Origin of the sequence: Achromobacter sp. K91 (assembly GCF_003576205.1) — a bacterium.
GTDB classification, from domain to species: Bacteria; Pseudomonadota; Gammaproteobacteria; order Burkholderiales; family Burkholderiaceae_B; genus Achromobacter; species Achromobacter aegrifaciens.
The window spans coordinates 1-56,172 of sequence record NZ_QWFB01000011.1 but is presented as its reverse complement, the minus strand read 5'-3'; the positions used below and the strand labels follow the sequence as shown (position 1 = coordinate 56,172).

The window sequence follows — 56,172 nt, the reverse complement described above, 5'->3', positions numbered from 1 at the left end:
CGTGCCGCTGGACTACGAGGCCTACATCCAGATATCCGCCATGGTCGGCCATGGCGGCCTGGTGGCCTTCGACGACACCGTCGACATGGCGCGCATGGCGCGCTATGCGATGGAGTTCTGCGCCATCGAATCCTGCGGCAAATGCACGCCCTGCCGCATCGGCTCCACCCGCGGCGTGGAAACCATAGACAAGATCGTCGCGGGCGGCCCCGGCCGCGAGCAGCAGGTGCATCTGCTGCGCGACCTGTGCGACACGATGCTGGGCGGCTCGCTGTGCGCCCTGGGGGGCATGGCGCCCTACCCTGTGCTGTCGGCGCTGAACCACTTCCCGCAGGACTTCGGCATCGAGTCCTCCCAGTCTGCCGCGCACGCGGCCTGAACCCGAGACCGACATGCTAGAAACCGTCATCAAGCGCGATCGCGACCTGGGCACGCCGGCGCGCGAGTCCGCCGTAACCGTCACCCTGACCATAGACGGCCAGGAAATCACGGTGCCCGAAGGCACCTCGCTGATGCGCGCGGCCGCCGAGGCCGGCATCAACATTCCCAAGCTGTGCGCGACCGACAGCCTGGAGCCCTTCGGCTCGTGCCGGCTGTGCCTGGTGCAGATCGAAGGCCGCCGCGGCTATCCGGCCTCGTGCACCACCCCCGCCGAGAACGGCATGGTGGTCTACACCGAAACCCCCAAGCTGCACGACCTGCGCCGCGGCGTGATGGAGCTGTACATCTCCGACCATCCGCTGGACTGCCTGACCTGCCCGGCCAACGGCGACTGCGAGCTGCAGGACATGGCCGGCGTGGTGGGCCTGCGCAACGTGCGCTACGGCTACGACGGCGCCAACCATCTGAAGAGCGAAAAGGACGAGTCCAATCCGTACTTCACCTATGACGCGTCCAAGTGCATCGTCTGCAACCGCTGCGTGCGCGCCTGCGAGGAAACCCAGGGCACCTTCGCCCTGACGATCTCCGGCAAGGGCTTCGAGTCGCGCGTGTCGCCGGGGCAGGACCAGCCCTTCCTGGACAGTGAATGCGTGTCCTGCGGCGCCTGCGTGCAAGCCTGTCCGACCTCCACGCTGCAGGAAAAGACCGTCATCATGATGGGCCAGGCCGAGCACTCGGTCGTGACCACCTGCGCCTATTGCGGCGTGGGCTGCGGCTTCAAGGCCGAGATGAAGGGCCAGGAAGTGGTGCGCATGGTGCCCTGGAAGGACGGCCAGGCCAACCGCGGCCATTCCTGCGTCAAGGGCCGCTTCGCCTGGGGCTATGCCACGCACAAGGAACGCGTGCTCAAGCCCATGATCCGCAAGCACATCACCGACTCCTGGAAGGAAGTGTCCTGGGACGAGGCGATCAACTATGCGGCCTCCGAATTCCGCCGCATCCAGGGTCAGTACGGCCGCGATGCGGTCGGCGGCATCACCTCCTCGCGCTGCACCAACGAAGAAACCTGGCTGGTGCAAAAGCTGGTACGCGCCGCCTTCGGCACCAACAACGTCGACACCTGCGCGCGGGTCTGCCACTCGCCCACGGGCTACGGCCTGAAGCAGACGCTGGGCGAATCCGCCGGCACCCAGACCTTCGATTCCGTCATGCACACCGACGTGGTCATCGTGATGGGCGCCAACCCCAGCAGCGGCCATCCGGTGTTCGCCTCGCGCTTGAAGCGCCGCCTGCGCCAGGGCGCGCGCCTGATCGTGATCGATCCGCGCCGCATCGAACTGGTCAGTTCGCCGCACATCAAGGCCGACTTCCACCTGCAGGTGCGCCCCGGCACCAACACCGCCCTGCTGTCCTCGTTGGCCCACGTGATCGCCACCGAAAACCTGATCGCCGAGGACTTCGTGGCTGAACGCTGCGAAGCCAAGGCCTTCAAGGAATGGCGCGACTTCGTCTCGCTGCCTGAGAACTCGCCGGAAGCCATGGAAGAGATCACCGGCGTGCCGGCGCAGGCGGTGCGCGGCGCGGCGCGCCTGTACGCCACCGGCGGCAACGGCTCGATCTACTACGGCCTGGGCGTAACCGAACACAGCCAGGGCTCCACCACCGTCATGGCCATCGCCAACCTGGCCATGGCCACCGGCAACATCGGCCGCGAAGGCGTGGGCGTGAATCCGCTGCGCGGGCAGAACAACGTGCAGGGTTCGTGCGACATGGGCTCGTTCCCGCATGAGCTGCCGGGCTACCGCCACATCTCCGACAACACGGTGCGCGCGCAGTTCGAACAGGACTGGGGCGTGACCCTGCAGCCGGAACCCGGCCTGCGCATCCCCAACATGTTCGAGGCTGCGCTGGGCGGTTCGTTCAAGGGCCTGTATTGCCAGGGCGAAGACATCGTGCAGTCGGACCCCAACACGCAGCACGTGGCGGCGTCCCTCGCTGCCATGGAATGCATCGTGGTGCAGGACCTGTTCCTGAACGAAACGGCCAAGTACGCCCACGTGTTCCTGCCCGGCTCCTCGTTCCTCGAAAAGGACGGCACCTTCACCAACGCCGAGCGCCGCATCTCGCGCGTGCGCAAGGTCATGGAACCCAAGAACGGCAAGTCCGACTGGGAAGTGACGGTGGCGCTGTCCAACGCGCTGGGCTACCCCATGAACTACAAGCATCCCAGCGAGATCATGGACGAGATCGCGCGCCTGACGCCCACTTTCACCGGCGTCAGCTACGAAAAGCTGGACAAGCAGGGCAGCCTGCAATGGCCCTGCAACGAAGAAGCGCCCGATGGCACGCCCATCATGCACATCGACGAGTTCGTGCGCGGCAAGGGCAAGTTCATGATCACCAAGTACGTGCCCACGGACGAGCGCAGCACGCGCCGCTTCCCGCTTCTGCTGACCACGGGCCGCATCCTGTCGCAGTACAACGTGGGCGCGCAGACCCGGCGCACCCCCAACGTCATGTGGCATGGCGAGGACGTGCTGGAACTGCATCCGCAGGACGCCGAGGACCGCGGCGTGAAGGACGGCGACTGGGTCGGCATCCAGAGCCGCGCGGGCGAGACCGTGTTGCGGGCCACGCTGACCGACAGGGTGCAGCCGGGCGTGGTATACACCACCTTCCATTTTCCCGAGTCCGGCGCCAACGTCGTCACCACCGACAGCTCCGACTGGGCCACCAACTGCCCCGAATACAAAGTGACGGCCGTGCAGGTCACGCGCGTGTCGCAGCCTTCGGAGTGGCAACGCCAGTGGTCGCGCTTTGCGGACATCCAGCAAAAGCTGCTGCGCGAGCGTTCGCGAGAAAGCGAGGCGGCGCTGACCGGGAAATAACCGCCAGCCCGAAACGCCAGGACGCCGACATGCCCACGCCACCGCCTTCCCGCCCCGATTGCACGCAGGTACAGGTCACCCGCGTGCGGGGCGGTGTCCTGGTCCCCGAGGTCGAAACCGACTCCGTGGCCGAGGAAACCCCGGTGGCGCTGGAGTTCAACGGCATCAGTCACGCCACCATGCTGGCCACGCCGGCCGACCTGGAAGACTTCGCGGTCGGCTTCGCGCTGTCCGAAGGCATCGTCGACGGCATCAGCGACGTGCGCGGCATCGACCTGCTGCCGCAATGCGACGGCATCGTGGTCCAGCTGGAAATTTCCACTGCCTGTGAAGTGCGGCTGAAGTCCCGCCGCCGCGCCATGGCCGGGCGCACCGGCTGCGGCCTGTGCGGCGTGGAAACGTTGCCCGAAGTGCTGCGGCCTGTCGCGCCCGTCACCAACGGCTCGCCCGTGCGCATCCAGGCCGTGCTGGCCGCCATGCGCGACATGCGGGCGCGCCAGGCGCTGCACGACATCACGGGCGCCACCCACGCCGCCGGCTGGGCGGGCGCCGATGGCGCCGTCGCGCTGGTGCGCGAGGACGTGGGCCGCCACAACGCGCTGGACAAACTGATAGGTGCACTGGCACGCCAGGCCATGCATGCTGGCGACGGCATCGTGGTGGTGTCCAGCCGCGCCAGCTTCGAAATGGTGCAGAAGACCGCCGCCGCCGGCGTCGGGGTGCTGGCATCCGTCTCCGCACCCACCGCGCTCGCCATCCGCCTGGCCGATGAAGCCAACGTCAGCCTGCTGGGTTTTCTACGCGGCGACGACGCCACACTGTACTCACACCCCCAACGCATCATCTCCTGAACCGGACTTCACGCAAGCATGGAAATCGGCAACCTGATCCGCATGGCCAACCGCATCGGCCAATTCTTCGAAGCCATGCCCGACCGGCCCGAGGCCCTGGAGGGCGTGGCCAACCATATCCACAAGTTCTGGGAGCCGCGCATGCGCAATGAGCTCCTGAACTTTCTCGAACAGAACCCCGACGGCGACGCCGGCGGGGAACGACTGCACCCGCTGGTGCTGGAAGCGGTCACCCAGAACCGCCAGCGCCTCACACCGCTGGCCCGCGTGGCGTAACGCGTCGGCGGCAGGCAAGACGGCAGGAACAATCACAAGAAAAGGCGGCGGGACCGGCCGGATGCCGGACCACGCGCGCCAACGAGCGGCCCCCAAAGAGGAGACAACATGCAAAGCACTGCCACGCTGGACCTGCCCGGTTCGAAGCCGGGTTTTTTCGATAAGGAACGCACCATCGCCGGACCGGGCTTCTCGCGCTGGCTGGTTCCCCCGGCCGCCTTGGCCATCCACCTGTGCATCGGCATGGCCTACGGTTTCTCGGTGTTCTGGCTGCCGTTGTCCAAGGTCGTGGGCGGCGCCAAGCCGCTGGCCTGCCCCGCGGACATGAGCCTCGCAGCCGAGCTGTTCGCCACCAACTGCGACTGGAAGATCTCGACCATGGGGTGGATGTACACCCTGTTCTTCGTGCTGCTGGGCTGCTCGGCCGCGCTGTGGGGCGGCTGGCTGGAACGCGCGGGCCCGCGCAAGGCGGGCGTGGTGTCGGCCCTGTGCTGGTGTGGCGGCCTGGTCATTTCGGCCATCGGCGTGTACCTGCACCAGATGTGGATGCTGTGGCTGGGCTCGGGCGTCATCGGCGGCATCGGCCTGGGACTGGGCTACATCTCGCCCGTGAGCACGCTGATCAAGTGGTTCCCCGACCGCCGCGGCATGGCCACTGGCATGGCCATCATGGGCTTTGGCGGCGGCGCCATGATAGGCGCGCCGCTGGCCGACCTGCTGATGCGCCACTTCGCCACGCCTGAATCGCCGGGCGTCTGGCAGACCTTCCTGACCATGGCCGCGGTGTACTTCGTCTTCATGATGTCGGGTGCGCTGGGCTACCGCGTGCCGCCGACCGGCTGGAAGCCCGAGGGCTGGACCGCCCCGGCCAAGCATGCCGGCAACGCCATGATCACGAAGGGCCATGTCCATGTGCAGCGCGTCTGGGGCGTGCCGCAGTTCTGGCTGGTGTGGTGGGCGCTGTGCCTGAACGTCACGGCCGGCATCGGCATCCTGGGCATGGCCTCGCCGCTGCTGCAGGAAGTGTTCGGCGGCGGCCTGATCAACCAGCCTGAACTGGGCTACTCGCAACTGGACAAGAGCCAGTTGGCGGCCATCGCCGCCATCGCCGCCGGCTTCACCGGCCTGCTCAGCCTGTTCAACATCGGCGGCCGCTTCTTCTGGGCCAGCCTGTCCGACAAGCTGGGCCGCAAGACCACCTACTTCATCTTCTTCGTGCTGGGCTTCGCGCTGTATTCGGCCATCCCCTGGACCGCGCACATCGGCGCGCTGGCCCTGTTCGTGGCCGCCTTCTGCATCATCCTGTCCATGTACGGCGGCGGCTTCTCCACCGTGCCGGCGTACCTGGCCGACCTGTTCGGCACGCAGATGGTCGGCGCCATCCATGGACGGCTGCTGACGGCCTGGTCGGCGGCGGGCATCTTCGGACCGGTGCTGGTGAACTACATCCGCGAATACCAGCTGTCCATCGGCGTGCCGCGCGCCCAGGTGTACGACATCACCATGTACATCCTGGCCGGGATGCTGGTGCTGGGCTTTCTGTGCAACCTGGCGATCCGGCCCGTGAACCCCAAGTACTTCATGAATGACGAGGAACTGGCGCGCGAGAAGGCGCTGGCCCACGAACGCGCCGTCGCCACGGAAACGCACGGGGTCGGAACATCCGCGTTCCGCACGCCGGCGGCGCTGGTGGTGTTTGCCTGGGCTTGCGTCGGCATCCCCCTGGCCTGGGGCATCTGGATCACGCTGCAGAAGGCGGTGGTGCTGTTCCACTGAGCCCAAGCGGACGCCGCGACGGGGCGCGAAGCTGCTACATTGGCAGCCCGCGCCCCTTCTTTTTTGCTTTATCCATGACCACCCTGCCCCGCGCGCCCCGCCTTGCTGGAGCGACACGTTGACCGTCCCTGAAATCCGCTGGGAAGAAAACCAGACCCCGCACGCCGCCCGCTGGCGCTCCGAATCCGGCGCCGCGCCGCCCAAGCGCGTAGTGGTGGCGGACGACACCATGACCGCCGACATGGCCTACCGCCAGGCCTGCGAAGGTGTCGGCCTGCTGTGGCGCGGCGACTTCCAGAACGCGCGGCAACTGCTGCAGGCCATCACGCGGCGGGTCGACAAGCGGCCCCGCAAGCCCGTGGACAGCCTGCTGGACGCCTTCAACCAGCACCGCCAGATCCAGTCCCAGCGCGCCCGCATCCTGGGCATGCTGCTGATTCCGTTCGACGCCGGCCACGGCATTCCGCTGCGCCGCGCACCCGACGCCCGGCTCGCCTGCGAAGAGGCCCATGGCCCCGCCGAGGAGCCCTACGTCGCGTCGCTGCGCGAGCTGCTGGGCCTGATCGGCGCCTTCGAATGGCGCAAGAAGGGCGTGGAAATTCCCGCCCTGAATGCCCGCATCCATCCGCACTACGGCGTGTTCTCGCCGCTGCGCGGCGAGTACGTCGACCTGGTGGCGCGCACCCCGATGCCGCGTGGCAGCGTGGCCTTCGACATCGGCACCGGCACGGGCGTGCTGGCCGCCGTGATTGCGCGCCGCGGCGGCAAGCGTGTCATCGCGACCGACACCGATCCGCGCGCCCTGGCCTGCGCCCGCGAAAACCTGGAGCGGCTGGGCCTGTCCAAGCAGGTGGACGTCGAAGAAACGGACCTGTTCCCCGAAGGCCGGGTCTCCCTGATCGTGTGCAACCCGCCGTGGCTGCCCGCCCGCCCCAGCTCGCCCGTCGAGCATGCGGTCTACGACCCTGACAGCCGCATGCTGCGCGGCTTCCTGAATGGGCTGGCGGCGCATCTGACGCCCAATGGCGAGGGCTGGCTGATCCTGTCGGACCTGGCCGAACACCTGGGCCTGCGCAGCCGCGAAGCGCTGCTGGACATGATCAGCCAGGCCGGCCTGCGCGTGATCGAGCGCATCGACACCCGTCCCACGCACGGCCGCGCGCAGGACGCGAGCGACCCGCTGCATGCCGCCCGTTCGAAGGAAGTCACGTCCTTGTGGCGCCTGGGCGCAGCCTGACGCGGCCCGGCCTGGTGCAAGCCCCCGGGGCGCGGCTTCAAGCCCGCCCCGCCGCGACGTTCACGCTGATGGCGATGATGAAGACGTTGAAGAAAAAGGCGATGACGCTGTGCGTCAGGGCTGTGCGGCGCACTCGCCGGTTCACGATCTGCACGTCCGACACCTGGAACGTCATGCCCAGCACCAGCGCGAAATAGGCGAAGTCCCAGTAGTCGGGTTCATCGGTACCCGGGAAATCCAGCCCTTTGTGCATGGCGTTGCGGTGGCCGTAATAGCCATGCGCGTAGTGCAGCGCGAAGATCATGTTCATGTAGAGCCATGACAGGATGATGGTGACGGCGGCGGCCAACATGGCAAGCACGTCGCCCGCGCCGCCTTCCCCCCGCAGTTCGACCCACAATGCCATCATCACCATGCAGGACAGCGCCACGCTGCTCCACAGCACGCCGGTGCGCCCCACGTCCTGCTGCTGCGCATGCTGGCGCATGGCCGCCGCGCTGGTGCGGCCGAACACCCGCGCCGTCATCAGCAGGAACACAAGCGCCCCCGCATCGAATCCCAGCAGCAGCGCCAGCACCCAGGGCACGCCCAGGGCATACAGGCCGCCCGCCGTCACCAGCAGCAAACCAGCGCATCCGACCAGGCGACGATGCGCATGGAAAAACGGCAGGGCGGCGCCAGCGGCGGAGTCGTCCTCGGGCTCGAAATCCTTGAGCGGCGGCATGCGGCTGCTCCTTTTGGTGTGAGCAGCCCTAACGCTAACCGATGCCGAGCAAACCGACCAGCGCGCCGCCAAACAGCAGCCACAACGGATGGATGCGGGTGAAGCTGCCCAGCAGCGCCACCACAGCGGTAATGGCGCCCAACAGCCAGGTATGCACCGAGGCTTCGGTGATGAGCGCCGCGCTGGCCGCCACCAATCCCACCGTCATCGGGAAGATGCCCGCCTGGATGACGCCGCGCCAGGGCCGGTCCTTGAAGCGTTCCCACAGGCCCAGCGCGATCACAGTGATGATGGACGACGGGCCGAACTTGGCGATGGTGGTGACGAGCATGCCCAGGCCGCCCGCCACATGCCAGCCCACCAGCGTGACCACCATCAAATTGGGACCCGGGGCGGCCTGCCCCAGGGCGAACAGCGCGGAAAAGTCCGCCGCCGTCATCCAGCCATGCACGTCCACCACCTGCCGCTGCATCTCGGGCAGGATGGTGTTGCCGCCGCCGAACGCCAGCACGGACAGTTCGGAAAAGATCAGGGCCAGGGCGATCAGTGTGTGGATCATCGACGTTGCCTCCAGACCATCAGGATGCTCAGCGGCGTCAGCACCGCCATGGTGGGCAGCAGCGGAATGCGCAGCACGGCGATGGCAATGAAGCAGGCCGTGGCCACCACGCCGGCCAGCCAGTCGCGGCGCTTCACCACCGGCACCCCGATCTTCACCGCCATGGAAATCAACAGGCCCGCGGCCGCGGCCGCCAGACCGGCAAACAGGTGCTGGATGTGCGGATCGTTCTGGAAGCGGTCGTACACCATGCCCAGCAGCACCACGATGGCGGACGGCGCCAGGATCAGGCCCATCAGCGCCGCGAACGCGCCGCGCGGCCCGCGGAACTTCATGCCCAGCGCCACCGACAGGTTGATGATGTTGCCGCCGGGCAGGAACTGGCACAGGCCCAGCAGATCGGTGAACTCGGCGCCGCTGAGCCAGCGGTGCTTTTCGACGACCATGCGGCGCGCCAGCGGCAAGGCGCCGCCGAAGGCCGTCAGGCCGAGCATCAGGAAGCCATAGAACAATTGCCCGCACGTGGGCGGAGGCCGCAGATCGGCCTCGGAGGTGGAAGGTGCTGCGTTCATCATTTTCATGCCGGCGCCGCCGAAGCGGCGCGGAGTGGAACCAGGGAAGGACAACGAGATTGCAGCCTACTCTTCGCCTTGGATAATGTCTAATATATGACTATCTATATATTCATATCGGTTGAATATGGCATCTGTAGACTTGAGGCTGTTGCGCTACTTCCTGGCCGTGGCCGAGGAATCCCATCTGACCAAGGCCGCGGCGCGGCTGGGCATACGCCAGCCGCCGCTCAGCCAGCAGATCCGCGTGCTGGAGCAGGAACTGGGCGTGACGCTGTTCCACCGCCTGCCGCGCGGCATGGAGCTGACCGAAAGCGGCCGCGCGCTGCTGGACGACGCGCGCAATATCGTGGCCCTGGTGGACCAGGCCGTGGAAGGCGTGCGGCGCGTGTCGCAGGGCGAAGCCGGGCGCCTGACCGTGGGCTTCACCGGGTCCGCGGCGTTCCATCCCTTCGTGCCGTCCGTCATCCGCCGCTTCCGCGAAACGGCGCCCAATGTGCGGCTGGTGCTGGAGGAAAGCAGCACCGGCGAACTCATGGAGGCCGTGGGCGCGGGCCGCGTGGACGTGGCATTCATCCGCGGTCCCTATGGCCTGGGCCCGGGCGTGGTGGTGGAAACCGTGCTGGAAGAGCCCATGCTGGCCGCGTTTCCCGCCGACCACCCAACCGTCAAGGGCCGGCCGCGCAAGCGCATCGCGCTGTCGGAACTGGCCGACGAATCGCTGATCCTCTACCGCCGCCACAGCGGGCCAGGCCTGTACGACGCCATCATTGCGGCCTGCGGCGCCGCCGGTTTCAGCCCGCGCGTGGCCCAGGAAGCGCCGCGCATGCTGTCCACCCTGAGCCTGGTGGCAGCCGGCCTGGGCGTGTCGCTGGTGCCGGCGTCGCTGCGCCGCGTGAACATCGAAGGCGTGGTCTACGTCAACCTGGCCCAGCCCGCGGAACTGCGCGCGCCGCTGAACCTGATCTGGCGCGACGAAGCGCTCTCCGGCGCGGCCCGCAAGCTGATCGGCGAGGCGCGGCGGCAGCGCGAGGAATCGCCGGCCTGAGCGCGCAGCGCTACACTGCCCGGCACCCCGCACTCCGCATTGCAGCCATGTTCCCAGATTCACCCATAGGCATCTACGACTCCGGCGTCGGCGGGCTGAGCGTGCTGCGCGCCATCCGCGACGCCCTGCCCCACGAATCCCTGCTGTACGTGGCCGACTCCGCCCACGTGCCCTATGGCGAAAAAACGCAGGACTACGTCGAGCAGCGCGCCAGCACGATTGCCGATTACTTCGTGTCGCGCCAGGCCAAGGCCATGGTGGTGGCCTGCAATACCGCCACCGCGGCCGCCATCGCCCAGCTGCGCCTGCGCCATCCGCAACTGATCATCATCGGCGTGGAGCCGGCCATCAAGCCCGCCGCGCACCTGACCACGAGCGGCGTGGTCGGCGTATTCGCCACCACCGGCACTCTGGCCAGCCCCAAATTCGCCGCGCTGGTCCGGCGCGAGGCGCCCGAAGTCCGCATCCTGTTCAGGCCCTGCCCCGAGTGGGTACGGCTGGTGGAGCATGGCGTGCTCAGCGGCCCCGAGGCCGAAGCCGCGGTGCGCGCTCCCGTGGCTGAGCTACGCGAGGCCGGCGCCGACGTGCTGGTGCTGGGCTGCACCCACTTTCCCTTCCTGCGCGACGCGATCCAGGCGGCCGCTGGCGCCGACGTGCCGCTGCTGGAGACGGGCGCGCCCGTGGCGCGCCGGCTGCGCCACCAGTTGCAGGAACGCGGCCTGTTGCGCGCCGACGGTCCGGGCGGATTGCGCCTGGAGACCAGCGGCTCGGCCGAGGCATTGAGCACTCTCGCCGCACGGCTGCTCGGGCAGGCCCCGGCCGCGCACGTCCTGGAGCCGCGCTGGCGCTGATCCCGCGCCGAGTCCGCCGCCCGGCGGCGCGCGCTGATTGCGCCCGGTTTGATCCTGCGCATGACGCGCCTGTCCGATTCGGCGAATAATTCGGATACAGTGGACTACAACGCCGCCCGCGGCGCGCACAAGGAGACGCTCATGAAACGCATCCTGATCCCCGTGGACGGCTCGCAGCCCGCCGTCCATGCGGTCCAAGCCCTGCTCGACGCCCGCAGCTACGACCCCATCGAACGCGTGGAGCTCCTCACGGTCCAGATCCCGCTGAAAGCCGGCAAGATCGGCCGCGGCCTGTCGCAAGCCGAGATCGACGCCTATCACGAGGAAGAAGGCCGCAACGCGCTGCAGGCAGCCAGCGAACTGCTGACCCAGGCCGGCGTGCCCTTCCAGACCCACATCGAAATAGGCGCCGCCGCCGAGACCATCGTGCGCGTAGCCGGCGAATCCGGCGCGGACGAAATCTACATGGGCTCGCGCGGGTTGGGCTCGGTGTCGTCCTGGTTCCTGGGTTCGGTCGCGACCCGCGTCCTGCATCTGACGGAGTTGCCCGTCACCCTGGTCAAGTAACCGTCAAGGAGCATCCATGCTGAACATCCTGGTCCCTGTCGACGGCTCCGACAACGCCAACCGCGCCGTCCTGTACGCCCGCCAGCTCGCCCAAGGCGCCGGCGCCGCCCGCATCCATCTGCTCAACGTCCAGACGCCCGTGCAAGGCCGCGCGGGCCTGTCACGCCTGATCACGCAGGACATGATCGACGAGTTCTACCTGCGCGAAGGCCAGGAGGCCGCGGACGAGGCGCGCAAACTGCTGGACGTGACCGGCGCCGACTACACCAGCCACGTGGCGTTTGGCCACGCGGCCACGGAAATCGCCGGCTACGCCCAGGACCACGGCTGCGCCCGCATCGTCATGGGCACGCGCGGCAACGGCTCGCTGACGAACATCCTGATCGGCTCGGTCGCCAATCAGGTGCTGCAACTGGCCGAAGCGCCGGTGACGCTGGTCAAGTGACCCCCGGGCGCCGGCCTCAGGCGGCCGGCAGCCACAACGACACCCTCAAGCCGCCCAGCGGCGAACGCTCGGCTTGCGCCTGGCCGCCATAGGTGCTGGCCAGGTCGCGCACGATGTCCAGGCCCAGGCCCGATCCGGGACGCTGCTCGTCCATGCGCACGCCGCGCAGGAAGATGCGCTCGCGTTCCTCGTCGGCTATGCCCGGGCCGTCATCGTCGATCTGGATGAGCAACTGGCCCTGGCCGGCGGCGCTTGCGCTGACCTGCACCTGGCGCTCGGCCCATTTGCAGGCGTTGTCCAGCAGGTTGCCAACCATCTCCTGCAGATCCTGTTCTTCACCGCGGAATACCAGGCCCTCGGCAAATTCCGGCATTTCCAGCAGCAGTCCGCGCTGCGCATACAAGCGCTGCATGACGCGCAGCAGCCCCTCGATGGGTTTGCGCAGCGGTGTGCGGCTGTCGGCCGCGCCAGACGCGGCGGCGGCGCGGGCGCGCGCCAGGTGATAGTCGATCTGGCGGCGCGCCATGCCGACCTGCTCCTGTACCAGCGCCGCCAGCGGCCCTTCCTCGCGCGCCGCGGCATTGCCCAGAATCGTCAGCGGCGTCTTCACCGCATGCGCCAGATTGCCGGCCTGCGTGCGCGCGCGCTGCACCATGTCGGCATTGACGTCCAGGACGCGATTGAAGTCGTCGACGAGCGGCTGGATTTCGCTGGGAAAGCGGCCTTCGATGCGCACGCTGGCGCCCCCGTGCTGCCCGGCGAGCTGCCGCCTGAGCCTGGCCAGCGGCCGCAACCCGACCAGGACCTGGACCACGGCCGCCAGCGTCAAGCCTGCCGCCAGCGCGCCCAGCGAAATCAACAGCATGTGATTGAAGCGCTCGATCGGCTCCGCCAGCACCTGGCTGTCGGCCGCCACGATCAGGCGCAACGGCGCTGCCTCGGTCTCGGCCGGTTCCAGCGTGCGCGTCAAGGCGGTCAGCCTGTGCTTTTCCGGCCCCGCGATTTCATACACCCCGTCGGCGCTGTCCGCGGCGGGCAACTCCAGCACCTGATCCCAGAGCGAACGCGAGCGCGCCGCGCCCACGGCCGCCGGACGGCCCTGTTCGTCGAGCCGGTCGATTTGCCAATACAGGCCTGATAGCGGTTGCTCCAGGCGTGGATCGCTCAGGGGCGGCGAGACCACCAGGCGACCGTCCGGAGCCGTGTTCACCGCGGCCGTCAGCTGGTTCAGGTGCAGGGTCAGCTCGGCGCGCAGCTGCTCGGTGATGTGCTGGCGGAACAGGCTGCCCAAGCCCCAGCCGGCCAGCACCACCGTGACCAGGATCCAGGCCAGCGTGCCGGCCAGCAGGCGCCAGCGCAGCGAGCCGGGCGCGCGCGCGCGCTTCGGCATCATGCGGCGCAGGCCAGGCGGTAACCCAGGCCGCGCACGGTTTCGATGGTATCGGGCGGCAGTTTCTTGCGCAGCCGCGCGATGAACACATCGATGGTGTTGGAGTCACGGTCATTGTCCTGGGCGTAGACGTGCTCGGTCAGCTCGCTGCGCGAAATCACTTCGCCCGCGCGTTGCATCAGCACGGCCAGCACCTTGAATTCATGGCTGGTCAGGGACAGCGCCTGGCCGTCCACCGTGACCTTGGCCTGCCGCGTGTCCAGCATCAGCGGACCGCAGCGCCATTGCGCGCTGGCGTGGTTGCTGGAGCGGCGCAAGAGCGCCCGCACCCGCGCCAGCAGCTCTTCCATGTGGAAGGGCTTGGTCAGGTAATCGTCGGCGCCGGCATCGATGCCGGCGACCTTCTCGTGCCAGTTGTCGCGCGCCGTGAGGATCAGCACCGGCATGCCCTGGCCGCCCGCGCGCCACTGCTTGAGCACGGTGAGGCCGTCCATGACCGGCAGGCCCAGGTCCAGCACCACCACGTCGTAGGTCTCGACCGCGCCCATGTACTGGGCCGTTCCGCCGTCCGCGGCGGTGTCGACGGTATAGCCCGCTTGGCGCAAGGCATCGGCCAACTGCGTGGCCAGGGTCGGCTCGTCTTCAACCACGAGTATGCGCATCAGTGCTTGTCCCGGAATTGGATGTCGCGCCCCTTCACGCCCAGCACCTTGCCGTCGCGCGCGTCGATCTTCAGCTTGACCAGCCGGCCGCCGCTCTGCAGCAGCCGGATCTCGTAGATGAACTCGCCGTCGTCCTCTTCGAACTCGACCTTGACCACCTGCCCAGGATAGTCGCGTTCGACGATGTCCAGCACCGAACGCAGGGGCAGTACCTTGCCGGCCTGCAAGGCCTGGCGCGCTTGTTCGTGGTCGCTTTCATCGGCCAGGCCCGCGTTGGGGCCCGCGGCCAGCGCCAGCATCAGCGCGCCGCAGGACAGCCAGATTCGGGTACGGGTTCCTCGGGTCATGGTTTCTTTCGCATTCGGGGTCCGCCATAAGAGGCGATTGTCCGCCCAGTTATAGCGCCGGAAAAATGAACGGCACGTGAACGGCAGCTTCAGAATTGGTTCATCCGCACACCCGAATAATGCGGTCATGGTCGCCATTCCGGCAACCCGCAACAACCTAGGAGCCATTCCATGACCGCAATCCGCAACACCCTGGCCGCCCTGGCGCTTGGCGCCGCAACCCTGACCGGCGCCGCCGCCGTGCACGCCCAGACGACCGCCCCGGCGCCGGCCCAGCCCGCCGCCACGGCCCCCGCCAACGCGACGCTGACCGTGCGCCAGATCTACGACACGCTGACCGCCGCGGGCTATCGCAACATCACCGAGATCGAGCTCGAGCACGGCCGCTACGACGTCAAGGCCGACAACGCGCAAGGCCAGCGCGTGAAGCTGCGGGTCGACGCCCAGAGCGGCGCCGTCCTGCGCAGCCGCATCAAGGACTGAAGCGCCGGCGCCTACGCGCCTACCCCGCTCCGCCCGCATCCGGCGGGCCGAGCGTCCCGACATGGACACCATCATGAAACCGATAGGAACCGGCGCCGCCATAGGCGGCTTTTTGCTAGTCCTGACCCTGGCCTGGGGCCTGGACGCGTTCATCCTGCAGCCGCCGGCCACCGGCGCCTGGTACTGGGTGGCGCGCCAGCAAGGCCTCTACCTCACCGGCGTCTGGTCCATCGGACTGATGGCATTGATCATGCTGCTGGCGCTGCGGCCCGCGTGGCTGGAACGCCCGCTGGGCGGCATGGACAAGATATACCGGTTGCACAAATGGGCCGGAATCCTCGCAGTATCAGCCGGCGCCGCGCATTGGTTGCTGAAGCTGGCCAGCGGCCCCTTGAAGAGCCTGGCGGACGCGGGCAACCGCCCCGCCCGCGACGTCGTGCTGACGCTGTTCGAAAGCTCGCGCGGCCTGGCCAAGGACCTGGGCGAGTGGTCGATCTACCTGCTGCTGGCGATGCTCGCAATCACCTTGTGGCGGCGCTTTCCCTACCGGGGCTGGCGTCTCCTGCACCGCGCGATGCCTGTGCTGTTCCTGGCGCTGGTGTTCCACACGGCAGCGCTGGCTCCCGCGCGCTACTGGAGCGGTCCGGTCGGCCTGCTGCTGATTCCGCTGCTGGCCGCCGGTTCTTATGCCGCCCTGGTGGCGCTGCTGGGACGCGTGGGCAGCGGCCGCCGCGCGCAAGGCAGGATCGTGTCGCTGGCGCACCAGCCAGGCGATATCCTGGAGGTCAGCTGCGAACTCGACGCCAATTGGCGGGAGCATCAGGCGGGACAGTTCGCCTTCGTCACGTTCGACCGCAAGGAAGGCGCCCATCCCTACACCATCGCCAGCGCCCCCGTGGCGGGCGAACCTCGCGTCACGTTCCAGATCAAGGCGCTGGGCGACTACACCCGCGGCCTGGCGCGCACGCTGCGCATCGGCCAACCGGTCGCCGTCGAAGGCCCCTATGGGCGCTTTCAACTGGAGCCGGACGCTGCCGCAACATCGCAGGTCTGGGTGGCGGGCGGCATAGGCGTCACCCCTTTCCTCGCATGGCTGGAAGCCCTGCAGGAAGGACAAGCGCCAACGCCGCGCGTGTGGCTGCACTATTGCGTGCGCGATGCCTCGGCAGATCCTTTCGTGCCGCTGCTCAAGGAACGCTGCGCCGCGCTGGACGGCGTGACGCTCGCCATCCATAGCGCGCACGATGGCGATACGCTGACGGCTGGAGCACTGGCGCAGGGCGAGGTGGCCGCGGGCCGCGTCGCCGACGTCTGGTTCTGCGGCCCTGCCGGCCTGGCCGACGCCCTCAGGCGCGGCCTGCGCAAGCTGGGCGCCAAGCCCGTGCGCTGGCATCAGGAGGCGTTCCAGATGCGTTGAGCGCGCCGGGGCTACGGAGGTCCAAGCGTATGATGGACCTCACCGCCCCCGGAGCATGCGTCATGCCCACCCCCCGCATTCTGCTGGCCGCCGTGATGGCCGCCGCCACTCTCAACGCCTGCGGCGAAATGGCCACCTTGCCGGTCGAAGCCGGCATGGGCCCGTCGCCTCAACTGCCCGCCCCCAATCCCACCACCATACCCACCGTGAAGACGGCCAAGGCCGTGGGCTGGCCCGCGGGCGCACAGCCCGTCGCAGCCAACGGGCTGTCGGTAACGGCGTACGCCAGCGGCCTGGATCATCCGCGCTGGCTGTACGTGCTGCCCAACGGCGACGTGCTGGTAGCCGAGACCAACGCGCCGCCCAAGCCCGAGTCGGCTTCCGGCGGCTTCAAGGCCTGGGTCGCCGGCCTGGTGATGAAACGCGCCGGCGCCAGGACCCCCAGCGCAAACCGCATCACCCTGCTGCGCGATGCCGACCACGACGGCATCGCCGAAACGCGCAGCGTATTGCTCGACGGCCTGAACTCGCCCTTCGGCATGGCCTTGATCGGCAATCAGTTATACGTCGCCAACGCCGACGCCGTGCTGCGCTTTCCCTACGAAACCGGCCAGGAGCGGATCACCGCCCCCGGCGTGAAGGTCACCGACCTGCCTGCGGGCCTGAACCACCACTGGACCAAGAACCTGCTGGCCAGCCCCGACGGCAGCAAGCTGTACGCCTCTGTCGGCTCCAACAGCAATGTCGGCGAAAACGGCATGGACATCGAAGAGGGCCGCGCCGCCATCTGGGAAATCGACGTGGCCAGCGGCAACAAACGCCTGTACGCGACCGGCCTGCGCAACCCCGTGGGCATGGCCTGGGCGCCCGACGGCAAAACGCTGTGGACGGCCGTCAACGAGCGCGACGAACTGGGCAGCGACCTGGTGCCCGACTACATGACCTCGGTGCGGGATGGCGGTTTTTACGGCTGGCCCTACAGCTACTTCGGCCAGCACGTCGACAGCCGGGTCCAGCCGCCGCGTCCGGACCTGGTAGCGCGCGCCATCGTGCCCGACTACGCGCTGGGCCCGCACACCGCCTCGCTGGGGCTGGCCTGGTCGGGCGGGTCGCGCCTGCCCGCGCCCTACACGGACGGCATGTTCGTGGGCCAGCATGGTTCGTGGAACCGCGATCCGCGCAGCGGCTACAAGGTCATCTTCGTGCCGTTTCGCGACGGCAAGCCCGACGGGCCGGCGCGCGACGTGCTGACGGGCTTTCTGAACGAAAGCGGCGAAGCCCAGGGACGGCCGGCAGGGGTGGCGATAGACCGCCAGGGCGGCCTGCTGACGGCCGACGACGTCGGCAATGTGGTGTGGCGGGTCGCTCCCGCTTCTACAATGGCCGCTCCCAAATAATTCAAGACCAGGAGTGAGCATGAGCACGGAAAAAGTGGCAATCGTCACCGCCGGCGGCAGCGGCATGGGCGCGGCGGCGGCGCGCAAACTGGCGGCTGACGGCTGGCGCGTAGCCATCCTGTCCTCCTCCGGCAAGGGCGAGGCGCTGGCGCAGGAACTGGGCGGCCTGGGCGTCACGGGATCCAACCGCTCGCCCGAAGACCTGGCGAGGCTGGTGGACGCCACGCAGCAAAAATGGGGCAGGATAGATGCCGTGGTCAACAGCGCCGGCCACGGCCCCAAGGGCCCGCTGCTGGAGATCAGCGACGAGGACTGGCACCTGGGCATGGAGTTCTACCTGCTGAACGTGGTGCGCATCGCGCGCCTGGTCGCGCCGGTGATGAAGCAGCAGAAGTCCGGCGCCATCGTCAATATCTCGACCTACGCCACCTTCGAACCCGAAGCGCTGTTCCCGACCTCGGGCGTGTTCCGCGCCGGGCTGGCCGCCTTCACCAAGGTGTTCGCCGACGAGTACGCCGAACACAACGTACGGATGAACAACGTGCTGCCGGGCTTCATCGACAGCCTGCCTGAAAAGGAAGACCGCCGCACGCGCATTCCGATGGGCCGCTACGGCACCGCCGAAGAAGTCGCCGACCTGATCGCGTTCCTCGCATCCGACGCTTCTTCCTACATCACCGGCCAGAACATCCGCATCGACGGCGGCATCACGCGTTCGGTCTGAAGCTCATGCTTTAGGACTAGTCTCTCGTCCGAATGACGGTATTGAAGCCTGCCCGGGGCTTCAGTACCGTAGGTTTTCGCATTCGACGAGGTGCCGCGCATGTCCGCTACGCCGTCAGCGGCTGCGCCGCAGTCCGCCGATACTTCCCACGCAAAACCGACCCCGGGCCAGGCCTCGCGTTTCCTGGCGCAGGCCACGTTCGGCCCCACGCCCGCCGAGATTGACGCCGTGGTGCGCGACGGCTACGCGGCCTGGCTGGACGCGCAGCTGGCCATGCCGCCGTCGCAGACCCATTTCGACTGGCTGCTGCAGCAGCGCAAGAACACCGAGGAGTTCAAGGGCAACGGCATCAACGCGCCCCTGGAATCCACGCTGTGGCGCAAGTTCATCTCGGCCCCGGATCAGGTCCGCACGCGGGTCGCGTTTTCCCTGTCGGAGATCTTCGTGGTGGGCGTATCGTCCATCACCGCGTCCTGGCCATTGTTCGGCGCCGCGGGTTTCATGGACCTGCTGGCCGAGCATGCCCTGGGCAACTACCAGCAACTGCTGACGGCTGTCACGCGCAACCTGTCCATGGGCTGCATGCTGACCTATCGCGGCAACCGCAAGGAAGATCCCAAGACCGGCCGCCATCCCGACGAGAACTATGCCCGCGAAGTCATGCAATTGTTCAGCATCGGACTGTTGGAGCTGGAACCGGACGGCGCCAAAAGAATGGTCAACGGCGCGCCCGTGGAAACGTATACCAACGCGGACGTGCAGGGGCTGGCCAAGGTCTTCACCGGCTGGGACATCAACGGCCCCGAAACCGACGTCGAATTCCACCGCCGCCCCATGGCCTTGAACAATGCGCTGCACTCGCTGGCCGAGAAGCGCTTTCTGGGCGCGGTGGTGCCGGCAGGCACCGACGGTCATTTGTCGCTCAAGCGCGCCATGGAAGTGATCTGCGCCCATCCCAACGTGGGCCCCTTCATCGGCACGCAGCTGATCCAGCGGCTGGTCACCAGCAATCCCAGCCGCGCCTATGTCGCGCGCGTGTCGGCCGCCTTCAACGACGACGGCAGCGGCAAGCGCGGCAACCTGAAGGCCGTGGTGCGCGCCGTCCTGCTGGACCCGGAGGCGCGCAACCCCGACCTGGCCGCGCCCGGCTGGGGCAAGGTGCGCGAACCCATCGTGCGCTTCGCGGCCTGGGCGCGGGCTTTCGGGGCGACCTCCAACAACGGCGCCTGGGCCATGCCGGACACCACTGACAACACGATCCGGCTGGCCCAGAGCCCGATGCGATCCGCCAGCGTCTTCAATTTCTTCCGTCCGCGCTACGTGCCGCCGGTGACCGAGCTGGCGCGCAGGAACCTGGTGGCGCCGGAACTGCAGATCACCGATGAGACCAGCATTGCCGGCTACCTGAACTTCCTGGCCATCTATGTGGACCGGGGGTGGGAGGATCTGCAGACGCCCTACGCCGCCGAGATCGCGCTGGCGCAGGATCCGTCCGCGCTGGTGGCGCGGGTGGCGCTGCTGCTGGCGGGCGATGCCTATTCCGCCGAGACCGCCGGCAGCATCGCGCGCGCCGTGGCCACGATACCGGCGGGCCGGCCGCGCGACCGCGTGCGCGCCGCCATCATGCTGGTGGCCGCCAGCCCCGAATACCTGGTGCAGAAATGAAGAATTCCCGCCACGCCGCGCAAACCAGCCGCCGCGAATTCCTGCTGCGCGCCTGCGCGTTGGGCGCCACGGGCGCCGCCGCGCCACTGGCGCTGAACCTGGCGGCCCTGGGCGCGGCTGCGGCGCAATCAGCGCCAGCCTCCTCGTACAAGGCGCTGGTCTGCGTGTTCCTGTACGGCGGCAACGACCCCTACAACTCGCTGGTTCCCTACGACACGGCCGCCTACAAGGCCTATGCCCAGGCGCGCACCGACATCGCCCTGCCGCGCAACGCCCTGCAGGCCACGGCGCTGCGCGGCAAGGAACCCGCCTCCGGCGGCGCCCAGTTTGCGCTGGCCCCATCGCTGGCTCCGCTCAAGCCCTTGTATGAAAGCGGCGACATGGCAGTGCTGCTGAACATCGGTCCGCTGGTTGCGCCCACCTCCAAGCAGGAATACATAGGCGCGCGCGTGCCACTGCCGCCCAAGCTGTTTTCCCACAACGACCAGCAGTCGTACTGGCAGGCGCTGGCGCCGGAAGGCGCGGCGTCGGGCTGGGCCGGGAGGCTGACGGACCTGTTCGCGGACGCCAACGCGCAGCGCACCTTCACGGGCATCACCGCGGGCGGCAGCAGCGTGCTGCTGGCCGGACGCAAGATCGCCGGATACCGCGTGGGCATCAACGGCTCCACGCAGATAGACCTGCTGGGCCGCGACATGTATGGCTCCAGCGCCTGCACGGCCTTGCTGCGCCAGCTCATCACGCAGCCGCGCGAGCACCTGATGGAACGCGAGATGTCGCGCATCGCCGCGCAGTCCATCGACGCCGACGGGCGCCTGCGTGCAGCCCTCGCGGACGTGGCCGTGCCGGGCGAGTTCTCGTCCCCCCTGGCGCAGCAGCTGAAAATCGTCGCCCGCATCATCGCGGCGCGCCAGGCGCTGGGCGCACGCCGCCAGGTTTTCTTCGTCTCGCAGAACGGCTATGACAACCACGCCGGACTGAACGACACCCACCCCGCGCTGCTCAAGGAACTGGGCCAGGCGCTGGCCGCGTTCCAGCAGGCGCTGTCCGCGATAGGCGTGGCGGACCAGGTGACCACGTTCACGGCATCCGAATTCGGCCGCACCCTGGGCTCCAACGGCAACGGCTCCGACCACGGCTGGGGCTCGCATCACTTTGTACTGGGCGGCGCGGTCAAGGGCGGCCGCTACTACGGCAGCCATCCGGAAATCGCCCTGGACGGCCCCGGCTTCGTCGACAACGGCCGCCTCTTGCCGACCCTGGCCGTGGATCAGCTGGGCGCGTCCCTGGGCGGCTGGTTCGGCGCCAGCCGCGAGGATCTGGGGCTGGTGTTCCCCAATCTGCGGCGCTTCGACGCGCAGGCGCTGGACCTGCTGCCGCGCGCTTAGGGCCGCGCCGGCGGCGGCGAATTCACAGCTGCCGCGCCTGTTCGCGCAGCAGATACTTCTGGATCTTGCCCGTGGCGGTTTTGGGCAACGGGCCGAACACGAAAGTGCGCGGCACCTTGAAACCGGCCAGGCGGCCCCGGCAGAAGCTGGTCAGTTCTTCCGCCGTCGCGGCGCTGCCATCCTTCAGCGTGACGAAGGCGCAAGGCGTCTCGCCCCACTTGGCGTCCGGCCGCGCCACCACGGCGGCTTCCAATACGGCGGGATGCCCGTACAACGCATCCTCGACCTCGACGGTCGAGATGTTCTCTCCGCCTGATATCACGATGTCCTTGGCGCGGTCCTTGACCTGCAGATAGCCGTCGGGATGCACCACGGCCAGATCGCCGGTATGGAACCAGCCTCCGGCGAAGGCTTCCGCCGTGGCCTGCGGGTTCTTCAGATAGCCCTTCATGAGCGTGTTGCCGCGCATCATGATTTCGCCCACGGTGACGCCGTCCGGCGGCACGGGCGCCAGCGTGGCGGGATCCAGCACGCGGACCTGTTCCATCGTGTGCTTGCGCACGCCGATGCGGGCCTTCAGCGCAGCCTGCTCATCCAGCGGCAGATCGCTCCAGGCCTCGTGCCAGGCACAGCTGATCGACGGACCGTAGCTCTCCGTCAGGCCGTACAGATGCGTGACGTCTATGCCCAGTTCGTCCATCGCCGCGATGACGGCGGCCGGAGGCGGAGAGCCGCCGGTGAGCGCCTGCACCGGCCGGATCGCGCGCCGCTTGATTTCGGGCGGGCTGTTGATGAGCATGCCCAGCACCACCGGCGCGGCGCAGAAATAATCGACCCCATTCGCCTGGATGGCGTCGAAAATGGCGCCGGCCTCGACCCGCCGCAGGCAGACATTGGTTCCCGCCAGCAGCGCGATGGTCCAGGGAAAGCTCCAGCCATTGCAGTGGAACATCGGCAAGGTCCAGAGATACACCGCATGCTGGCGCATATCGCAGGCCAGGGCGTTGCCCATCGCATTCAGATAGGCGCCGCGATGGTGGTACAGCACGCCCTTGGGGCTGCCGGTGGTGCCGGAGGTGTAGTTCAGGCACAGCGACTGCCATTCGTCCGCCGGCCAGGGGAACCCGGCCGCCGCGTCGCCCGTCTCCAGCAGGGCTTCGTAGTTCATTTCCCCGAGCAGTTCGCCCGGCCCGCCGTATTCGGGATCGTCGATGTCCACCACGCGGATGCGCCTGCGGGTCTTGGCCAAGGCCTGCGCCATGACGGGCGCGTACTCCCGGTCCGTCAGCAGCACCACCGCGGCGCCATGATCCAGGATGAAGGACAGTGTTTCGGCGTCCAGCCGGGTGTTCAGGGCATTGAGCACCGCGCCCGCCATGGCGACCCCGAAATGGGCCTCGTACAGCGCCGGGATATTGGGCGCCATCACGGCCACCGTATCGCCGGGCCGCACCCCCAGGCGCGCCAGCCCGCTGGCCAGCCGGCGGCAGCGTGCATAGGTTTCGCGCCAGCTCTGGCGCAGTGCGCCATGGACGATGGCAGTGCGTTCCGGATAGACCTTCGCCGCGCGCTCGATGAAGGTCAGCGGCGAAAGCGCCAGATGGTTGGCGCTGTTGCGTTCGATATCCAGGACTTGCAGGTCGGGGGTGTCGGCGGGCATCGGAGTCTCACAGTAGCGAAACGCTCACCACGCCCTTCAGGCGTCGGCTGGCGGGGTCAGGCCGCGCAGCGTCGCGCGCAGCAGGGAATCGCTCAGGTCCGCATCCGCCTGCATCAAACGCTGCAGCAGGCGGTCAGGGCTGTCGCCGGGAGTCTCCAGATGCCAGCCATACAGGTGCAGCCCGTTCAGCACATAGGCATCGTCCAGGCCTTCCAGCACGGCATGCCGGCGCGGCGCGCGCGCGGACGGCGGCAAGGCATTGTCGGCGCAGTCCGCGACGAGGATGGAAGTCGGCCTGGAAAAGTAATCCGCCACCCGCACGCGGGCCTCTTCCAGCCGGCGTAGCGCCGCGGCATCCAGAGGTTCATCCGCCAGCCGCACTTTGAGCAGCAGGTTGCGTTGATCGAGTTCAACGATGTGCAGGTCTTTCTCGACCCAGTCCGCATGCACTGGCGCGCTCTTGCGGCGGAAGACTTCCGCGGCCGCCAGCCCCGCTCCCAGGCCTTCGCCAGCTAGCAGCTGCTTGAAAAAGTCGCGCTCGGCCATGGCGCGGTCCAGTTCCTGCAATTCCAGGTCGAGCGCATGGCGCTCGCGCAGGCATTGCGCGCGACGGGCGTGCAATTGCTCGTCTGCCGGGCCGCGCTGCAGATCCAGCCACCCCGCCAGACGCACGCCGCTGCGCTGGCCCAGGCGTTCGATGCAGCGGCGCAGCTCCTGCAGAAACAGCGCCGCGCCCGCTTCGTCCTGCGCCAGATCCGGCGCCAGCGCCGGAAGCAGCAGCAGGCGGCCCGGCGGCTCACTGGCGTAGCTTGCCAGCGTCATGCCCTGGCCGTCCTCGAGTATGCCCGCGCCCGGCGCCTCGGCGAGAGTCGCGCAGGGCTGAAAACAGCGCGCGGCTTCGGTGAAGAGCGTGCGGAAAGGCTCGCCCGCCTGGCGCGGCAGCGCAGCGCCGTCGATCGGCTGGCTGCGCACCCGCCGCGGCCAGAGCGGATCGGACCAGTCGTAAGGAAGAATGTCCTGCAAGGTATGCACTCCCACCGTGCGCGGCGCGGGCACCAACGCCACCAGGGTGCCGCCCGCGGCCAGCAGGCGCTTGAATTGTTCGCGCCAATGGCGGCTGGTGGCCAGCAGCCATTCCGACGCGCCCACCCCCAGCACCGGCGGATCGGCGCGTTCGCAGGCCGCCTCCAGCGCGGGGTACAGGCCGGCGGGATTCCATATGAGCACGTCCGCCCGGTCCAGCGAGGCGGGCTGATCAAAGGACAGAACGGCATCCAGGCTGTGGGGCGGGAGCGCCAGCGCAAGGTCGAGCGTAGAAATATTCATATCGCTAATCCGTACTTGACTTTCGAAATCAATATATCATAAAGTCTAGTTAACTAGACAAATATACAAATCCTATATACATATTCCGGAAACCAGCTGTCATGTCCACTCTTACGAACGTCCGCAGCGAGTCCCCCGTCTCCAGCAGCCCCGTGGCGCTGGACCGCGACTCCCCTCTGCCGCTCTATGTGCAGATCAAGCGGCGCGTGCTGATGATGATCCTGAACTGGCAGCAGGAAAGCGACCGCTTCCACACCGACCACGAGCTGAGCGAACAATTCAACGTCAGCCGCATGACGGTGCGCCAGGCCATCCAGGAACTGGTGGACGAAGGCTATCTGCGGCGGGTCCGCGGTTCCGGCACCTTCGTCTGCGCCCCCAAGATCGACGAGCAGTTCAGCCCGGCCATGGACTTCATCGACCAGTGGTCCGCACACGGCCGTCCCCTCAGCCTGCGGGTGCTGCACTGCGCCCAGGAACCGGCCTCGGCCGCCGTGGCGCGCGAACTGGACATGGCGCCCGGCACCCCGGTCTGGAGCATCCTGCGCCTGCGCACGGTCCAGCAGGTGCCGATCTCGATCGACTACCGCTATGTGCGCACCGACCGCATCCCGCACATCGACGCCCGCCAGGCCGAGGCGGGCTCCCTGCTGGAGCTGATCGGCCGCCAGGTCGAGCTGGCCTACGGCAACCTCAAGATCGAGGGCGGCGCGGTGCAGGCCGAACATGCCGATTACCTCAGCCTCCTGCCCGGCGACCCCGTCCTGACGCGGCACCTGGTGTATTTCGACAAGCAGGACCGGCCGGTCATGTCCGGCCTGTCGCATTACCGCGCGGACCAGGTCCGGTACTCGGTGCGCGTACCGCTGCAGAACGGCGCAGGCAAGACGGACCAGGTGTCGGACTCGCTCGAGTTCCGCAACCCACCCGGCGTGGCGGAGGCCTAGCCGACTACGTTTTCGCTGTTCGTGGAAGTTGCTGCACCCCCTTAAATCCCGCATCAGGCACAGGAGTAGCACCATGACTTGCTTAAAGACGTTTCTGGAGTTCTCGCGCCGCGCGGCCATCGCGCTGCCGGCCGCCGCGCTGATGCTGGGCATGCACGCCGCCAGCGCGCAGGATACGGTGCGGATAGGATCCATCCTGTCCGTGACCGGTCCCGCCGCCTTCCTCGGCGAAGACATGAAGGCCGGCATGGAAATGGCCATCGACGACATCAATGCCGCCGGCGGCATCGGCGGCAAGAAAGTCGAATGGGTGTTCTACGACGCCGAAAGCCAGACCGCCAAGGCCATCAACGCCACCAAGCGGCTGCTGTCCCAGGACAAGGTGGACATCATTGTCGGCGGCGGCAACATGAGCGGCATCGCCATGGCCATGGTGCCGATGGTGGACAAGGCCGCCACGCCCTTCATTTCCACCGAAGGTTCGATGCAGATCGTGATGCCGGTGGCCGAACGCAAGTACGTGTTCAAGAGCACCGTGGACGACGACCAGGTGATCGACCGGGTGCTGGACTACTTCGACAAGAAAGGCATCAAGCGCGCCGCCCTGCTGGCCGACAACAGCGGCTTCGGCCAGAGCGCCGTCGAACAGATGAAGCGGCTTGCCGCCAAGCGCGGCATCGACATCACGTATGAATCCTTCAACCCCGCCGACACCGACCTGACCCCTCAGCTCACGCGCATCAAGAATGCGTCGGTGCTGGCCATCATCTGCTGGACCGTCACCCCGGCTGGCGTGGTGTTCATCAAGCAGGCGCAGCAGCTGGGCCTGGACAAGCTCACCCTGGTACACAGCTACGGTTTCGTCGACCAGCGCTACATGAAGCTGGCCGGCGACTCGGTCAAGGACCTGCTGCTGGTCAGCGTCAAGTTCCCGGTGGGCCAGGACCTGCCCGACGCCGACCCTATCAAGACGCGCATCGTGGACCTCAGCAAGCGCTTCGAGGCCCGCTACAAGCGCAAGCCCAACCAGTTCGTGGCCCAGACCTACGACGCCATCATGCTGGCACGCGCCGCCCTGGACAAGAGCGGCGGCGACAAGGAAAAGACCCGCGAACAGCTGACCGCCATCACCGGCTACCAGGGCGTGGGCGGGGTCTTCAATTTCTCGCCCCAGCGCCACTCGGGCCTGGATAAGGACGACATCGTCATGCTGGGCTACCGCGACGGGCAGTTCCGGCTGGCCGACTACAAGTAAAGCAGTTCCATCTCCGCAACCTCCACTCACGCGCGCCGCGGGCGCTGCAAACCAGGGAGTGCAGTCATGAACGTAGCAAGCGCCGAGCCGCGTACGATCCTGGACGATCCGGAAAGCATCTTTCCGCTGGACCTGGACACCCGGATCCCCAAGATCCGCGACCTCTACCACCTGGCAACGGTCAAGCAGTGGGACCCGCGCACCGACATCGACTGGCATCTGTTCGACGCCTCGCAGTACACGCCCGAGCAGCGCTACGCGGCCCGCCAGTACTGGAGCCGCCGGGCCTGGAGCGAATACGGCGCCATCTCGGAAAGCCCTGCCCTGCAGATCCGCTTCTGCCACGACAAGTGCGAACCCGACCTGCGGCTGTTCTTCACCATCCGCTCACAAGAGGAAAGCCGCCACGCCGAAGCCTGCTACCGCATGGCCGAAGCGCTGGGCGGCTACATGGAGCAGCCGGCCCAGGCCGCCTACCAGGGCTCCGTCGCCACCCATGGCGTGCGCAAGATGGCGCTGGATCCCGAGGTGTCGGTCGAGGCCATTCTCGCGGCGCTGGTCTGCGCCGCCGAGGAAATCGCATTCGACGTCTTCCGCCACCTGGTGGAAATCACCCGCGATCCCGTCGCCAAGCAGATCTGCGCCCGCATCATGCGCGACGAGGTTCGGCACTGCGCGTTCGGCTGGCGCTTTCTCGACCACCGCATTCCGCAGATGTCCGCCGCCGAAATCAAGGTGGTGGAAAACGCCGTGATCAACATGATGGAAAAGGTCGAGCTCAACGGCTATCACAGCGCATGGCTGGCGCCCGACAATCCGGCTTCTCGCGCCGAAATGGAAGTGGACCGACTCACCTGGGAAGCCGGCCTGGGTTCCACGGTCGAAGAACTGGAGAAGCCCCTGTTCGTTGAAACCGTGCAGCGCGTGCGCCGCCAGATGGAGCCTTGGGGCGTGCATCTGCCCCTGCTGCACCACCCGAAGATCGGCGAATTCTGAACGCGAGGAAACCCGACATGAACGCAGCCACGACAAGAATTCCCGTTGAGCGCCGCTTCCCGCTGACGCTCAAGCAGTCCATCACCTCGATCCGCGAACTTTACGAAACCGGCAAGCAGCAGCGCTGGGCGCCGGAGACCGATATTCCCTGGGCCAGCCTGGATCCAGGCGCCCTCGACGCGCAAGTCCGCGATGCGGCGCGCCTGACCTGGAGCCGCCGCGCCTGGGTGGAATACGCCGGCTTGAGCGAAACGCCGGCGCTGCTGGTGCGCCTGTGCCTGGAGAGCGGCCGCGAGTCCGACCCCAAGTACTTTCTCACCGTGCGCAACACCGAGGAAGCCTGGCAGATCGAGTGCTTCCACCGCTACGCCACCTTGCTGGGCGGCTACCTGAACCGCCCGCCCAGCCCGCAGCAGGAAGCCATCTTCAACCAATGCCGGCACCGCCAGGTACTGGATGCCGCCTGCCATGCCGACGCCTTCTTCACCACGCACGCCGCGGTGGAAGACGGCCTGGAGCTGGAACTGTTCCGGGCCTACCTGGAGAACGCCCGGGAACCCGTTGCCCGCCGCATCCTGGAACAGTGCGTGCAGGCCAAGGAGCGTCACGCCACCTTCGGCTGGCTCTATGTGGCCGAACGCGCCGCGGCCTGGTCCGACGCCGACCGCGCCGCCGTGGCGCAGGCCGTGTCGGGCTATCTGAACGAGGTCGAACTGCGCGGCTACCACTGCCCCTGGCTGGCAGAGCCCGACGGCGCCGAAAGCCGTGCCAACGCGCTGACGGCCGAAGCGGGCCTGGGCGCTGCGTCCGCAGACCGGGAGTATGAGGTCCTGTGGTCGTACCTGGAGACGGTGACGCGGCGCCTGGCCGAGTTCGGCGTCGAACTGCCCGGCATCGCGCTCACCTCGCGCCGTCCCAACTGAGCGGCGCCGGGGCTTCGCCATGGACATGTCCGCGCAAATCATCCAACTGCTGGTCGCCGGCATCACCACCGGCAGCATCTACGCCATCGTGGCGGTGGGATTCAACGTCATATTCAAGAGCACCGACGCCATCAACTTCGCCCAGGGCGAATGGGTCATGATGGGCGGCATGGTGGCGGCCGCCTGTTATGCGGTCGCCGAACTGCCGCTCTGGCTGTCCTGTCTGGCGGCGGTGGCCCTGGTGGCCTTGGCGGGCGGCCTGTCCGAACGCCTGGTGATCCATCCGCTGAAAAAGCCCGCGCCCCTGCTGGTGACGCTGCTCAGCATCGGCCTGGCCATCTGTACCAAAAGCCTGGTGATGCTGGGGCTGGGCAAAACGCCGATGGGCTATCCCGCATTCTCGGGCGACACGCCGGTGCCGCTGGCGGGCGCGCAGATTCCGCCGCAGAGCTTCTGGGTGATGGGGGTGGCGCTGCTCTTCATGCTGGGCACGCATTTCTTCTTCGAGCGCACCCTGCTGGGCAAGACCCTGCGCGCGACCGCCATCGACCGAGACGCCGCCGCGTTGGTCGGCATCAACGTGCGGCGCTCGGTGACGGTGGCCTTCGTGCTCGCGGCTCTGGCCGGCGGCATCGCGGGCGTGATCATCGCGCCGCTGACCTTCACCTCCTATGACCACGGCACCATGCTCGGCTTCAAGGGCTTCAGCGCGGCCATGCTGGGCGGGCTGGGCAGCTTGCAGGGCGCCTTGCTTGGCGGCGTGCTGCTGGGCGTGATCGAGGCGCTGGGAGGCGGCTTGATTTCCTCGCAATACAAGGACGCGCTGTCCTTCATCGTGCTGTTGCTGGTGCTGTTCTACCGTCCCCAGGGCTTGCTGGGCAAAGCCGAAATCAACAAGGTCTGAAGGGGGTGACGATGAAATCCGAAATCCATCCGCCCGGGGACGGCGCGCGCCACGACCTGCGCATCCTGCTGGCGCTGTGGGGCCTGTTCCTCCTGTTTCCGCTGGTGGCGCCGAACAGCTATGCCGTAGGCCTGGCGGTGACGTTCAGCATCAACCTGATGCTGATCGCCAGTCTCAACCTGCTGATGGGCTACTGCGGGCAGATATCCATGTGCCAGGCCGGCTTCTTCGGCCTGGGCGCCTATGTCAGCGGCGCCTTGTCGGCCAAGTACGGCCTCCCCGCACTCGCCTCCATCCCGGCCGCGCTGGCGGTCGCAAGCACGGCGGCGCTGTTGATCGCCCTGCCCGTGCTGCGGCTGCGCGGTCACTACCTGGCGATGGCAACGCTGGGATTCAACGCCATCCTGTCGGTGCTGTTCGTCGAACTGGTGGACTACACCGGCGGCCCCAACGGCCTGTCGGGAGTCGAGCCCATCACCATCGCGGGCTATGCCTTCGATACCGACCGGCGCTTCTTCTACCTGGCCTGGGCCGCGGGCCTCCTGCTGATGTGGGGCTTCCTCAACCTGACCCGCTCGCGCATCGGCCGCGCCATGATCAGCGTGGCCGGCAGCGAGGTCGGCGCGGCCAGCCTGGGCATCAACACCTATGCGCTCAAGGTGGCGGTGTTCGTGCTTTGCGCCGCGGTGGCGGCCCTGGCGGGTACGTTCTATGTCCATTTCAACCAGTTTGCATCGCCGGAAACCTTCAGCTTCTCCGCATCGGTGCTGCTGCTGGTCATGGTCGCGGTCGGCGGATGGGGCAAGTACTGGGGGCCGCTGTTCGGCGCGCTGGTCTACACCGCGGTGCCGGAACTGCTGCGCGCCTTCCACGACGTGGAGCTGCTGCTGTTCGGGCTGGGCATGATCCTGGTCCTGATGTTCTTCCCGGGCGGGCTGGCGGGACTGGCGCAGCGGCTGTGCCGGCGTTCCGCAAGCCTGCCCGCATCCCCGGTGGCGGCAACGAAGGGAAAGGTGCGCCATGGCTGATCACGATTTCCTGTCGGTGCGGGACCTGGGCATCAATTTTGGCGGACTGGCCGCGCTTGCCGACCTGTCCTTCGATCTGAAGCAAGGGCAGATCAAGGGGCTCATCGGTCCCAATGGCGCGGGCAAGAGCACCTTGTTCAACATCGTCGCGGGGCTGCTGCAGCCCGGCAACGGCGACGTTTGCTTTCGCGGCCGCTCGGTGCGGGGCCTGCCGCCGCACCAGCGCGTCAGGCTGGGCATCGCCCGGACCTTCCAGAACCTGCAGATCTTCAAGGACCTGACGGTGCTGGAGAACGTCATGGTGGGCTGCCATGCGCGCTTCGGCTCCGGCCTGTGGGCCTGCATGCTGCGCACGCCCCGCCAGCGCCGCGACGAGCGGCAGATGCGCGACATCGCGATGCAACGGCTGGAGCAGCTGCATCTGGCCCGCCAGGCTGATGTGCTGGCTGCGGACCTGAGCTTCGGCCAGGCCAAGATCCTGGAAATCGCCCGCGCCCTGGCCGCCGATCCCACCTTGCTGCTGCTGGACGAACCCGTCGCGGGCGTGCCGCATGCCGAAGTGGCGCAGGTGGCCCAGGTCATACGCGAAGTGAACGCCAGCGGGGTAACCGTGCTGCTGGTCGAGCACAACATGAGCTTCGTCATGCAGCTGTGCGACGACATCCTGGTCCTGAACTACGGCCGCAAGATCGCCGAAGGCCAGGCCGACGCGGTGCGCGTCGATCCCCTGGTCCTGAAGGCCTATCTCGGGGAGGACATGCCCGATGCTTGAAATCACCAATCTGTGCGCCTCTTATGGGGCCGGCGACGTCCTGCGGGAAACCAGCCTGGAGATTCCCGCCGGGCAGATAGGCTGCCTGCTAGGCGCCAACGGCGCCGGCAAGACCACGGTCATGCGCAGCCTGAGCGGCCTGCTGCGCCCCCTGCGCGGCAGCGTGCGCTTTGAGGGCGAAGCGATAGAGGCGCTACCCGCCGACCGCATCGTCGACCGCGGCATCGTGCTGGTGCCCGAAGGCCGGCGCGTTTTCGCACCGCTGTCGGTCAGTGAAAACCTGGAAATGGGCGGCTATAAACTGCTCAAGCAACGCCGCCAATCCGAGTTCCGCCGCAACCTCGACTTCGTCCTGGACCTGTTCCCGCGGCTGTCCGAGCGCGCCCGCCAGGCTGCGGGAACGCTGTCCGGCGGCGAACAGCAGATGGTCGCCATCGGCCGGGCCCTGATGAGCAGCCCGCGCCTGCTGATGCTGGACGAACCGTCCATGGGCCTGGCGCCCCTGGTCGTGAAGGACATCTTCCTGTCGCTGCGGCGGCTCAAGCAGGAAGGACTGACGCTGTTCATCGCCGAACAGAACGCCAGGCTGACCTTGAGCGCCGCGGACTACGGCTACGTGCTGCAGGAAGGCCGGGTGGCGTATTCGGGCAGCGCCCAGGCGCTGCGCGACGATACACGGGTACAGGCCGCCTATCTGGGCGCCTGACAGGAGACAGGTGAAGCGATGACGTGTTCTTCCCAGGAGCAGGCGATCGATCCGGAGCAGGAAGCGCAGTACAACCTGCGCGCCCGGCACCCCGAACGCGAGGAAATCTACTTTACCTATGCGCGCCGCAGCGCCGACACGCGCAGCCGGCGCGAGGCGCGCCTGGACCTGCGCTTCGGCGAGCGGCCCTCGAGCGTGCTGGACCTGTTCGTTCCCGACCACGTGCCGGCGCCGCCGCTGCTGGTCTTCATCCATGGCGGCTATTGGCGCGCCCTGGACAAGCACGGCTTTTCGTTCATCGCCGACGAGTACCTGGCGCGCGGCGTCGCGGTGGCGCTGCCCAACTACACGCTGGCGCCGCACGCGAGCGTCTCCGAGATCGTCGACGAAGCCTGTACGGCCGTCTCCTGGCTGACCGCGCAGGGAGAGCGCCACGGCTACGACGCCAGCCGCATCGTGCTGTCCGGCCATTCCGCCGGCGGGCACATGGCCGCCCGCGCGCTGTGCCGGGACCTGGTGCCCGCCCTGGCGGGCAGGATACGCGGCTACGTGGGCTTGAGCGGACTGTTCGATCTGGAACCGCTGCTGCGCACTTCCATCAACCGCGATCTCCACATGAGCGCGGCCGAAGCCCGCAGCCTGGGGCTGTACCAACGCGTCGCGTTGTACGAAGTGCCCATGGTGTTCGCCGCCGGCGCGCTGGAAACCGAGGGCTTTCGCGGCCAGAGCCGGGATTTCTCGCAGCATTGCGCCAGCCATGGCCACGAGGTGGAGAACCTGGTGGTGCCGCAGCGCAACCATTTCGATCTGCTGACCGATTTCGCGGGCGGAAGCTATCCGCTGTTCAACAAGACGCTCGATCTGCTGCTGCCCGGCGCGGGCCGGGCCTGATCTTTCACGAGGAGTCCCTATGGCAGGCCAACCACTCAATCCCGCGGGCGTCTGCGCTCCGCTGGGCCCCTACAGCCAGGGCGTGCTGACCGAAGGCCCCGGACGCTGGCTGCACATTGCCGGCCAGGTGGGAGTATCGTCGGAGGGCGCGCTCGCCCAAGGCTTCGAAGCCCAGGCCCATGCCGCCTGGCGCAACATCCAGGCCATGCTGGAGGCTGCGGGGATGAATGCGGGCGATCTGGTCAAGGTCGTGACCTACATCACGGATGAAAGCCAGTTGCCGCTGCTCGGCCCCGTCAGGCTGGCCTATCTGGGCGAGGCCCGTCCCGCCGCGACGCTGGTCGTGGTGCGCGCCCTGGCGCGGCCCGAGTGGCTGATCGAAGTGGAAGCGTCGGCGTACAAGCCTGCATGACCCGCGCGGCGGCATCGCCGGAAGGAGGATGAGCATGTTCGAGGACCTACGCAACAAGCGGGCCCTGGTGACCGGCGCCTTTGGCGGACTGGGCGCGGAGTTCGCGCGCACCCTGTCCGCCGCGGGCGCGCACGTGGCTCTGGCCGGGCGCAGGCTGCAGGCCGGCGAGCAGCTGGCCGCGGAACTGGCCGCCGCCGACCGGCAGGCCTGCGCCATCGCGCTGGACGTGACCCAGCCCGACAGCGTCGCGGGTCTGTTCGATGCCGCATCCGAGCGCCTGGGCGGCGCCATCGACATCCTGGTCAACAACGCCGGCATTACCACCGCGCGCCCTGCGCTGGAACACAGCGAAGCCGACTGGATGGACGTGATCGACGTCAACCTCAACGGCACCTGGCGGGTGGCGCAGGCAGCCGGACGCCACATGCAGGCGCACGGCGGCGGCAGCATCATCAACATCGCTTCCATCCTGGGGCTGCGGGTGGCCCAGCAGGTTCCCGCCTACGCCGCCTCCAAGGCCGCGCTGATCCAGCTGACGCAGGCCCTGGCGCTGGAATGGGCGCGCCACGGCATCCGCGTCAATGCGCTGGCGCCAGGCTACATAGAAACCGACCTGAACCGCGAATTCTTCGCCAGCGACGCGGGGCAGGCGCTGATCCGGCGCGTGCCGCAGCGCCGGCTCGGGCAGGCGCGGGAGCTGTCGGCTCCCCTGCTGCTGCTGGCTTCCGACGCCTCTTCCTTCATGACCGGATCGGTCCTGGTGGTGGACGGCGGACACCTCATTTCCACGCTTTGACTCCGGGACGCAATATGGACTTCAGCCTCACGCCAGAAATCGAAAGCTACCGCCTGCGCATCAAGGACTTTGTCGAGACGCACATCCTGCCGGTGGAGGCGGATCCGTCCTCCTACGACGAACACGAGAACATCCGCGAGGAAGTCCTGCAGCCGCTGCGCCGCCGCGCGCGCGAAGCCGGTCTGTGGGCCTTGCAGATGCCGCGCGAACGCGGCGGCCAGGGCCTGTCGCGCGTTGGCATGGCGGCCTGCTACGAAGAAATGAACGTGTCGATCTTCGGACCCGTGGTGTTCAACAGCGCGGCGCCCGACGACGGCAACATGATGGTGCTGGAAAAGGTCGCCACCGAGGCGCAGAAGGCGCGCTGGCTGCAACCCATCGTGGACGGCAAGGTGCGCTCCTCGTTCGCCATGACCGAACCGCATCCCGGCAGCGGCTCCGACCCTTCCATGATGCGCACCACCGCCACCCTGCAAGACGGCACATGGCGGGTGCATGGCAAGAAATGGTTCATCACCGGCGCCGGCGTGGCGCAGCACTTCATCCTGATGGCCAAGACCTCGGACGATCCGCGCAAGGGCCTGACGGCCTTTCTGTTCGACGCGGACCAGCCCGGCTGGCGCATCGAGCGGCGCATTCCCATCATGGGCCCGGAGGAACACGGCGGCCATTGCGAACTGGTATTCGACGGACTGGAGATTCCTGACGAAAACCGCCTGCTCGGCGTGGGCGACGGTCTGAAGGTCACGCAGATCCGCCTGGGGCCCGCGCGGCTGACGCATTGCATGCGCTGGCTGGGGCTGGCCCGCCGCTCGCTGGCGATCGCGCGCGAGTACGTGGCGACCCGGCAGAGCTTCGGCACCGCGCTGGCCGAACGCGAAGGCGTGCAATGGATGCTGGGCGAATGCGCCATGGCGATCGAAATCGGCCGCCTGCTGACGATGCGCGCCGCGGTCGCCCTGGACCAGGGCAGCTACGCGCGCAAGGAAGTCTCGATGGCGAAGATCGTCGTCTCCGAAACGCTGCACAAGGCGGTCGACACCGCCATCCAGCTGACCGGCGCGCGCGGCTATTCACGCGATACGGCGCTGGCCTGGATCTACCGCTACGCGCGTCAGGCCCGGCTGGTCGACGGCGCCTCGGAAGTGCACAAGATGGTGCTGGCTCGGTTCCTGATGGACGAAGGCGACGACTTCTGGCGTTGGCAGGCGCAGGACGCGGCCGGGGCGCAATCGTGACGGGCGCGGCGGCGGACGCCATCGACGGCCAGGACGCGCTGGCCGCCTACCTGGTGCGCGCAGGGTATGCGGGACGGGCGGAGGAAGTGGCGCTGCGCCGCCTGGCCGGCGGCCAATCGAATCCGACCTACGTCGTGACCACGGACAAAGGCCAGTACGTGCTGCGCAAGCAGCCCGCGGGCAAGCTGCTGCCCTCGGCGCACGCCATCGACCGGGAATTCCAGGTGATGCGGGCGCTGCAGCGCAGCGACGTGCCCGTGCCGCGCATGCTGGACTATTGCGCCGATGACAGCCTGCTCGGCACGCCCTTTTATCTGATGGACTACGTGCAGGGACGCAGCTTCGTCGACCCCGCCCTGCCGGGCCTCGCGCCGGCCGAGCGCGCCGCCATCTACGCGGAAACCAGCCGCGTGCTCGCGGCCCTGCATCAACTGGATTACGCGGCCCTGGGCCTGGAAAGCTATGGCCGTCCAGGCAACTACTACGCGCGCCAGATATCACGCTGGACGCGGCAATACCGCGAAAGCCGGCCGGCGGCCGACCTGCCCGCCATGGAAGCGCTGATCGACTGGCTGCCGCGCAACATTCCCGCCAGCGACGAAACGCGCCTGGTGCATGGCGATTTCAGGCTGGACAACCTGATCTTCCATCCCACCGAACCCCGCGCGCTGGCCCTGCTGGACTGGGAGCTTTCGACACTGGGCCACCCGCTGGCGGACCTGGCCTACTACAGCATGTGCTGGCGCGTATCGCCGCAGCTGTGGCGCGGCGTGGCCGGCTCCGACCTCGCCGCGCTGGGCATCCCCAGCGAGGACGAAGTCGTGGCCGCGTATTGCCGGGCGCGCGGGCTTGCGGGGGTGTCCGATTGGGGCTTTTATCTCGCCTACAGCTTCTTCCGCATGGCCGCCATCCTGCAAGGGGTTGCCGCGCGCGCCTCGGGCGGCAATGCCGCAGCCGACGACGCCCGGTCCATGGGCGCCAAGGTGGAACCGCTGGCAGAGCTGGGATGGGAGTGCGCGCGCAACGGCAGCGCGGGTTGACGCAACGGCGTCGAGGAGCGGGCTGAAAGCGCCAGGCGGCGGACTGGCGTCCGCGGCGCAACCGCTCTATAACCCGATAATCGCGCCGGCGCGTCAGCCGGCCGTCCCCACTTCCCCCGCATCCATGACCCAGACCTGCTCCCTGGCGCTGCAACCCGCCACCGAAGACGACCTGCCCTTCCTGCTCACCCTGCGCAAGACCACCATGCAGGAACACCTGCAGCGCGCGGGCGCGCCGCTGGATGACGACCACCATCTGGCCCGCATCCGTTACCGTTTCGAGGACGCCCGCATCGTCTGGCTGGACGGCCGGCCCGCCGGCCTGTTCAAGCACGGCCGGGACCCGGCAGGCTGGCGCATCGTGCAGATCCAGATCGATCCCGCCTTCCAGGGCCGCGGGCTGGGCCGCCGCCTGCTGGAGGGCGTGCTGGACGAGGCCGACGCCGAGGGCGTCCCCGTCACCCTGAGCGTGCTCAAGGGCAACCCTGCCCGGCGCCTCTATGAAGCGCTGGGCTTCATCCCCGTGGAGGAAACCGACCTGGAATATGAAATGCGTCACGAACCCGGCGCGGTCCGGCCGGCCGGCTGACCCTTTGCAACTTCTTTCAGCCCGGCTGGAATAAAGCCGGGACCGGCAGCGTCTGTAGGGGGCAGTCTCCCACTTTCCCTATCTACGTACGAGGCACACCATGCGCAAACACATCGCCGCAGCCCTGGCCATCTCCGCCGCCGCCCTGTTTTCGGCCGGCGCCCAGGCCCAGGCCGTCAAGACCCAGGACGGCATGCTGGTCAACAGCGCCGGCATGACGCTTTACACCTTCGACAAGGATGCCGGCGGCAAGAGCGCCTGCAACGACCAGTGCGCCAAGATCTGGCCGCCCGTCATGGCCAGCGCCGACGCCAAGCCCATGGGCGACCTGACCGTCATCACCCGCGACGACGGCAGCAAGCAATGGGCCAGCAAGGGCAAGCCGCTGTACACCTATGCCAAGGACGCCAAGGCGGGCGACAAGACCGGCGACAACTTCAAGGAAGTCTGGCACGTTGCCAAGCCCTGATACGGTGTCCGCCATCACACGCAGCAACCCATGCGCGCCGAAGACGAAGCCCTGATCCTGGCCTGCATCCCCAGCCTGCGGCGCTATGCCCGCGGGCTGACGGGCGACCCCCACCGGGCCGACGACCTGGTCCAGGACACGCTGGAGCGCGCATGGAGCCGCTATTCGCGCTGGCAGCGGCGCGGCGAGCTGCGCGCCTGGATGTTCGGCATCATGCATAACCATTTCATCGACGGCGTGCGCGCCAGCAACCGGCGGGCCGAACAGACCGCCCCGGGCGAACTGCCCGACGCCCCGGTGCGCGCCACGCAGACAGACCACCTGGAGGTGCGCGACCTGGACCGCTGCCTGCAAGCCCTGCCCGCCGAACAGCGGGAAGTGCTGTTGCTGATATGCGTGGAAGACCTGTCCTATCAGGACACCGCCCGGATACTGGACGTGCCGATGGGCACGGTCATGTCGCGCCTGTCGCGCGCCCGCGAAAAACTGGGCGCGCTGATGCAGGCGCGCGACACCGTCAGCAAGCTCCATCGCGTGAAATGACATGAACGAGAAACGCCTCCATGCGGTGCCCGGCGCGGGCACCCCGATTACCGAAGCCGACCTGCATGCCTATGCGGACGGCCAGTTGCCGCCCACGCGCCGCGCCGAGGTCGAAGCATTCCTGGCCTCCCATCCGCAAGACCAGGCTCGCGTCGACGAATGGCGCGAGCAACGACGCCTGCTGCACGCCATGCTGGACCCGGTGCTGGACGAGCCGCTGCCGCTGCGCCTGCCCCTGGCGCGGCCCTCGAACCCCTGGCCCTGGCGGGCCCTGGCCGCCGGCGTGGCGATCGCCGCCATCAGCGCCAGCGCCGCCTGGATCACGCGCGGCGCCATGGACGCCCGCCAGCTGCAGGCCGCACTGGCGACCGCCGCGCCCGAACGCATTGCGGGCGGCTATGCCCAGCGCGCCGCCATCGCCCACGCGGTCTACGCGCCCGACATGGGCCGGCCCGTGGAAGTCGGCGCCGATAACGAAAAAGGCCTGGTGACCTGGCTGACCAAGCGCATGGGCGCGACCATGCGCCCGCCATCCCTGTCGCAGGCCGGCTATGAACTGGTGGGAGGCCGCCTGCTGCCCGGCGGCGCGGGACCGGTCGCGCTGTTCATGTACGGGGCGGCCGACGGCCAGCGCCTGACGCTGTACGTCACCCGCGAAGCCGCGGGCGGGCAGACGGCATTCCAGTTCACCCAGGAAGGCCCGGTGCGGGTGTTCTACTGGGTCGAAGGACAGTTCGGCTATGCGCTGTCCGGCGCAGTCAGCCGCGACGAGCTGCTGCGCGTGTCGCAGGAGGTCTACCAGCAGCTGCAGGGCTAGTCGGGGAGCGCCAGGCCCCGGCCGCCCGCGTGCTCGCGCGCCTGGTGCAGCATGTGCAGCGTAATCTTGCGCACCTCGGCGCGGCTCATGCCGATATGCGAACGCAGCATGCGCGTGGCCTCGTCGGCCCGCCGCGCCAGCACCGCGCGCAGGATGGCGGCGTGCTCATCATAAGTGGCGTCCACGCGGAAATCCTTGGTGAAGTCCAGCCGCCGCACGATGCGTATCTTCTCGGTCACGTCGCGATGGATCTGCGCCATTTCGGGATTGCCGGCAGCGGCCACCAGCGAACAATGAAAAGCCTCGTCCAGTTGCGCCACCAGCCGCCCGTCCAGAATGCGCTGGCGCGGCGGCGCCAGCCACACGTCCTTCAGCGCGCCCAGCATGCCTGCCTCGTCCATGTGCTCGCGCGCGCACAGCCGTTCCACCGCGGCCTGCTCCAGCACCACGCGCACGTCGTACAGCGCCTCGAAGCGTTCGAAGTCGAAAGGCCGCACCTGCCAGCCGCTGCGCGGACGGGGCAGCACGTAGCCTTCGCGCTCCAGCCGCGCCAGTCCCAGCCGCACCGGCGTGCGGCTGACGCCCAGCCGCGCCGCCACCTCGGCCTCGGTGAAGCGCTCGCCCGGCAGCACGCGGAAGTCGAACAGGTCGTCTTTCAGCCGCTGATAGACCTGGTCGGCCAGCGAACCGGCCAAGGCCGGCGTCTGGCGGATGGCGGGAGCGGCCAGCGCGGATTCCAGGCGCATGGTCAGGCCACGGGGCAGGTCGCGTCTTCGGCCAGAACGATGAGCGGGTCGCCCGCGTTCACCGGTTTGCCCGGCACGCAGCGGATCGCGACCACGGTCCCCGACGCCGGCGCGATGACGGACAGCTCCATCTTCATGGCCTCGACCACCACCAGCGTGTCCCCCGCCGATACGCTCTGACCCACCTGCACCGGGATCTTCCAGACGTTGCCGCACATGTCGGCGCTGACCAGGCTTTCGCCTTCGCGCAAGGCCGCCTCGGCGTCGGGTTCGGGGTCGGCCGCCACTTGCTCCACCGCCGCATCCTCGCTTTTCCACAAGGCCACTTCGGCGTCGAAGGCGCTCTTCTGGCGCGTCTGGAACGCGGCGATGCTGTCGGCCTCTTCCGCCAGGAAGCGCTGGTGCGCGGCAAAGTCGAACACCTCTTCCTCGATGCGGACCGTGGCCCGGCCTTCGCGGAAGTCTTCGCGCAACGCATCGAGTTCGGCTTCCGTCACCGGATAGAAACGCACCTGGTCGAAAAAGCGCAGCAGCCAGGGCTTGCCGTCCTGGAACACCGGGTTCTTCAGGAATTTGTTCCAGATGGGCAAGGTGCGTCCGACCAGCTGATAGCCGCCAGGCGAATCCATGCCGTAGATGCACATGTAGACCCCCCCTATGCCTACCGTGCCTTCGGCGGTGTAGGTGCGGGCCGGGTTGTACTTGGAAGTCAGCAGGCGGTGGCGCGGATCTATCGGCACCGCGCAGGGCGCGCCCAGGTACACGTCGCCCAGGCCCATGATCAGATAGCTGGCGTCGAACACGATATCGCGGACCTGCTTGCGGCTGGCCAGGCCGTTGATGCGCCGGATGAAGTCCACATTGTTGGGCAGCCACGGCGCACTGGCGCGCACGGTTTCCTGGTAGCGCTGCACCGCGCCCAGCGTGGCCGAATCCTCGAACGCCATGGGCAGGTAGACCACGCGGGTGGGCACCTTGAGCGTGGCCACGTCGGCCAGGCCGCTCTCGATCCGCAGCAGGCGCTCGATCAACGCGCCTTGCAGGATGACACGGCTGTCGTAGCGGATCTGCAGCGAACGCACGCCAGGCGACAACTCCATCACGCCGGCGATGGGCTCGGCATTGAGCGCCTCCATCAGCAGATGGATGCGCATGCGCAGCGCCAGGTCCAGCACGTTGTCGCCGTATTCCAGCAGCAGGTAGCCGTCGCCCGCCTGGCGGTAAGAAACCGCAGGCCGCGCGCCCTGCGCCGGCAGCGCCGCCACGATGGGTTCCGGCACGGCGGCGGGCGCCAAGGCTTGCGTGGGCTGCGCGGGCGCCGCCAGTTCGGCCACGCAACGGTCCTGCGCCGCCTCCAGCGCCACCGCCTGCTGATAGTCGATGCGCACGAAGCGGATCCGGTCGCCCGGTTTGACCTGCCCGACCTTCCACAGTTCGGCGCGGGCGATGGTGACGGGGCAGACGAAGCCGCCCAGGCTGGGGCCGTCGCGCGTCAGGATCACGGGGCTGTCGCCGGTGAAGTTGATGCTGCCGATGGCGTATTCGCAATCGTGGATATTGGACGGATGCAGGCCCGCCTCGCCACCGTCCTCGCGCGCCCAAGTTGGTTTGGGGCCGATCAGGCGCACGCCCAGCCGGTTGGAGTTGTAGTGCACTTCCCAGTCCGCGGCGAAGAAGGCCTCAATGGCTTCGGGCCGGAAGAAATCCGGCGCGCCGTGCGGGCCGTAGAGCACGCCGATTTGCCAGGTGTTGCCATAGGCCGGAATCAAGCCGGCGGGCGCGGCCTGCGGTTCGGACACAGGTGCGGTGGCACCGCAGTCCCGCTCAGGACGGATCCGCGGCAGCATGTCGCCCACGCGCAAGGTGCGGCCGGCATGCCCTCCAAACTGGCCCAACACGAAGGTGGAGCGGCTGCCCAGGTAGACCGGCACGTCCAGGCCGCCGCGCACCGCCAGATAGCTGCGGCAGCCCGACAGCGCGCGGCCGGTCGTCAGCACCTGGCCGGAACGCACGGCCACCGGCGTCCACATGGGCACGGGCTCGCCATCCAGGGTGGCGGCGCAGGCCGCTCCCGTCAGCGCCACGACGGCATCGCCGTGAAAGCGCAAGGTCGGGCCGACCAGCGTGGCCTCGATGCCCGCTGCGTCGGACGCGTTGCCGACGATGCGGTTGGCCATGCGGAAGGCATAGTCGTCCATCGGGCCCGAGGGCGGCACGCCGATGTCCCAGTAGCCCACCCGCCCAGGGTAGTCCTGCACGCTGGTGTAGGTGCCTGCCGCCAGCACCTCGATCGCCGCGGGCCGGTAGGCAAAGGTTTCAAGAAAGCGCGTGGACAGCTCGCCTCCGCGAAAACGCGCGTCATCCACGATCTGCCGCAGATAGTCCAGGTTGGTGGCGATGCCGTGCAGGCGCGTGCGGGCCAGCGCGTGCGCCAGCTTGTCCAGCGCGGCCTCGCGCGTGCCGGCATGCACGATCAGCTTGGCCAGCATGGGGTCGTAGAACGCCGGCACCTCGGTGCCGGTCGCGACCCAGCCGTCCACCCGCAGGCCTTCTGGAAAGAACACGTCGGTCAACACGCCAGGCGACGGCTGGAACTGGCGCAGCGGATCCTCGGCATACAGGCGCACCTCGATGGATGCGCCTTGCGGCGCGCGCGACATGGCGGCGTAATCCAGCGCTTCGCCCGCGGCCACGCGCAGCATGCATTCCACCAGGTCCAGCCCGGTGACGGCTTCCGTCACGGGATGCTCTACCTGCAAGCGGGTATTGACCTCCAGGAAATAGAAGCTGTCGCGCGCCGGGTCGTAGATGAATTCCACGGTGCCGGCGGAACGGTAGTTGACCGACTCGCCCAGCCGCACGGCGGCAGCGTGCAGCGCCTGGCGCGTGGCGGCGGGCAAAAGCGGCGCGGGCGTCTCTTCGATGACCTTCTGGTTGCGGCGCTGCACCGAGCAATCGCGCTCGCCCAGGGCCAGCACACGGCCGGCGCCGTCGCCGAAGATCTGCACCTCGACATGGCGCGCATTGTCGACGTAGCGCTCGATGAAGGCGCCGCCGTCGCTGAAGAAGTGCTCGCCCATGCGCTGTACGCTATCGAAGGCCGCAGTCAGCTCGGCCTCGTTGTCGCAGCGCGAAAGGCCGATGCCGCCGCCTCCCGCCGTGCTCTTTAGCATCACCGGATAGCCGATGCGCTCGGCCTGCGACAGCGCGGCGCCCAGACTGTCCAGCAGGCCCGTTCCCGGCGTCATCGGCACGCCGGCCTCGGCCGCCAGTTCGCGGGAACGGTGCTTCAGGCCGAACTCGCGGATCTGCAAGGGCGTAGGGCCGACGAACGCAATGCCCGCGTCTTCGCAGGCCTGCGCGAACTCGGCGCTTTCGGACAGGAAGCCGTAGCCGGGATAGATGGCTTGCGCGCCATGCTCGCGCGCGGCGGCCAGCAGCAGGTCCATGCGCAGGTAGCTGTCGGCGGCCTTTTCGCCGCCCAGAGCCACGGCCACGTCGGCCGCGCGCACGTGCGCGGCATTGCGGTCCGGGTCGGAGTAAACGGCCACGCTGCGGATGCCCAGCCGCTTGAGGGTGCGGATGGCGCGGACGGCGATCTCGCCGCGGTTGGCAATCAGAACGGTATCGAACACGGTGCGACTCCCTGGTGTCTTGCGGGTTATCGAAAGCGGAGATCAGGCCAGGCTGGCCAGGTAGGCGCGCCAGCCGCCGAACTCCGTGATGTCGCGCGCGCCCTCCAGGCCGCGCGGCTCGCAGATGAATCCCTTGACCTGGCGGCCGTCCGCCAGCTCCAGCGTGCCGATGCCCAGCGGCGCGGGGATCTCGGCCACGAAGGCGCCGAAGGCGGCCAGCGGTACGTCCCAGAGTTCGACCTCGATGGGCGCGCCGCTCGCGGACTTCACCAGTCCGGGCTTGGGCGGCGTGGTGTTGGCCAGGGCGTACAGGCGGTAATCGCCGGCCGTGCGCGCCGCTTCGACGAACACGGCGCGGCGCGAGGTCAGTTGGTGGTTCAGCGGCATGCCGCGCAGGTGCGCCCCCACGACCGACACGCGCACCGTGTCACGCGCGGGGAGGACCGCATGCTCGGCTGCGGGCAGCGGCGCACCGGTGGCGCCCAGCGGCAGCGCCAGACGCGCCTGCCACTGGCGTCCGAACTGCGCCAGCGCATGGTCCTGCCAAGCCATGCCGATCAGCGTGATGCCTGCGGGCAGGCCGTCGCCGCGCATGCCCGCGGGCAGCGCCAGCGCCGACAGGTCGGCCAGGTTCGTGAAGTTGGTGTAGATCCCCAATCTCGAGTTCAGCGTCACCGGATCGGCTTCGAGCTGGGCGATGGTGTAGATCGTGGGCGTAGTCGGCACCACCAGCGCATCAAAGCCCGCCAACGTCTGATGGATGCCGCGCGTCAGCTCGGCGCGCCGGTACTCGGCTTTGAACGCGTCCAGCGCGCTGTAGTTGGCGGCCTGTTCGACGATGCCGCGCACCACCGGATGGATGGCCTCGGGGTTCTGCTTCCACAACGCTTCCACGACGGCAAAGCGCTCGGCCACCCAGGGCCCTTGGTACAGCAGCGCCGCCAGCTCGCTGAATGGCGTGAAGTCGATGGGTTCGACCGTTGCGCCGCTGGCCTTCAGGTCGCTCACGGCCTGATCGAACGCCGCCGCGGCCTGCGCATCGCCGAAAAATTCCAGCTGCGCGGGAATCGCCAGCCTGGGTTGCGCCGGCCAAGGATTTGCGCTCCCTACAGGCTGAGCGCGCGAATAGGGGTCGCGCGCGTCCCAACCCGCTGCAATGTCGGCTACCAGTTCGGCGTCGTCCACCGTCAGCGCGAACACCGACACGCAGTCCTGCGTGCGGCATGCCGGCACCACGCCTGCCGCGCTGAGCCGCCCCTTGGTGGGCTTGAGGCCCACGATGTTGTTGAACCCCGCCGGCACGCGGCCCGAGCCCGCAGTGTCGGTGCCCAACGAGAAAGCGGCCAGGCCGCGCGCCACCACGGAAGCCGAACCCGAACTGGAGCCGCCGCTGACGTAGTCCGGATTGAACGTATTGGGCACCGCGCCCAGCGGCGAACGCGTGCCCACCAGTCCGGTGGCGAACTGGTCCAGGTTGGTCTTGCCCACCAGGATGGCGCCGGCCGCGCGCAGGCGGGCGACCACGGTCGCATCTTCCTCGGGCGTATATGCGAATTCCGGGCAGGCCGCCGTGGTGGGCCAGCCGGCGGCGTCGATATTGTCCTTGATGGCAAACGGCACGCCGTAAAGCGGCAGCCGCGTCAGGTCGCCGTTGGCCGCTTCCAGCAGCCCTTGCAGGGCATCGAGCTGCCGCGCCAGCATGGCGCCGTCCACGCGCTTGATCCAGGCATTGTCTGGCGCGTTGCCGCGTTCGGCCCAGGCGGCCAACAAGGTCTCGGGCGTGGCGCCCTCATTGCGATAGGCGGCCTGCCACTGCGCGATCGTCCAGGCGACGGGGCCTTTGTGCGTTGCTACGGCGTTCATGCTGGAATCCTTTCTTGTATACAAGTACGGATTCCCAAGCAATCGGCGTGCCATGTCGGACGCCGCCCCGCGCCTGCCCCGATTCCCTGCGGCAAGGGGCCGCCTGCGGCACGAAGCCATCGCCGCGGCGCCACATGCGCGCACCGCCAGCGGGCGGCGCGCGCACCCATGTTGTGCACGCGGCACCAGATCGGCCCGTGCCGCCTGGCGCGCCGCCATCCGTGGCGCGCCCTTCGTCTACCCCCTTTCATATAGCGGACTGCACGTGCCCGCGCGGTTGGCATGCCTTTTGCTTTTAGGTCCTCGTTGTCGTGTGTTTTCAGATCGTTCTCGCCGGCACGGCCGGCACATTCCAATCAGGAGTCACCATGAAACGCAGACTAGCCCTTAAGCAACTGACCGCCGTGAGCCTGTTGGCCATGTCCGGATGGATGCCGCAGGTACTCGCCGCCGAGGACACCATCAAGGTCGGCATCCTGCATTCGCTGTCGGGCACGATGGCGATCTCGGAAACGTCGCTCAAGGACGTGGCCCTGATGACCATCGACGAGATCAACGCCAATGGCGGCGTGATGGGCAAGAAGCTCGAAGCCGTGGTGGTGGACCCGGCGTCGAACTGGCCGCTGTTTGCCGAGAAGTCGCGCCAGCTGCTGTCCCAGGACAAGGTGGCGGTTGTCTTCGGCTGCTGGACCTCGGTGTCGCGCAAGTCCGTGCTGCCGGTGTTCAAGGAACTCAACGGCCTGCTCTTCTACCCCGTGCAATACGAGGGCGAGGAGCTCGAGAAGAACGTGTTCTACACCGGCGCAGCGCCCAACCAGCAGGCCATACCCGCCGTCGAATACCTGATGAGCGAAGACGGCGGCGGCGCCAAGCGCTTCGTGCTGCTGGGCACCGACTACGTCTACCCGCGCACCACCAACAAGATCCTGCGCGCCTTCCTGCATTCCAAGGGCGTCAAGGACAGCGACATCGACGAGGTCTACACGCCTTTCGGCCATTCCGACTACCAGACCATCGTCGCCAACATCAAGAAGTTCGCCACGGGCGGCAAGACAGCCGTCATCTCCACCATCAATGGCGACTCCAACGTGCCCTTCTACAAGGAGCTGGGCAATGCCGGCCTGAAGGCCACCGACGTGCCGGTGGTGGCGTTCTCGGTGGGCGAAGAGGAATTGCGCGGCGTGGATACCAAGCCGCTGGTGGGCCACCTGGCCGCGTGGAACTACTTCCAGTCGGTCAAGAACCCGGTGAACGACGCCTTCATCCAGAAATGGAAGGCCTATGCCAAGGCCAAGAACCTGCCCAACGCGAATACGGTGGTGACCAACGACCCGATGGAAGCCACCTACATCGGCATCCATATGTGGAAGCAGGCGGTGGAGCAGGCCAAGACCACTGACGTGGACAAGGTGATCGCAGCCATGGGCGGCCAGAAATTCAACGCGCCCGACGGCTACACCATCGAGATGGACAAGACCAACCACCACCTGCACAAGCCGGTCTACATCGGCGAAATCAAGGCGGATGGCCAGTTCAGCGTGGTGTGGAAGAGCAAGGGTCCGATCCGCGCCCAGCCCTGGAGCCCGTACATCCCGGGCAACGAAGGCAAGCAAGGTCTCTAACGCACCGGGAACAAGCAGCCATGCGCATCGCGGCAATCGCACTCTACTTGCGTCGTTTCCTGCTGGCATGGCTGGTGTCCCTGCCGCTCGCGGCCGCCCCGGCGGCGGCAAGCGGCGTGGACCCGGCCTTGCTTGCGCCGCTGGCCGGCGACGACACGAACGCCAGGCTCCAGGCGATTGCCGCGCTGGGCCAGCTGCCCGAACCCGAGGCGGCAGCGGTGCTGCAGGCGCTGGGCGAGGACCGGCTCTACGCCGCCGATGACGGCCGCGTGCTGATCGGCAACGGCGGCGCGCGCGCCATCGATGCGGCGACGGGCGCCGCCGCCGAGCTGCCCCCAGGCGCAGGCGCCATCGGCATCAATAACCGCCTGCGGCGCGCCATCGAGGCGGCGCTGGCGGGTTCGCGCCTGTATTCCGAGCAGCCCGCCGAGCGCCTGGCTGCGGCGCGCCGTCTGCAGCAGACCGGAGACCCGGCGCGCCTGCCTATGCTGGAAAAGGCATTGGCGTCCGAAAAGAACGAAGTCGTGCGCGACGCGCTGCTGATCGCGCAGGCCAACCTGGAATTGAAAAGCGGCGATCCCGCCAAGCGGCGCCATGCGGTCGAGGTGCTGGGCGCCACCCGCAACGCCGCATTCCGTCCCACCCTGGCCGCGCTGGCCGAGGAGCGCGACGGCGCCTACGCGGAACCCGACGCCGGCGTGCGTGAGGCCGCGGGCCACGCGCTCAAGCAGATCGACCGCCACCTGGCCACCATCGAATGGGCCGGCAACCTGTTCTACGGCATCAGCCTGGGCAGCGTGCTGCTGCTGGCGGCGCTGGGCCTGGCCATCACCTTCGGGTTGATGGGCGTCATCAACATGGCGCACGGCGAACTGCTGATGATAGGCGCCTATGTGACCTACGTAGTGCAGACGGCGTTCCGCGCCTGGCTGCCGGGCTGGCTGGACTGGTATGTGCTGGCCGCGTTGCCGCTGGCCTTCGCCGTGACGGCGCTGGTCGGCATGGCGCTGGAACGCACCGTCATACGCTGGCTCTATGGCCGGCCGCTGGAAACGCTGCTGGCCACCTGGGGCATCAGCCTGATCCTGATGCAGGGCGTGCGCACGCTGTTCGGCGCGCAGAACGTGGAGGTGAGCAATCCCGGCTGGATGTCTGGCGGCGTCACGGTACTGGGCGGACTGGTGCTGAGCTACAACCGCCTGGTCATCATCGGCTTCGCCTTCTTCGTGGTGTTCCTGGTCTGGGCGCTGCTGAACCACACCCGCCTGGGCCTGTTCGTGCGCGCCATCACGCAGAACCGCCGCATGGCCGACTGCGTGGGCGTGCCCACCGGCCGCGTCGACATGCTGGCCTTCGGCCTGGGCTCCGGCATCGCCGGGCTGGCTGGGGCGGCGCTGTCGCAGCTGGGCAACGTGGGACCGGACCTGGGCCGCGGCTACATCGTCGATTCGTTCATGGTGGTGGTGCTGGGCGGCGTGGGCCAGCTCGCCGGCACCGTCATCGCCGCGCTGGGCCTGGGCGGCGTCAACAAATTCCTGGAGCCCTATGCCGGAGCCGTCATGGCCAAGATCACCATCCTGGCGCTCATCGTGCTGTTCGTCCAAAAGCGGCCGCAAGGCCTGTTCGCCCCTCGCGGCCGGAGCGTCGAATGAAACAGAACGCGCTGACTGACCTGAATCTGCTGACCCGCCGCCCGCTGTACTCGGGGCGGGTGTGGGCGGCCCTGGCCGCGGCAGTTGCTCTCCTGGCGCTGCTGCCCTTGCTGAATCTCGCTTTCCCTCCCGGCCATGCGCTGCATGTGTCGGCCTATGTCGTGGCGCTGCTGGGCAAGTTCATGTGCTACGCCATGGCGGCGCTGGCGCTGGACCTGGTGTGGGGCTATGCGGGCATCCTGTCCTTGGGCCATGGCCTGTTCTTCGCGCTGGGCGGCTATGCGCACGGCATGTACCTGATGCGCGCCATCGGCCGCGACGGCGTCTACCAGAGCGACCTGCCCGACTTCATGGTGTTCCTGGACTGGAAGAGCTACCCCTGGTACTGGTCCTTTACCGAGCACTTCTGGTACGCCATGCTGCTGGTCGTGCTGGTGCCGGGCGTGCTGGCCTTCGTGTTCGGCTACTTCGCCTTCCGCTCGCGCATCAAGGGCGTGTACTTTTCCATCATCACGCAGGCGCTGACCTTCGCCGCGATGCTGCTCTTTTTCCGCAACGACACGGGCTTCGGCGGCAACAACGGTTTCACCGACTTCAAGCGCATCCTGGGTTTCGACATTACCGCGCCCGGCACGCGCGCCGCGCTGTACTGGATCACGCTGGCCGCGCTGGCAGGCGCGCTGGTCCTTGCGCGCGCGGTCACGCAGAGCAAACTGGGCCGCGTGCTCACTGCCGTGCGCGATGCCGAGAGCCGCCTGCGCTTCATCGGCTACGACCCGCTGGGCTTCAAGCTCTTCGTCTGGACCCTGTCCGCGGTGCTCTGCGGCATCGCCGGCGCGCTCTACGTGCCGCAGGTCGGCATCATCAACCCCAGCGAGATGTCCACCGAGACCTCGATTGAAATGGTGATCTGGGTCGCCACCGGCGGACGCGGCACGCTGGTCGGCCCCATCATCGGCGCGGGCGCCGTCAACGGCCTGAAGACCTGGTTCACCAGCGTACTGCCGGAATTCTGGCTGTACGCGCTGGGCTTGATCTTCGTGCTGGTGACGCTGTTCCTGCCCACCGGCATCGTCGGCCTGGCGCGCCGCATCTGCGCCCGCATCCAGGGGAACAAGGCATGAGCAGCACGCACATCGAATCCGCCGCGCTCGACGGCGGCCCCAGCGGCGATGCCGGCTACGGCCGCGTCAGCCCCAAGGGCCTGGACACCAGCCACGGCGCCATCCTTTACCTGGAAGGCATCACGGTCAGCTTCGACGGCTTCAAGGCCTTGAACGACCTGACGCTGGACATAGGCGTGGGCGAACTGCGCTGCATCATCGGCCCCAACGGCGCTGGCAAGACCACCATGATGGACGTCATCACCGGCAAGACCCGGCCCACTTCGGGCACGGCCTACTTCGGCCAGAGCATAGACCTCACCACGCTGAACGAAGCGCAGATCGCGCATGCCGGCATAGGCCGCAAGTTCCAGCGGCCCACGGTGTTCGAGCAGCACAGCGTGTTCGAAAACCTGGAGCTGGCGATGAAGACCGACAAGCGCGTGCGGCCCACGCTGTTCGCGCGATTGAGCGGCGAACAGGCCGACAAGATCGGCGAGACGCTGGACCTGATCCGGTTGCGGCCCGAAGCGGCGTTGCCCGCGGGGCTGCTGTCGCACGGCCAGAAGCAGTGGCTGGAGATCGGCATGCTGCTGATGCAGGAGCCGCAATTGCTGCTGCTGGACGAGCCGGTGGCGGGCATGACCGATGCCGAGACCGAACGCACCGGCGAGCTGCTCAACGAATTGCGCGGACGCCATTCGCTGATGGTGGTGGAGCACGACATGGATTTCGTCAATCAGATCGCGGGCGACGGCAAGGTCACGGTGCTGCACGAAGGCTCGGTGCTGGCCGAAGGGCCGATGAGCAAGGTGCAGGCCGATCCGCGGGTCATCGAAGTCTATCTGGGGCGCTGAGATGCTGGACGTGAACACGATCGACCAATACTACGGCGGCAGCCATACGCTGCGCGGCGTGTCGCTGTCCGTGCGCCAGGGCGAATGCCTGGCGCTCTTGGGACGCAACGGCGTGGGCAAGACCACATTGCTCAAATGCGTGATGGGCGTGCTGCCGGTGGCGCGCGGCGACATCGCCTTCGACGGCGCGGACGTCACGCGCCTGGCGCCGCACCAGCGCGCGGCGCGCGGCATGGCCTATGTACCCCAGGGCCGTGACATCTTCGCCCGCTTGACGGTGGAAGAGAACATCCTGATGGGCATGGCGACCAAGCCGGCGGCGCGCGCGCGCTGCATCAAGGAAGAGGTGTACGAGCTGTTCCCCGTGCTGCGGACCATGCTGTCGCGCCGCGGCGGCGACCTGTCCGGCGGACAGCAGCAACAGCTGGCCATCGCCCGCGCTCTGGTGGCCGAGCCCAAGCTCATCATCCTGGACGAGCCCACCGAAGGCATACAGCCGTCCATCATCAAGGACATCGCCCGAGTCATTCACATGCTGCGCCAGCGCGGCGACATCGCCATCCTGCTGTGCGAACAGTACTTCGACTTCGCTCGCGAACTGGCGGATCAGTTCGTGGTGCTGTCGCGCGGCGTCGTGGTGGCGCGCGGCGACCGCGACGCCATCGACGGCGAGGATGTGCGGCGGCATCTGTCGGTTTAGGGTCCGCGCCGGACCTCGATTATTCCTGGCAAACGCTGGACGGCAGCCCCATCTGCTCCGATATAATCGGGCGCCATGTGCTCCGCTGCCTACCTGACCCGCCCCGCCGTGTGGATCGCGCTCGTCGCGATCCTGTGGGCGTCGTTGGCGCCGTCGCTGGCGCATGCACTGAGCCTGTCTCCGGCCAGCCACAACGCCCATCGCATCAGCGTCGACTTCTGCACCAGCGAAGGCGCGGGGCAAGCATCCCTGACCCTGGAGGTGCCGGGCGGCAGCAATGACGGCACCCAGGCGGACGATCACGGCGACAGCCATCATTGCCCGCTTTGCCGCAACCCCAACGCTGACGTGGGCATTCTGCCCGCGCCCGTTCCCGTCGTGCCAGCCCCTCTCGGCCGCGCCATCACGTATCCGCCGCTGTTCTTCCTCGCGGCCCATCCTCTTCATGCCTGGAGCGCGGCCCAGCCGCGCGCACCGCCCGCGGTCTGAGCCGGCGCGCCCCGCCGCCTGACGGCGGCCGGTTTGCGTCCACCGCTGTTATCCCGCCGCCACGTTCCGTCCGCGCCTCCCGGCGCGCCCGGATGCGTGCCGTCATTCAGGCTCATGCGTCCCGGCCAGCCCCGCCCGCTTTGCGAGGGCCGCCGAGCGCGCGGGCCGGACCACCGGTTCCAGACATGAAGAAGACCACGACCTACACCCTGCTGCTGGGCGCGCTCGCCAGCGGCTCCGCCCAGGCCCTGACCACGGAACCCGCCGTGCCCACCCTGGCGCCCACCACCGTGCACGGCGCCGCCTCCGAAGAGCCCGCGCCCAACGGCCCCATCGACCTGAACGTGCGCGACAGCACGGGCAGCCGGCTGGGCCTGACCCTGCGTGAAACGCCAGCCAGCGTCACCGTGATCTCGCGCGAACAGATCGAGGCGCGCGGATCCTTGAATACGCAGGAGATCGCCCGCGGCATCCCCGGCGTGGACAACGCCTCGCCCCCAGGCAACGCGGGCGCGGTCAGCTACCGCGGATTCTCCGGCGGCCAGGTCTCGCAACTGTTTAACGGCATTTCCGTGCAGTACGACTCGATCGCGGCGCGGCCGGTGGATAGCTGGATCTACGACCGGGTCGAAGCGATCGGCGGTCCCTCCACCTTCCTGTTCGGCGCGGGCGCGGTCGGCGGCGCCATCAACTACGTCACCAAGCTGCCCGAACGCGACACCTTCTACGACGGCCAGCTGCGCGTGGGTTCGTTCGACAGCCGCCAACTGTCGGTGGGGCTGAACCAGCAACTGGCGGGCGAGCCCGGCGGCCGCGGCCACTATCTGCGCATCGATGCCAACACCGGCTCCAGCCACGGCTGGGTCGACGGCAACCATTCCCGCGCCAGCCAGGTGGCCGCCTCGCTACTGTCCGACCTGGGCGCCGACGTGACCCAGACCTTTGCCTTCGAGTACCAGCGCGAACAGGTGGACCGGCCCTACTGGGGCACGCCGCTGAAAACCGACGCCAACGGCGTGGTGCAAGGCACGGGCCGCATCCTGGATGGCACGCGCTTCAAGAACTACAACGTCAACGATGGCCTGTACGAGCAGTCGGTGCTGTGGGCGCGGTCCCTGACCGAATGGCGCGCCGGCTCCAATCTGACCTTCAAGAACACGCTCTACTACTATCGCGCCGAGCGCGATTACCGCAACCTGGAGAACTACCGCCTGAACGCGGGCAACAGCCTGGTGCTGCGTTCCGGAGCGCTGTTGCAACGGCACGAACAAAGCCTGATAGGCAACCGCGTCGAGGGCCTGTACCGCTCCACCCTGGCCGGCCTGCCCAGCGACTGGTCCTTCGGCGTGGACGTCAGCCAGAACAAGATCACGCGCTATCCGACCAGCCTGCCCGGCCAGGTCGACGCAGTGGATCCCTACGACTTTTCGGCCGGCGATTTCTACGACATCCCCGGCATGAAGCGCGGCCACGTCGCCGACCGCGACAACCGCATCCGCACGCTGGCGCTGACGATGGAGAACCGCACCACGGTGCTGCCGGGCGTGGCCATCGTGTCGGCATTGCGCAAGGACTTCATCGACATGGACCTGACCAATCGCCGCGCCGTCACCGCCGCCTCGCCCGCCAGCGCGCAGCGCAGCTACTCGCCGCTGACCGGACGGCTGGGCGTGAACTGGGAGCTGAGTCCGGAGGCCTCGCTGTACGCGCAGTACGCCACCGCGGCCGATCCTCCCTCGGGCATCCTGGCCACCGCCTCGTTCGCCGACGTGCTGAACAATGACAAGCTCACCACCGGCAGGCAGGCCGAGGTGGGCGGCAAGTTCAACTTCTGGGACGGCCGCGGTTCAGCCACCGTGGCGCTCTATGAGATCAAGCGCAAGAACATGGCGACCTCGGACCCCAACAATCCCGGCGTCAGCGTGCCCGTGGGCGCGCAATCGGCGCGCGGCATCGAGCTTGCCGGCGGCCTGCAGCTGACCTCCCAGCTATCCCTGCAGGGCAATGTCGCCTTCGTCGATCCCAAGTACGACGACTTCTCGCAGTCCGTGGGCGGCGTGGCGGTCTCGCGCAACGGCAACGTGCCCACCAACACTCCGCGCCGCCTGGCCAACGTCTGGCTGGACTATGCCTTCCTGCCCGACTGGACCGCCAGCATGGCCGCGCGCTACGTGGGCCGCATGTACGCGGATGCCGCCAACACCGTTTGGACGCCGTCCTACACCGTGTTCGACGCGGCGCTATCGCACCGGATCAACCGCAACCTCAGCGTGACGGCGCGCGTGCGCAACCTGACCGACAAGGTCTATGCCGCGAACGCGACGCCGACCATGTACTACCTGGGCGCGCCCCGCTCGTTCGAGCTCACCTTGCAGGCCCGCTTCTGAGCGGCGCGCCAGGACAGACCGCCATGAACACGACGCTACCCTCCTCCGCCCGCCATCGCGCCGGGCCGCCGCTGCCGGCGCGCGCCAAGCGCTGGCTGTACCTGATCCATCGCTGGGCGGGCATCGTGCTGTGCCTGTTCTTCGCCATGTGGTTCATCTCCGGCGTGGTGATGATGTACGTGGGCTATCCCAAGCTCACGCCGCAGGAACGCCTGACGCACTTGCCCGCGCTGGATTCCGGGGCGATCAGTGTCACACCCGCGCAGGCGCTGGCGGCGGCGGGAGCCAAGGACGCCGCCGGCATGGCGCTGACCGCCGCCCGCGGCGGCGCGCCGGTCTACGTGATTCCCGGCGAGGCGCGCCGCGCGCCCAGGATGGTGGACGCCGCCAGCGGCGCTCTGTTGCCCCCGGCCGATGCCGCGACCGCGCTGGCCACGGCCCGTGCCTGGTCGGCAGGCCAGTATGCCGCCCGCTACCTGGGTACCGTGGACGAAGACGCCTACACCCATTCACGCGCGCTCGGCCCCGACCGGCCGCTGCACCGGGTGGACCTGGACGATCCCGCGCATACGCGGCTCTACATCTCGTCCGCCACGGGCATGGTGGTGCTGGACGCCACCCGCGCCGAACGCGTCTGGAACTACGCGGGCGCCTGGATCCACTGGCTGTATCCGTTCCGCGGCAATGCGCTGGACGGTTGGTGGCACGACATCGTGGTGTGGCTGTCGGTCGCAGGCGTGCTGCTGGCCGTGACGGGCACGGTGGTCGGCATCCTGCGCTGGCGCTTTTCGCGGCCCTATGCCAGCGGCAGCCGTTCGCCCTACCGCGAAAACATGATGCGCTGGCACCACCTGAGCGGCCTGCTGTTCGCGGCCATCACCATCACCTGGATCTTCAGCGGACTGATGTCGATGAATCCGTGGAAGCTGTTCAGCAGCGGAGCGCCGCCCTTGGCCCAGGGAGCCTATGCCGGCGCGCCGGGGAACACGCTGGCCACGCCCCGGGAACTGATCGCAGCCCTGCCCGCCGCCCCGCGCGAATTGCGCTGGGCCCGCGCCGACGGCCAGGACGTGGTGCTGGCGCGCAGCGCCGCAGGCGCCCCGCTGGTGCTGTCGGCCGGCAACGCGCAGCCCTACACGTTCGACCCGGCGGCCCTGCGCGCCGCCGCCGCCCGGCTGGTCCCCGGCGCCCGGCTCGCCAGCGCCGAAACGCTGCAGGCCTACGACTTCTATTACTACGCCCGCGACGAGCACGCGATGCTTGGCCATGTCGAGAAGCCGCTACCCGTATGGCGGCTGATCTATGACGATCCGCAGGCGACCTGGGTCTATCTGGACCCGCGCACGGGACAGATCGTGAGCCGGCAGGACAGCGGTTCGCGCACCAGCCGCTGGCTGTTTGCCTTTCTGCATAGCTGGGACTGGACCGGCCTCTTGTCGCGCCGTCCGCTGTGGGACGCCCTCCTGGTGTTCCTGAGCCTGGGCGGCGCGGCGCTCAGCCTGACCGGCGCGGTGATAGGCTGGCGGCGGCTGGGCAAGAAGCTGCGGGCCTGAAGCGCCGGCGCGGATGCACTATGCTCACAGCCTTGCATGACGATCTACCGGAAAGAGGAGCTTCCATGTCCGACGTAACCATCTATCACAACCCCAAGTGCGGCACCTCGCGCAACACCCTGGCCATGATCCGCAACGCCGGCATCGAACCGGAGGTCGTGCTGTACCTGGAAACGCCGCCCTCGCGCGCCACCTTGAAGGCACTCTTCAAGAAGGCCGGCGTCAGCGTGCGCGAGGCCCTGCGCGAGAAAGGCACGCCTTACCTGGAACTGGGCCTGGACGACGCTTCCCTCTCGGACGACGCGCTGCTGGACGCGATCGAGCAGCACCCCATCCTGCTGAACCGCCCCTTTGTCGCTACGCCGCTGGGCGCGCGCCTGTGCCGCCCGTCGGAACTGGTGCTGGACATCCTGCCCGCCCCGCAGCAAGGCGCCTTCGCCAAGGAAGACGGCGAAGCCGTGATCGACGCGCAGGGCAAACGCATCCAGAAGTAAAAGGACGCAGTCTGAACTGACCCCCAGAAGTTGGATGGTCAGAAGCTAAAGGCCGAAGGCCTGAGCTCGGTACTGCACCGGGCTCAGGCCTTTTAGCTTGAGCTTGATGCG

The 56,172-nt window shown here is 68.0% G+C and carries 54 protein-coding genes (1 of these 54 only partly in view); 42 read left to right on the top strand and 12 right to left on the bottom strand.

Translation table 11 applies throughout. The features are described 5' to 3' along the window. From DXK93_RS02210 to DXK93_RS02185, 6 genes are all read left to right on the top strand, one after another. Window positions 1-379: the 3' portion of an NADH-quinone oxidoreductase subunit NuoF gene (locus DXK93_RS02210; protein WP_054451580.1), read on the top strand. Its footprint begins 1,193 nt before the window's first position; 379 of the gene's 1,572 nt are visible here — the last part of the coding sequence; the start codon falls outside the window, past its left edge; the stop codon is at window positions 377-379. A gap of 13 nt (window positions 380-392) precedes the next feature. After that, window positions 393-3,269, top strand: coding sequence for a formate dehydrogenase subunit alpha (fdhF, locus tag DXK93_RS02205; RefSeq protein WP_054451581.1), 2,877 nt, complete (start codon window positions 393-395; stop codon window positions 3,267-3,269). A gap of 29 nt (window positions 3,270-3,298) precedes the next feature. Then, complete coding sequence (gene fdhD, locus DXK93_RS02200; RefSeq protein WP_119449248.1) at window positions 3,299-4,120, top strand: formate dehydrogenase accessory sulfurtransferase FdhD; 822 nt, start codon at window positions 3,299-3,301, stop codon at window positions 4,118-4,120. Window positions 4,121-4,138: 18 nt separating this feature from the next. Beyond that, window positions 4,139-4,396, top strand: coding sequence for a formate dehydrogenase subunit delta (locus tag DXK93_RS02195; RefSeq protein WP_054451583.1), 258 nt, complete (start codon window positions 4,139-4,141; stop codon window positions 4,394-4,396). 108 nt (window positions 4,397-4,504) lie between these two features. Then, window positions 4,505-6,172 carry an OFA family MFS transporter gene (locus DXK93_RS02190; protein WP_054451584.1) on the top strand — a complete coding sequence of 556 codons (1,668 nt, stop codon included), beginning with the start codon at window positions 4,505-4,507 and terminating at the stop codon, window positions 6,170-6,172. Between the two features lie 118 nt (window positions 6,173-6,290). Further along, entirely contained in the window at window positions 6,291-7,409 is a 1,119-nt protein-coding gene (locus tag DXK93_RS02185) for a class I SAM-dependent methyltransferase (protein ID WP_054451585.1), read from the top strand. 37 nt (window positions 7,410-7,446) lie between these two features. Here the strand turns inward: DXK93_RS02185 and DXK93_RS02180 are convergent, their stop codons facing one another. From DXK93_RS02180 to DXK93_RS02170, 3 genes are read right to left on the bottom strand one after another with little or no spacing between them, the layout of a single operon-like run. Next, window positions 7,447-8,133: a DUF1345 domain-containing protein gene (locus DXK93_RS02180; RefSeq protein ID WP_119449247.1), complete on the bottom strand. Its 687-nt coding sequence runs from the start codon at window positions 8,131-8,133 to the stop codon at window positions 7,447-7,449. Window positions 8,134-8,167: 34 nt separating this feature from the next. Then, the gene (locus DXK93_RS02175) at window positions 8,168-8,692 is read right to left on the bottom strand and encodes a chromate transporter (protein ID WP_054451587.1); all 525 of its coding nucleotides are present in this window, start codon (window positions 8,690-8,692) and stop codon (window positions 8,168-8,170) included. After that, window positions 8,689-9,267 carry a chromate transporter gene (locus DXK93_RS02170; protein ID WP_054452241.1) on the bottom strand — a complete coding sequence of 193 codons (579 nt, stop codon included), beginning with the start codon at window positions 9,265-9,267 and terminating at the stop codon, window positions 8,689-8,691. Before DXK93_RS02170 ends, DXK93_RS02175 begins: the two co-directional genes overlap by 4 nt. A 124-nt stretch (window positions 9,268-9,391) precedes the next feature. On the opposite strand from DXK93_RS02170, the gene DXK93_RS02165 reads away from it, so the two are divergent. From DXK93_RS02165 to DXK93_RS02150, 4 genes are all read left to right on the top strand, one after another. Further along, window positions 9,392-10,312, top strand: a complete 921-nt coding sequence (locus DXK93_RS02165) for a LysR substrate-binding domain-containing protein (protein ID WP_119449246.1) — start codon at window positions 9,392-9,394, stop codon at window positions 10,310-10,312. Between the two features lie 47 nt (window positions 10,313-10,359). After that, entirely contained in the window at window positions 10,360-11,163 is an 804-nt protein-coding gene (gene murI / locus DXK93_RS02160; protein WP_119449245.1) for a glutamate racemase, read from the top strand. Window positions 11,164-11,304: 141 nt separating this feature from the next. After that, window positions 11,305-11,730: a universal stress protein gene (locus DXK93_RS02155; protein ID WP_054452244.1), complete on the top strand. Its 426-nt coding sequence runs from the start codon at window positions 11,305-11,307 to the stop codon at window positions 11,728-11,730. Between the two features lie 16 nt (window positions 11,731-11,746). Beyond that, complete coding sequence (locus DXK93_RS02150; RefSeq protein WP_119449244.1) at window positions 11,747-12,175, top strand: universal stress protein; 429 nt, start codon at window positions 11,747-11,749, stop codon at window positions 12,173-12,175. A 16-nt stretch (window positions 12,176-12,191) separates the two neighbouring features. Here DXK93_RS02150 and DXK93_RS02145 read toward each other — a convergent pair whose 3' ends face one another. The 3 genes from DXK93_RS02145 to DXK93_RS02135 are packed head-to-tail and all read right to left on the bottom strand — an operon-like array spanning window position 12,192 to window position 14,526. Beyond that, the gene (locus tag DXK93_RS02145; RefSeq protein ID WP_119449243.1) at window positions 12,192-13,568 is read right to left on the bottom strand and encodes a sensor histidine kinase; all 1,377 of its coding nucleotides are present in this window, start codon (window positions 13,566-13,568) and stop codon (window positions 12,192-12,194) included. Then, complete coding sequence (locus DXK93_RS02140) at window positions 13,565-14,227, bottom strand: response regulator transcription factor (protein ID WP_054451592.1); 663 nt, start codon at window positions 14,225-14,227, stop codon at window positions 13,565-13,567. Before DXK93_RS02140 ends, DXK93_RS02145 begins: the two co-directional genes overlap by 4 nt. Continuing rightward, window positions 14,227-14,526 (bottom strand): PepSY domain-containing protein, encoded by a 300-nt coding sequence (locus DXK93_RS02135; RefSeq protein WP_223283490.1) that lies wholly within the window; start codon window positions 14,524-14,526, stop codon window positions 14,227-14,229. The genes DXK93_RS02140 and DXK93_RS02135 overlap by 1 nt, the downstream gene beginning before the upstream one ends. A 219-nt stretch (window positions 14,527-14,745) precedes the next feature. Here DXK93_RS02135 and DXK93_RS02130 point away from each other — a divergent pair, with 219 nt between their 5' ends. The 6 genes from DXK93_RS02130 (at window position 14,746) to DXK93_RS02105 (ending at window position 21,648) form a co-directional block, all read left to right on the top strand. Beyond that, entirely contained in the window at window positions 14,746-15,057 is a 312-nt protein-coding gene (locus DXK93_RS02130; protein ID WP_119449242.1) for a PepSY domain-containing protein, read from the top strand. A gap of 73 nt (window positions 15,058-15,130) precedes the next feature. Further along, entirely contained in the window at window positions 15,131-16,474 is a 1,344-nt protein-coding gene (locus tag DXK93_RS02125) for a ferric reductase-like transmembrane domain-containing protein (protein WP_233564491.1), read from the top strand. 62 nt (window positions 16,475-16,536) lie between these two features. Next, on the top strand, window positions 16,537-17,871 hold the full coding sequence (locus tag DXK93_RS02120; protein ID WP_119449240.1) for a sorbosone dehydrogenase family protein: 1,335 nt from the start codon (window positions 16,537-16,539) through the stop codon (window positions 17,869-17,871). Between the two features lie 19 nt (window positions 17,872-17,890). After that, complete coding sequence (locus DXK93_RS02115) at window positions 17,891-18,595, top strand: SDR family oxidoreductase (protein WP_119449239.1); 705 nt, start codon at window positions 17,891-17,893, stop codon at window positions 18,593-18,595. 99 nt (window positions 18,596-18,694) lie between these two features. Further along, window positions 18,695-20,260: a DUF1800 family protein gene (locus tag DXK93_RS02110; RefSeq protein ID WP_119449238.1), complete on the top strand. Its 1,566-nt coding sequence runs from the start codon at window positions 18,695-18,697 to the stop codon at window positions 20,258-20,260. Beyond that, window positions 20,257-21,648: a DUF1501 domain-containing protein gene (locus tag DXK93_RS02105; protein ID WP_054451598.1), complete on the top strand. Its 1,392-nt coding sequence runs from the start codon at window positions 20,257-20,259 to the stop codon at window positions 21,646-21,648. Before DXK93_RS02110 ends, DXK93_RS02105 begins: the two co-directional genes overlap by 4 nt. Window positions 21,649-21,670: 22 nt before the next feature. Here DXK93_RS02105 and DXK93_RS02100 read toward each other — a convergent pair whose 3' ends face one another. Both DXK93_RS02100 and DXK93_RS02095 read right to left on the bottom strand, forming a co-directional pair. Further along, window positions 21,671-23,308, bottom strand: coding sequence for an acyl-CoA synthetase (locus DXK93_RS02100; protein ID WP_119449237.1), 1,638 nt, complete (start codon window positions 23,306-23,308; stop codon window positions 21,671-21,673). Between the two features lie 36 nt (window positions 23,309-23,344). After that, window positions 23,345-24,634 (bottom strand): hypothetical protein, encoded by a 1,290-nt coding sequence (locus tag DXK93_RS02095; RefSeq protein WP_119449236.1) that lies wholly within the window; start codon window positions 24,632-24,634, stop codon window positions 23,345-23,347. 101 nt (window positions 24,635-24,735) lie between these two features. Here DXK93_RS02095 and DXK93_RS02090 point away from each other — a divergent pair, with 101 nt between their 5' ends. From DXK93_RS02090 to DXK93_RS02010, 17 genes are all read left to right on the top strand, one after another. Continuing rightward, complete coding sequence (locus tag DXK93_RS02090) at window positions 24,736-25,581, top strand: GntR family transcriptional regulator (protein ID WP_119449235.1); 846 nt, start codon at window positions 24,736-24,738, stop codon at window positions 25,579-25,581. Between the two features lie 73 nt (window positions 25,582-25,654). Then, window positions 25,655-26,836 (top strand): ABC transporter substrate-binding protein, encoded by a 1,182-nt coding sequence (locus DXK93_RS02085; protein ID WP_119449234.1) that lies wholly within the window; start codon window positions 25,655-25,657, stop codon window positions 26,834-26,836. 66 nt (window positions 26,837-26,902) lie between these two features. Next, window positions 26,903-27,832: a ferritin-like domain-containing protein gene (locus tag DXK93_RS02080; RefSeq protein WP_119449233.1), complete on the top strand. Its 930-nt coding sequence runs from the start codon at window positions 26,903-26,905 to the stop codon at window positions 27,830-27,832. Window positions 27,833-27,849: 17 nt separating this feature from the next. Beyond that, complete coding sequence (locus tag DXK93_RS02075; RefSeq protein ID WP_054451604.1) at window positions 27,850-28,755, top strand: hypothetical protein; 906 nt, start codon at window positions 27,850-27,852, stop codon at window positions 28,753-28,755. 25 nt (window positions 28,756-28,780) lie between these two features. Then, window positions 28,781-29,659 carry a branched-chain amino acid ABC transporter permease gene (locus DXK93_RS02070; protein ID WP_225588902.1) on the top strand — a complete coding sequence of 293 codons (879 nt, stop codon included), beginning with the start codon at window positions 28,781-28,783 and terminating at the stop codon, window positions 29,657-29,659. Between the two features lie 11 nt (window positions 29,660-29,670). Next, on the top strand, window positions 29,671-30,687 hold the full coding sequence (locus tag DXK93_RS02065; RefSeq protein WP_119449232.1) for a branched-chain amino acid ABC transporter permease: 1,017 nt from the start codon (window positions 29,671-29,673) through the stop codon (window positions 30,685-30,687). Then, window positions 30,680-31,459 carry an ABC transporter ATP-binding protein gene (locus DXK93_RS02060; RefSeq protein WP_054451607.1) on the top strand — a complete coding sequence of 260 codons (780 nt, stop codon included), beginning with the start codon at window positions 30,680-30,682 and terminating at the stop codon, window positions 31,457-31,459. The genes DXK93_RS02065 and DXK93_RS02060 overlap by 8 nt, the downstream gene beginning before the upstream one ends. Next, on the top strand, window positions 31,452-32,165 hold the full coding sequence (locus DXK93_RS02055) for an ABC transporter ATP-binding protein (protein ID WP_054451608.1): 714 nt from the start codon (window positions 31,452-31,454) through the stop codon (window positions 32,163-32,165). The genes DXK93_RS02060 and DXK93_RS02055 overlap by 8 nt, the downstream gene beginning before the upstream one ends. Window positions 32,166-32,183: 18 nt before the next feature. Beyond that, a complete protein-coding gene (locus DXK93_RS02050; RefSeq protein WP_054451609.1) occupies window positions 32,184-33,056 on the top strand; it encodes an alpha/beta hydrolase in 873 nt (290 codons plus the stop codon). Window positions 33,057-33,075: 19 nt separating this feature from the next. After that, window positions 33,076-33,468, top strand: a complete 393-nt coding sequence (locus DXK93_RS02045; RefSeq protein ID WP_119449231.1) for a RidA family protein — start codon at window positions 33,076-33,078, stop codon at window positions 33,466-33,468. A gap of 34 nt (window positions 33,469-33,502) precedes the next feature. After that, a complete protein-coding gene (locus DXK93_RS02040; RefSeq protein ID WP_054452248.1) occupies window positions 33,503-34,264 on the top strand; it encodes an SDR family NAD(P)-dependent oxidoreductase in 762 nt (253 codons plus the stop codon). Window positions 34,265-34,278: 14 nt separating this feature from the next. Further along, the gene (locus tag DXK93_RS02035) at window positions 34,279-35,502 is read left to right on the top strand and encodes an acyl-CoA dehydrogenase family protein (RefSeq protein WP_119449230.1); all 1,224 of its coding nucleotides are present in this window, start codon (window positions 34,279-34,281) and stop codon (window positions 35,500-35,502) included. Continuing rightward, on the top strand, window positions 35,499-36,542 hold the full coding sequence (locus DXK93_RS02030) for a phosphotransferase (RefSeq protein WP_054452249.1): 1,044 nt from the start codon (window positions 35,499-35,501) through the stop codon (window positions 36,540-36,542). Before DXK93_RS02035 ends, DXK93_RS02030 begins: the two co-directional genes overlap by 4 nt. A gap of 124 nt (window positions 36,543-36,666) precedes the next feature. After that, complete coding sequence (locus DXK93_RS02025) at window positions 36,667-37,131, top strand: GNAT family N-acetyltransferase (protein WP_054451612.1); 465 nt, start codon at window positions 36,667-36,669, stop codon at window positions 37,129-37,131. Between the two features lie 100 nt (window positions 37,132-37,231). Next, window positions 37,232-37,600: a hypothetical protein gene (locus tag DXK93_RS02020; RefSeq protein ID WP_054451613.1), complete on the top strand. Its 369-nt coding sequence runs from the start codon at window positions 37,232-37,234 to the stop codon at window positions 37,598-37,600. Window positions 37,601-37,630: 30 nt separating this feature from the next. Further along, window positions 37,631-38,143 carry an RNA polymerase sigma factor gene (locus tag DXK93_RS02015; protein ID WP_054451614.1) on the top strand — a complete coding sequence of 171 codons (513 nt, stop codon included), beginning with the start codon at window positions 37,631-37,633 and terminating at the stop codon, window positions 38,141-38,143. A 1-nt stretch (window position 38,144) separates the two neighbouring features. Beyond that, entirely contained in the window at window positions 38,145-38,960 is an 816-nt protein-coding gene (locus DXK93_RS02010) for an anti-sigma factor (RefSeq protein WP_119449229.1), read from the top strand. On the opposite strand, the gene DXK93_RS02005 is transcribed toward DXK93_RS02010, so the two are convergent. From DXK93_RS02005 to atzF, 3 genes are read right to left on the bottom strand one after another with little or no spacing between them, the layout of a single operon-like run. Continuing rightward, window positions 38,957-39,706 carry a GntR family transcriptional regulator gene (locus tag DXK93_RS02005; protein WP_119449228.1) on the bottom strand — a complete coding sequence of 250 codons (750 nt, stop codon included), beginning with the start codon at window positions 39,704-39,706 and terminating at the stop codon, window positions 38,957-38,959. The genes DXK93_RS02010 and DXK93_RS02005 overlap by 4 nt on opposite strands. Window positions 39,707-39,708: 2 nt before the next feature. Next, window positions 39,709-43,341: an urea carboxylase gene (gene uca, locus DXK93_RS02000; protein WP_119449227.1), complete on the bottom strand. Its 3,633-nt coding sequence runs from the start codon at window positions 43,339-43,341 to the stop codon at window positions 39,709-39,711. A gap of 42 nt (window positions 43,342-43,383) precedes the next feature. Beyond that, window positions 43,384-45,204 (bottom strand): allophanate hydrolase, encoded by a 1,821-nt coding sequence (atzF, locus tag DXK93_RS01995; RefSeq protein ID WP_119449226.1) that lies wholly within the window; start codon window positions 45,202-45,204, stop codon window positions 43,384-43,386. A gap of 368 nt (window positions 45,205-45,572) precedes the next feature. On the opposite strand from atzF, the gene urtA reads away from it, so the two are divergent. The 9 genes from urtA to arsC all read left to right on the top strand — a co-directional run bounded on the left by urtA (window position 45,573) and on the right by arsC (window position 56,061). After that, on the top strand, window positions 45,573-46,826 hold the full coding sequence (gene urtA / locus DXK93_RS01990; protein WP_054451619.1) for an urea ABC transporter substrate-binding protein: 1,254 nt from the start codon (window positions 45,573-45,575) through the stop codon (window positions 46,824-46,826). Between the two features lie 20 nt (window positions 46,827-46,846). Next, on the top strand, window positions 46,847-48,478 hold the full coding sequence (urtB, locus tag DXK93_RS01985; RefSeq protein WP_119449225.1) for an urea ABC transporter permease subunit UrtB: 1,632 nt from the start codon (window positions 46,847-46,849) through the stop codon (window positions 48,476-48,478). Then, the gene (urtC, locus tag DXK93_RS01980) at window positions 48,475-49,602 is read left to right on the top strand and encodes an urea ABC transporter permease subunit UrtC (RefSeq protein WP_119449224.1); all 1,128 of its coding nucleotides are present in this window, start codon (window positions 48,475-48,477) and stop codon (window positions 49,600-49,602) included. Before urtB ends, urtC begins: the two co-directional genes overlap by 4 nt. Further along, window positions 49,599-50,438, top strand: a complete 840-nt coding sequence (urtD, locus tag DXK93_RS01975) for an urea ABC transporter ATP-binding protein UrtD (RefSeq protein WP_054451622.1) — start codon at window positions 49,599-49,601, stop codon at window positions 50,436-50,438. Before urtC ends, urtD begins: the two co-directional genes overlap by 4 nt. 1 nt (window position 50,439) lies before the next feature. Further along, entirely contained in the window at window positions 50,440-51,138 is a 699-nt protein-coding gene (gene urtE, locus DXK93_RS01970) for an urea ABC transporter ATP-binding subunit UrtE (protein WP_119449223.1), read from the top strand. A 75-nt stretch (window positions 51,139-51,213) separates the two neighbouring features. Further along, on the top strand, window positions 51,214-51,627 hold the full coding sequence (locus DXK93_RS01965) for a DUF2946 domain-containing protein (RefSeq protein WP_119449222.1): 414 nt from the start codon (window positions 51,214-51,216) through the stop codon (window positions 51,625-51,627). A 185-nt stretch (window positions 51,628-51,812) separates the two neighbouring features. After that, window positions 51,813-54,014: a TonB-dependent siderophore receptor gene (locus DXK93_RS01960; protein WP_054451625.1), complete on the top strand. Its 2,202-nt coding sequence runs from the start codon at window positions 51,813-51,815 to the stop codon at window positions 54,012-54,014. A 23-nt stretch (window positions 54,015-54,037) separates the two neighbouring features. Beyond that, window positions 54,038-55,567, top strand: coding sequence for a PepSY-associated TM helix domain-containing protein (locus tag DXK93_RS01955; RefSeq protein ID WP_054451626.1), 1,530 nt, complete (start codon window positions 54,038-54,040; stop codon window positions 55,565-55,567). 65 nt (window positions 55,568-55,632) lie between these two features. After that, window positions 55,633-56,061 carry an arsenate reductase (glutaredoxin) gene (arsC, locus tag DXK93_RS01950; RefSeq protein ID WP_054451627.1) on the top strand — a complete coding sequence of 143 codons (429 nt, stop codon included), beginning with the start codon at window positions 55,633-55,635 and terminating at the stop codon, window positions 56,059-56,061. 45 nt (window positions 56,062-56,106) lie between these two features. Here arsC and DXK93_RS32570 read toward each other — a convergent pair. Further along, the coding region (locus DXK93_RS32570; RefSeq protein WP_370126299.1) for an IS3 family transposase at window positions 56,107-56,172 on the bottom strand (66 nt) is incomplete at its 5' end.

Excerpts from the sequence above, each read along its gene's own strand:
- fdhF (WP_054451581.1), top strand. The coding sequence starts at position 393 with ATGCTAGAAACCGTCATCAAGCGCGATCGCGACCTGGGCACGCCGGCG.
- fdhD (WP_119449248.1), top strand. The coding sequence starts at position 3,299 with ATGCCCACGCCACCGCCTTCCCGCCCCGATTGCACGCAGGTACAGGTC.
- DXK93_RS02195 (WP_054451583.1), top strand. The coding sequence starts at position 4,139 with ATGGAAATCGGCAACCTGATCCGCATGGCCAACCGCATCGGCCAATTC.
- DXK93_RS02190 (WP_054451584.1), top strand. The coding sequence starts at position 4,505 with ATGCAAAGCACTGCCACGCTGGACCTGCCCGGTTCGAAGCCGGGTTTT.
- DXK93_RS02180 (WP_119449247.1), bottom strand. The coding sequence starts at position 8,133 with ATGCCGCCGCTCAAGGATTTCGAGCCCGAGGACGACTCCGCCGCTGGC.
- DXK93_RS02175 (WP_054451587.1), bottom strand. The coding sequence starts at position 8,692 with ATGATCCACACACTGATCGCCCTGGCCCTGATCTTTTCCGAACTGTCC.
- DXK93_RS02170 (WP_054452241.1), bottom strand. The coding sequence starts at position 9,267 with ATGATGAACGCAGCACCTTCCACCTCCGAGGCCGATCTGCGGCCTCCG.
- DXK93_RS02165 (WP_119449246.1), top strand. The coding sequence starts at position 9,392 with ATGGCATCTGTAGACTTGAGGCTGTTGCGCTACTTCCTGGCCGTGGCC.
- murI (WP_119449245.1), top strand. The coding sequence starts at position 10,360 with ATGTTCCCAGATTCACCCATAGGCATCTACGACTCCGGCGTCGGCGGG.
- DXK93_RS02155 (WP_054452244.1), top strand. The coding sequence starts at position 11,305 with ATGAAACGCATCCTGATCCCCGTGGACGGCTCGCAGCCCGCCGTCCAT.
- DXK93_RS02150 (WP_119449244.1), top strand. The coding sequence starts at position 11,747 with ATGCTGAACATCCTGGTCCCTGTCGACGGCTCCGACAACGCCAACCGC.
- DXK93_RS02145 (WP_119449243.1), bottom strand. The coding sequence starts at position 13,568 with ATGATGCCGAAGCGCGCGCGCGCGCCCGGCTCGCTGCGCTGGCGCCTG.
- DXK93_RS02140 (WP_054451592.1), bottom strand. The coding sequence starts at position 14,227 with ATGCGCATACTCGTGGTTGAAGACGAGCCGACCCTGGCCACGCAGTTG.
- DXK93_RS02135 (WP_223283490.1), bottom strand. The coding sequence starts at position 14,526 with ATGCTGGCGCTGGCCGCGGGCCCCAACGCGGGCCTGGCCGATGAAAGC.
- DXK93_RS02130 (WP_119449242.1), top strand. The coding sequence starts at position 14,746 with ATGACCGCAATCCGCAACACCCTGGCCGCCCTGGCGCTTGGCGCCGCA.
- DXK93_RS02125 (WP_233564491.1), top strand. The coding sequence starts at position 15,131 with ATGAAACCGATAGGAACCGGCGCCGCCATAGGCGGCTTTTTGCTAGTC.
- DXK93_RS02120 (WP_119449240.1), top strand. The coding sequence starts at position 16,537 with ATGCCCACCCCCCGCATTCTGCTGGCCGCCGTGATGGCCGCCGCCACT.
- DXK93_RS02115 (WP_119449239.1), top strand. The coding sequence starts at position 17,891 with ATGAGCACGGAAAAAGTGGCAATCGTCACCGCCGGCGGCAGCGGCATG.
- DXK93_RS02110 (WP_119449238.1), top strand. The coding sequence starts at position 18,695 with ATGTCCGCTACGCCGTCAGCGGCTGCGCCGCAGTCCGCCGATACTTCC.
- DXK93_RS02105 (WP_054451598.1), top strand. The coding sequence starts at position 20,257 with ATGAAGAATTCCCGCCACGCCGCGCAAACCAGCCGCCGCGAATTCCTG.
- DXK93_RS02100 (WP_119449237.1), bottom strand. The coding sequence starts at position 23,308 with ATGCCCGCCGACACCCCCGACCTGCAAGTCCTGGATATCGAACGCAAC.
- DXK93_RS02095 (WP_119449236.1), bottom strand. The coding sequence starts at position 24,634 with ATGAATATTTCTACGCTCGACCTTGCGCTGGCGCTCCCGCCCCACAGC.
- DXK93_RS02090 (WP_119449235.1), top strand. The coding sequence starts at position 24,736 with ATGTCCACTCTTACGAACGTCCGCAGCGAGTCCCCCGTCTCCAGCAGC.
- DXK93_RS02085 (WP_119449234.1), top strand. The coding sequence starts at position 25,655 with ATGACTTGCTTAAAGACGTTTCTGGAGTTCTCGCGCCGCGCGGCCATC.
- DXK93_RS02080 (WP_119449233.1), top strand. The coding sequence starts at position 26,903 with ATGAACGTAGCAAGCGCCGAGCCGCGTACGATCCTGGACGATCCGGAA.
- DXK93_RS02075 (WP_054451604.1), top strand. The coding sequence starts at position 27,850 with ATGAACGCAGCCACGACAAGAATTCCCGTTGAGCGCCGCTTCCCGCTG.
- DXK93_RS02070 (WP_225588902.1), top strand. The coding sequence starts at position 28,781 with ATGTCCGCGCAAATCATCCAACTGCTGGTCGCCGGCATCACCACCGGC.
- DXK93_RS02065 (WP_119449232.1), top strand. The coding sequence starts at position 29,671 with ATGAAATCCGAAATCCATCCGCCCGGGGACGGCGCGCGCCACGACCTG.
- DXK93_RS02060 (WP_054451607.1), top strand. The coding sequence starts at position 30,680 with ATGGCTGATCACGATTTCCTGTCGGTGCGGGACCTGGGCATCAATTTT.
- DXK93_RS02055 (WP_054451608.1), top strand. The coding sequence starts at position 31,452 with ATGCTTGAAATCACCAATCTGTGCGCCTCTTATGGGGCCGGCGACGTC.
- DXK93_RS02050 (WP_054451609.1), top strand. The coding sequence starts at position 32,184 with ATGACGTGTTCTTCCCAGGAGCAGGCGATCGATCCGGAGCAGGAAGCG.
- DXK93_RS02045 (WP_119449231.1), top strand. The coding sequence starts at position 33,076 with ATGGCAGGCCAACCACTCAATCCCGCGGGCGTCTGCGCTCCGCTGGGC.
- DXK93_RS02040 (WP_054452248.1), top strand. The coding sequence starts at position 33,503 with ATGTTCGAGGACCTACGCAACAAGCGGGCCCTGGTGACCGGCGCCTTT.
- DXK93_RS02035 (WP_119449230.1), top strand. The coding sequence starts at position 34,279 with ATGGACTTCAGCCTCACGCCAGAAATCGAAAGCTACCGCCTGCGCATC.
- DXK93_RS02025 (WP_054451612.1), top strand. The coding sequence starts at position 36,667 with ATGACCCAGACCTGCTCCCTGGCGCTGCAACCCGCCACCGAAGACGAC.
- DXK93_RS02020 (WP_054451613.1), top strand. The coding sequence starts at position 37,232 with ATGCGCAAACACATCGCCGCAGCCCTGGCCATCTCCGCCGCCGCCCTG.
- DXK93_RS02015 (WP_054451614.1), top strand. The coding sequence starts at position 37,631 with ATGCGCGCCGAAGACGAAGCCCTGATCCTGGCCTGCATCCCCAGCCTG.
- DXK93_RS02010 (WP_119449229.1), top strand. The coding sequence starts at position 38,145 with ATGAACGAGAAACGCCTCCATGCGGTGCCCGGCGCGGGCACCCCGATT.
- DXK93_RS02005 (WP_119449228.1), bottom strand. The coding sequence starts at position 39,706 with ATGCGCCTGGAATCCGCGCTGGCCGCTCCCGCCATCCGCCAGACGCCG.
- atzF (WP_119449226.1), bottom strand. The coding sequence starts at position 45,204 with ATGAACGCCGTAGCAACGCACAAAGGCCCCGTCGCCTGGACGATCGCG.
- urtA (WP_054451619.1), top strand. The coding sequence starts at position 45,573 with ATGAAACGCAGACTAGCCCTTAAGCAACTGACCGCCGTGAGCCTGTTG.
- urtB (WP_119449225.1), top strand. The coding sequence starts at position 46,847 with ATGCGCATCGCGGCAATCGCACTCTACTTGCGTCGTTTCCTGCTGGCA.
- urtC (WP_119449224.1), top strand. The coding sequence starts at position 48,475 with ATGAAACAGAACGCGCTGACTGACCTGAATCTGCTGACCCGCCGCCCG.
- urtD (WP_054451622.1), top strand. The coding sequence starts at position 49,599 with ATGAGCAGCACGCACATCGAATCCGCCGCGCTCGACGGCGGCCCCAGC.
- urtE (WP_119449223.1), top strand. The coding sequence starts at position 50,440 with ATGCTGGACGTGAACACGATCGACCAATACTACGGCGGCAGCCATACG.
- DXK93_RS01965 (WP_119449222.1), top strand. The coding sequence starts at position 51,214 with ATGTGCTCCGCTGCCTACCTGACCCGCCCCGCCGTGTGGATCGCGCTC.
- DXK93_RS01960 (WP_054451625.1), top strand. The coding sequence starts at position 51,813 with ATGAAGAAGACCACGACCTACACCCTGCTGCTGGGCGCGCTCGCCAGC.
- DXK93_RS01955 (WP_054451626.1), top strand. The coding sequence starts at position 54,038 with ATGAACACGACGCTACCCTCCTCCGCCCGCCATCGCGCCGGGCCGCCG.
- arsC (WP_054451627.1), top strand. The coding sequence starts at position 55,633 with ATGTCCGACGTAACCATCTATCACAACCCCAAGTGCGGCACCTCGCGC.